Raw genomic sequence first — 42,705 nt, 5'->3', positions numbered from 1 at the left:
GTACACGGCCACGCTGCCGATACCCGCGTCCCGGCACGCCCGGGCCACACGGACAGCGATTTCGCCACGGTTGGCGATGAGCACCTTGCGCACGATGGCTCCCTCCTTGAAACAAGCTGAGTTTAGGGACTGCCGACACGGCCTTTCGACCCGTCCCCAGTGGTGAGCTTGCCCACACGGAGCGTGACCCCGGGCCTGCTCGGGTCGTGAATTCCCTTGTCGCACCACGGTACGCAGGGTTCCTTTACGGCACAGTAGCTCCGAGGTGTGGCGCAGGTCTCTGTTCGCACGGCCAGTCGCCATTCGGGTTTCTTTGTGGGGTCCCTACGAACGGGTCGGTGATTCTTTGCCGGGCCGTCCGCCGCCGCCCGGCGTGGCCACGCTCTTGTCCAGAGGTTTACCGGCCAGTAGCCTTCGCGCTGTCGATCGTACTGTCGGTAACAGCCGAATGCAGGGGGTGGCCGAGGTGGCCCGCAGACCGATAGCTCTGGTGACAGCGGCGGTGCTGCTCCTCGAAGCGCCCGGGATCGTCGCCGTCAACGCCGTGATGGCCCGCTTCGTGAAGGCCCAGTCGATGTCCCTCGACGGCATGGACCCCGACGCGATGTACACCGGCACCTGGGCGCTCGGCATCGGGTCCGGGATCGCCCTCGTCCTCTGCTCCCTCGCCGCCCTCCTCGCGGGCATCCGCGACCGCCGCCCCGGACGCGCCGCCCGCGGCCTGCTCATCGGCTGCGCGGTCGTCCACGGGATCCTCGCCGCGGTGGCGGTGGGGCTCCTCGGGTGGCCGGCGTTCACCTTCCTGGTGGTCGTCCTCGGCCTGATCGTGCTCACCCTCGTGGCGTACGGCGAGGGGTACGACAGGGCCGCCGAGGCCCCCGAAGAGGCCCCGGCGGCCGCGTAGGTCACGCGACCTCAGGCCCAGAGGTCGGTGATCTGCACGTCCAGCTTCGCGAGGAGCCTGCGCAGCAGCGGCAGCGACAGGCCGATCACATTGCCCGGGTCCCCGTCGATGCCGTCGATGAACGGCGCCGAGCGCCCGTCCAGGGTGAACGCGCCCGCCACGTGCAGCGGTTCACCGCTCGCCACGTACGCGGCGATCTCCTCGTCCGTCGGCTCGCCGAAGCGGACCACGGTGGAGGCGGTCGCCGACTCGAAGCGCTTGGCGGTCGTGTCGTACACGCAGTGACCCGTCTGGAGGATGCCGACGCGCCCGCGCATCGCCTTCCAGCGGGCGGTGGCCTCCTCGGCGTCGGCCGGCTTGCCGAGAGCCTGCTTGTCGAGTTCGAGGACCGAGTCGCAGCCGATGACCAGCGCGCCGAACGCCTCGGGGCGCGCCGCCACATGGGCCGCCTTGGCCTCCGCGAGGGTGAGCGCGAGCTCCGCCGGAGTCGGGGCGTGCACCTTGTCCTCGTCGACCCCGCTCACGATCACCTCGGGGGCGAGACCGGCCTGACGGAGCAGCCCGAGACGGGCGGGGGAGGCGGAGGCGAGCACGACACGGCGCGGTTCAGCAGTCATGGGGGCCAGCGTAGCCAGTGGCCGCGCCAGGGGCGGGCGCTAGCGCGCGCTGACCGCGAACATGGCCACCACCATCGCGAGCGCCAGCAGCACGCCCGCGCGGCGGAGCATCGCCTGCATGTCGCGCATGAACTTCGGCGGCTGATTCTTCGGGTCCGACCACAGCATGCCTCCGATCCTGCGGCCGGGACCGGTGGGGCGCCTGAGTACGGATACTCAGGCGCCCCCGTACCGAAGGACTATTCGCGGAGGAACACCCCGTCCCGCGCCGCCGCGAGCGCCGCCGCGACCGCCCGTTCCACCACGGCCGCGGTGAGTTCCTCGCGGGTGACGGTGAAGCGGTAGTAGAGCGGCGCGGAGACGGCGCGGAGCAGTTCGACCGGGTCGGTCCCCGCCGGGATCTCGCCGCGCGCCTCGCCCCTGGCGACGACGGGGGCCCATTCGGCGAGCCGGGTCCGGTAGAAGTCGGCGAGCGCGCGGGCGCACTCCTCGTCGCAGGCGCCCGCGGCGATGACCGCGCGGAAGACGGCGCCCATCCGGGGGTCGGTGAGGGTGTCCCGTACGAGTTCGGCGTTGGCCCGCAGGTCGCCCGCGAGGCCCCCGGTGTCGGAGGCGGGCAGGGACTGCTCGGCCATGTCGTGCAGGAGGTCGGTGACCAGGCCGACGGGGGTGCCCCAGCGGCGGTACACGGTGGTCTTGCCGACGCCGGCGCCCGCGGCGATCCGGTCCATGTTGAGGGCGTGGAAGCCGCTTTCGGCGAGGGCGTCCTGAGTGGCGTCGAGGACGGCCCTGCGGACCTTCGCGGTACGGCCGCCGGGGCGCAGGGTGCCGGGCGAGGCCGGCTGGCTCTCAGTCAAACGGGTCTCCTGTTCCATTAACGCCATCGACTCTGCTACGGTACGGGACATCTTAACGGAACTAGTGTCCCATTAAGGGGTCGTACGCATGGTTGCCCTGGATCACCCCAAGCCCGTAGATCAGCCCAAGTCCGAGGAGCACGCGGACGGCACCCGTATGACCGGCCGGATGCGGCTCGTCCTCGTCGTCCTCCTCCTCGCCCAGTTCATGCTGGCCGTCGACTTCTCGATCCTGAACGTCGCCCTGCCCGTCATCGGCGAGGGACTCGGCTTCACCCTCGGCGGCCTCCAGTGGATCGCCACCGCCTTCGCCCTCGCCGCCGCCGGATTCACCCTGCTCTTCGGGCGCGTCGCCGACCTCGTCGGACGCCGCCGCCTCTTCCTCGGCGGCATGGCCCTCCTCGGCGTCTCCTCCCTCGTCGGCGGCCTCGCCACCACCCCCGAGGTCCTGATGGCCGCCCGCGTCGCCCAGGGCCTCGCCACCGCCGCCGTCACCCCGGCCGGCCTCTCCCTCCTCACCTCCTCCTTCCCCGAGGGCCCCCTGCGCGCCCGCGCGCTCGGCCTCAACGGCGCCCTGATGTCCGCCGGGTTCACCACCGGCGCGATCCTCGGCGGCGTCCTCACCGACCTGCTCTCCTGGCGCTGGGCCTTCCTCGTCAACGTGCCCGTGGTCCTCGCCGTCCTCCTGGTCGCCCCCGTCGTCCTCAAGGAGAGCCGCCCCGCCGTCCGGCCCCGCCTCGACGTCCCCGGCGCGATCACCGTCACCGCCGGACTCCTCGCCCTCGTCTACGGACTGACCACCGAACCGTGGGCCCTCGTCGTCGGCGTCGCCCTGCTCGTCGCCTTCTGGTTCGTGGAGCGCAGGTCCGCCTCGCCCCTCGTGCCCGTACGGATCCTCACGCGCCGCACCGTCGTCTGGGGCAACCTCGCCGGCCTCGTCGCCTTCGTGACCGAGACCTCGCTGGTCTTCCTGATGACGCTCTACCTCCAGGACGTCCTGGGCTTCTCCCCGCTCGCCGCCGGACTCTCCTTCGGCGTCCTCGGCGCCGGCACGGTCATCGGCGGAGTGTTCGCCTCCCGCTTCATCGGCCGCTACGGCGCCCGCACCGCGCTCGTCGCCGGCGGGCTCCTCCAGGCCGTCGCGACCCTCGCCCTCTACGGCCTCGGCGACGACCGGGGCAGCCTCTGGCTGCTGCTCGCCGCGACCTTCGCCGGCGGCGTCGGCAACATGCTCGCCATCGTCGGCTTCATGGTGACCGCCACCTCCGGCATCCCCGACCACGAGCAGGGCACGGCGACCGGCCTCGCGACCATGACCCAGCAGATCGGCATCACCATGGGCACCCCGATCATGAGCGCGGTCGTCGTCACCACGCCCGTCCTGCTCGACGGCATCGGCCTCGCGGTCCTCGTCAACGCCGCGATCGTCGCCGCAGGAGCCGTCCTGGTCGGCCTCTTCCTGCGCCGTACGTGACCGGACGCGACCGGACGTGACCGCACGAGACCGGACTGGAAACGGCCGTACGAGAAGGGCCGGACCCCCCGCACACGGCGTCCGGCCCTTCCTCACGCGATGACCAGGCGGCTACCAGGCGGCGGCCAGGCGACTACACCGGCCAGTACGACCGCGCCCACGCCCGGGGCCCCGGCCGGTGCCGTACCGCCCTCGCGATACGGGACGGGTCCGACCACCCCTCCGGCACCACCGGGCCGCCGCCCCCGGCGGACGCCGCCGCCGTGGCCGCGGCCCGGGCCTGAACCACCGCCAGTGCGGCGGCCAACTCCTCCGGGGTCGGGTTTCCCCGTACGACCTTGATCACAACGACTCCTTCGAGGTCCGGGAGGGATTTACAGCGGGATGTTGCCGTGCTTCTTCGGAGGCAGGGATTCCCGCTTCGTCCGCAGCTGACGCAGCCCCTTCACGATCTGCGGGCGCGTGTCCGACGGCATGACCACACCGTCGATGTACCCGCGCTCGGCCGCCGTGTACGGATTGAGCAGGGTGTCCTCGTACTCCTGGATCAACCGCGCCCGCTCCGCCTCTGCCTTGTCTGCGTCCCCTGCCTCCGCGATCGTGCGCCGGTGCAGGATGTTCACCGCGCCCTGCGCGCCCATGACCGCGATCTGCGCCGTCGGCCACGCCAGGTTCAGGTCCGCGCCCAGGTGCTTGGAGCCCATGACGTCGTACGCGCCGCCGAAGGCCTTCCGCGTGATGACCGTGATCAGCGGGACCGTGGCCTCCGCGTACGCGTAGATCAGCTTCGCGCCGCGCCGGATGATGCCGCCGTACTCCTGGTCCACGCCCGGCAGGAAGCCCGGCACGTCCACGAAGGTCAGGACCGGGATGTTGAAGGCGTCGCAGGTACGGACGAACCGCGCGGCCTTCTCGCTCGCGTCGATGTCCAGGCAGCCCGCGAACTGCATCGGCTGGTTCGCGACCACGCCCACCGGGAAGCCCTCGACCCGGCCGAAGCCGGTCAGGATGTTCGGCGCGAACAGCGACTGCGTCTCCAGGAACTCGCCGTCGTCGAGGACGTGCTCGATGACCCGGTGCATGTCGTACGGCTGGTTCGCCGAGTCCGGGATCAGCGTGTCGAGCTCGCGGTCCTCGTCCGTGACCTCGGTGTCCGCGACCTCGGGGAAGGTCGGCGGCTCGGAGAGGTTGTTCGACGGAAGGTAGGACAGGAGCGACTTCACGTACTCGATGGCGTCCTTCTCGTCACCCGCCATGTGGTGCGCCACGCCCGAGGTCGCGTTGTGCGTCCGGGCGCCGCCCAGCTCCTCGAAGCCCACGTCCTCGCCCGTCACCGTCTTGATGACGTCGGGACCCGTGATGAACATGTGCGAGGTCTGGTCCACCATCACCGTGAAGTCGGTGATCGCGGGCGAGTACACCGCGCCGCCCGCGCACGGGCCGACGACCAGGGAGATCTGCGGGATCACCCCGGACGCGTGGGTGTTGCGGCGGAAGATCTCGCCGTACATGCCGAGCGCGCTCACACCCTCCTGGATGCGGGCGCCGCCCGAGTCGTTGATGCCGATGACCGGGCAGCCCGTCTTCAGGGCGAAGTCCATCACCTTGATGATCTTCTGGCCGTACGTCTCGCCCAGCGCGCCGCCGAAGACCGTGAAGTCCTGCGAGAAGACGGCCACCGGGCGCCCGTCGACCGTGCCGTACCCGGTGACGACACCGTCTCCGTACGGGCGGTTCTTCTCCAGGCCGAAGTTGCTCGACCGGTGCCGGGCCAGTTCGTCCAACTCGACGAACGACCCCTCGTCGAGCAGCAGCGCGATCCGTTCCCGCGCGGTCAGCTTGCCCTTCGCGTGCTGCTTCTCCACCGCACGCTCCGAGCCGGCATGGGTGGCCTCGCCGATACGGCGCTTGAGGTCCGCGATCTTGCCTGCGGTCGTGTGAATGTCGATCTCGTACTGCTCTGCCGGCTCGGACATCGGGATGCGGCTCCCTGCCTGGTCACGGGGGGTTCGTTGACTACGAATGGGCTACTGCTCAGCTACTGAGCCGTAGCGTATCGACGCCGATACGGTTCGGCACTGCGGTCTTTGCCACACCTACTCTGGCTTGCATGACGTCCTCTCAAGGCTCCGGCGGGCCCTGGTCCGACCTCGACCGGCCCCCGCTGAACCCCGCCGCCCTGCGCCGCGCCCTCGTTCTCCCCGACGGCCCGTGGACCTCGCTCGACGTGGTCCCGACCACCGGATCGACCAACAGCGACCTCGCCGCCCGCGCCGACACGCTGCCCGAGGGCGCGATCCTCGTCGCCGAGGAGCAGACCTCGGGCCGGGGCCGCCTCGACCGCAGCTGGATCGCGCCCGCCCGCTCCGGCCTCTTCGTCTCCGTCCTCCTCAAGCCGGACGTGCCCGTCCACCGCTGGGGCTGGCTCCCGCTGCTCACCGGAGTGGCCGCCGCGACCGGCCTCGCGAAGGCCGCCGGAGTCGACATGTCGCTCAAATGGCCCAACGACCTGCTTGTTTCCGTCGGCGGCGAGGAACGCAAGACCGGCGGCATCCTCGCCGAGCGGGCCGGCGAGGACGCCGTCGTCATCGGCCTCGGCCTCAACGTCACCCTCCGCGAGGACGAACTGCCCGTCCCCGGCGCCGGCTCCCTCCTCCTCGCCGACGCGGTCTCCACCGACCGCGACACCCTCCTGCGGGCCGTCCTGCGCTCCTTCGCCCAGTGGTACGGCGACTGGGTACGGGCAGACGGCGACCCCGAGGCCTCAGGCCTCCAGGCGGCGTACGCGGCCGGCTGCGCGACCCTCGGCCGCCGGGTCAGGGCCGACCTGCCCGGCGAGCGCATGCTGGAAGGCGAAGCGGTGGCCCTGGACGGCGACGGCCGCCTGGTCGTGGCCACGGAGGGCGGCGGCACGGAAGCGGTGGGAGCGGGCGACATCGTCCACCTGCGGTCCTAGGGCCTGTCCGGGATCCGCCCGCCACCCCCGGCGGTCGGCGCCAACGCGTGAGCTATTCCACACCTGCCGTATCGTGGACCGCGATCCAGGCGACAGATCGGCAGGGCAAGTGGGCAGGGAACGGGCAGGAGGCGGCCGGTGACCGTCGACGACGAGAACGAGGGCGGCGCGCCCGAGCCTCCCACGTACCCCACCCCCCACCACGAGGTCGACCACACGGCAGAGCCGACGGACGACCCGCTCGCCATCCGCCTCGAACAGCTCATCCTCGGCGCCGACCGCCGCTACACCCCGTTCCAGGCCGCCCGCACCGCGGGCGTCTCCATGGAACTCGCCTCCCGTTTCTGGCGTGCCATGGGCTTCGCCGACATCGGCCAGGCCAAGGCGCTCACCGAGGCCGACGTCCTCGCGCTGCGGCGGCTCGCCGGTCTCGTCGAGGCCGGGCTGCTCAGCGAGCCGATGGCGGTGCAGGTCGCCCGTTCCACCGGTCAGACCACCGCCCGGCTCGCCGAGTGGCAGATCGACTCGTTCCTGGAGGGCCTCACCGAGCCGCCGGAACCCGGGATGACCCGTACGGAGGTCACGTACCCCCTGGTCGAGCTGCTCCTGCCCGAGCTGGAGGAGTTCCTGATCTACGTCTGGCGGCGGCAGCTCGCCGCCGCCACCGGCCGCGTCGTGCAGGCCGCAGACGACGAGGAGATGGTCGACCGGCGGCTCGCCGTCGGCTTCGCGGACCTCGTCGGCTTCACCCGGCTCACCCGCCGCCTGGAGGAGGAGGAGCTCGGCGAGCTGGTCGAGGCCTTCGAGACGACCTGCGCCGACCTCGTCGCCGCGCACGGCGGCCGGCTCATCAAGACCCTCGGCGACGAGGTGCTGTACGCCGCCGACGACGCCGGCACGGCCGCCGAGATCGCGCTGCGGCTCATCGAGACCCTCAGCCATGACGAGACCATGCCCGCGCTGCGCGTCGGCATCGCCTTCGGCACGGTCACGACCCGGATGGGCGATGTCTTCGGCACCACCGTGAACCTCGCCAGCCGCCTCACCTCGATAGCCCCGAAGGACGCCGTCCTCGTCGACGGCGCCCTCGCGGAGGAGCTGTCCAGGACGGGCGAGGCGCCCGTGTCGGAGACGGAGGCGGCGGAGCAGGCGGCCCGCGCCGAGAAGGAGGGCCGCAAGCCCGCCACGTACCGCTTCGCGCTCCAGCCGATGTGGCAGCGCCCGGTCCGAGGCCTCGGCGTCGTCGAACCCTGGCTCCTGACCCGCCGCCCGACTTAGGATCACTCCCGTGAACGCCGGTTAACAGCCGTTAACGGGCGGGTCCCGGTCGGGAGGGTGTGCGGTCATGTCCGAGCAGCGCTTCGGTGAGTTCGTGGTGGTCCGGAGGGGCGGGGGTGACGGCCATGTCGCCGAGCTGGTCCTCGACCGGCCCAAGGCGATGAACGCCGTCTCCTCCGAGATGGCCCGCTCCCTCGCCGCCGCCTGCGACGCGCTCGCCGCCGACCCCTCCGTCCGCGTCACCGTCCTCACCTCCTCGAACGACCGCGCCTTCTGCGTCGGCGCCGACCTCAAGGAGCGCAACTCCTTCACCGACGCCGAGCTGGTACGCCAGCGGCCGACCGCCCGCGCCGCCTACACCGGCGTCCTGGAGCTCCCGATGCCGACCGTCGCCGCCGTGCACGGGTACGCCCTCGGCGGCGGCTTCGAGCTGGCGCTCGCCTGCGACGTGATCGTGGCCGACGCGACCGCCGTGGTCGGCCTCCCCGAGGTCTCCGTGGGCGTCATCCCCGGCGGCGGCGGTACGCAGCTGCTGCCGCGCCGGGTGGGCGCGGCGCGCGCCGCCGAGCTGGTCTTCACGGCCCGTCGGGTGGAGGCGGCGGAGGCCCGCGAGCTGGGCCTGGTCGACCTCCTGGAGGAGGACGCGCGGACGGCGGCACTGGACCTCGCGGGGCGGATCGCGGCGAACTCGCCGGTCGGCCTGCGCGCGGCGAAGAAGGCGATGCGGCTCGGTCAGGGCCTCGACCTGCGGGCGGGCCTGGAGGTGGAGGACGCGGCCTGGCGCTCGGTGGCGTTCTCGGGGGACAGGGCGGAGGGCGTGGCGGCCTTCAACGAGAAGCGGAAGCCGAACTGGCCGGGCGAGTAATCCCTCCCGTTCTGTACTAAATGTCACGGACGGTGACGTCTCGAAAGGGAAATCGGGTCAAACCTCCCTAAGCTGGAGGAATGGGTGAGGACGGGCGGCTTCGGGCCGTAGTGGCGCTGGCGCAGGGGATGGCGGCGGCGCACACTCCACGCGAGTTCTGGCGGGCGGCGGCGCTCGGGTCCTGCGAGGGGCTCGACGGGAGCTTCGCCGCCCTGTCGGTCTGGCAGCGGGACCACGGCCGCCTCAAGGTCCTGGTGAACGCGGGGGAGCGGGCCGAGGGCGAGGAGGAGTTCCCGGACTCGGAGACGTATCCGGTGCACCAGTTCCCCGAGATCACCGAGTTCCTGCACGCGCGGTGGGCGGGCGGCGGCGAGCCGGACGCCTGGGTGGAGACCGCAGGCGACCCGGTGCGGACGGGCCGGGTGGCGGGGCTGCGGCGGCGGGGGCGCGGCTGCTGCGTGGTGGCGCCGATCGTGCTGCACGGGCGGGCGTGGGGCGAGCTGTACGTGGCCCGCCCCCCGCAGGAGAAACCTTTCACCCGGGCGGACGCCGACTTCGCGACCGTGCTCTCGTCGGTCGTCGCGGCGGGCATCGCCCAGGCCGAGCGCCTGGAGGAGGTCCGCAAACTGGCCTTCACCGACCCCCTGACCGGTCTCGCCAACCGGCGGGCCGTCGACACCCGTCTGGACGAGGCCATCGAGCGCTACCGGGCGGACGGCTCCGTCGTCAGCCTCATGGTCTGCGACCTCAACGGCCTCAAGCGCGTCAACGACACCCACGGCCACGCGGTGGGGGACCGGCTCCTCGAACGCTTCGGCTCCGTCCTCTCCCGCTGCGGCGCCCAACTGCCCGGCGCGCTCGCGGCCCGCCTGGGCGGCGACGAGTTCTGCCTCCTGACGGTCGGCCCGACGGCGGACGAGGTGGTCGCGGTCGCCGAGGAACTGTGCGTACGGGCGGCGGAACTGGAGCTGGGGGAGGGCGTGGCCTGCGGGGTGGCGTCCACCGGCGACCCCATCGGCCCCCTCAAGTCGGCCCGCCGCCTCTTCCGGCTCGCCGACGCGGCCCAGTACAAGGCCAAGGCGGCCCGCTCGACGAAACCAGTGGTGGCGGGCCGCGACGGCACAGTGATCCGCCTCGCGGACGCCCCACCGGGCGGTAGAGACCGCCGCCGCTTCAGGGACGCCCCACCGGTGGAACCCCCACGCGAGCACCCGCCGCAACTTCCTTGAGGGCGGGGGCGGGGGGTCTTGGGAGCCGCGACGGGCGTACGTGGCGTGATCCCCAACTAGCCGCTTACTGGGCGCTTACTGGATGCTCCAGCGCGGCGGGTGCGCGGGATCTCCGGGGCAGGCGAAGACGTTCAGCTCGCCGTGGTTGCCGACGACGACCCCGGTGGGTACGGAGGCCGGGCGGGGGCGGGAGCCCTGTTCCTCCAGCGGGGTCCAGCTACCGCTGCCGCCGTCCCACTCGGACGTGTCGACGGTGAGCAGCAGACGCATCGGGGTCGCGCAGGTCAGGCAGTCCATCGGGTACGGGTCGGTCAGGTGCCAGGACGCGTATCCGCCGGCCCGCCAGCCGGGCGGGATCGACAGGTCGTACTGGTAGGCCACGGGGTCGGCCTCGTCCTCCCGCTCCTCCGCCTCCTCCTCCAGCGCTTCCTCCCAGGCGTAGATCCGCGCGCACAGGTCCTCGGGCAGCAGCCCGGCGAAGGGGTACGTGACCACCTGCTCCGGATGCAGCGCGCAGGGATCGGGGACGTAACCCTCGTAGCCGACGACCTCCGGCTGCGGCGGCGACGCCAGGACGTCGACGACCTCCGCCGCCCTGCGCCAGCGCAGGTGGAGCAGCATGCTGTAGCCGGTGGGGCGGTGGGCGTCGAAGGGACACCAGAAGACCTGGAGCAGGTCGGCACCGTCCGGGCCGGCCGGGAGATCCGGGACATCGCGCGCGTACAGCTGCGCGACGCCGATCATGGGCAGCGGATCGCTCTCGCTCGCCCCAGGCACGTGGTGCTCGCGCTCCAACTCCTCGACGAGCCGCCGCTCCTCTTCCGTCAGCCCTTGGTACGGGTCCCGTGCCTCCGCGACGGCCATGACCTCGCGCTTGCGGCGGATATCCGCCGGACGCCGCCCGCGCCCCCGGCCGTGGACCTCGGTACACACCGGCCACGGCTCGTCCGCCGGCCACAGCATCGGCCCACCGACGGAACTCTCGGACAGGCCGGGCCGCCCCGGCCTCGGGTGCAGCCGCGTGGTCGTACCCCGGTGGGCGGCCAGCTCCGGAAAGAGCTCTTCGACGTCGAGCGGACGGGTCGGCGTGGTCCTCTTCATGGAGGCGACCTTAGTGTCGGGGCCCTCATCCAGCCTGGTCGGGGCGCGTGTTGGCCGACTCGGGAACGGGGGTGGGACCGGCGACGGGGTGGTGATGCCCCGTACGGCCCCGCGCGGGGTAAGGCACCCCCGTTCCGCCGGGCTCGCCGTCCAGCACTGGTCGACCGCCGCCTCCCAGCGGGCAGGGGACGGGGGGCGGGGCGGGGGCGGCCTCGGGCTCCGAGTCGGGGTGGGCGGGGTGAACTTCCTTTGGCGGCGTGCTCATGCGGACTTACTTCCTTACGTGCCCCTGGCTGTTCTTGAGGGTGAAGTGAAGCGACGAACGTTCCTGACCGATGTCGCCGGGGCCGCGATAGCTCCGGTGGCGGCCTCCGACCTCCTGTCCGCCGGCTTTGCCGCCCGGCTGTCGGGCGGCCCCTCGGTGGACGATTGGGAGGGCAGGCTCGCCACGTACGGCCCCGACTACATGTCGATGGGCGCGGCCGATATCCAACGGCTCGCGTGTCGGGCGAACTCATTGTGGTTCAGCAGCAATTGGATCAGCCCCGCCTGTGGTCGGTGGCGTCGAGGCTGATGACGCTGTACGCGAAGACCTTCCCGGGGGCGGGCGGGTCCAAGGCGGTGCACTGGTACCGGATGGCCGCACGGGCGGCGGACGAGTCCGGCGATTCCCACGCGCGCGTGTGGGTGCCGGGGCGCGCCGCCATCGCCCTCGGGTACGAGGGGCTTCCTTGGGCGTGGCCGACGTGCTCGCCGACCAGGCGATGGAGATCGGCGACCGGCCTTCCCTCGGCCTGCTGAACGCCGTGTACGGCAAGGCTCATGCCGCCGCCCTCCGGGGCGACCACGCGTCGGCGCGCGCGCTGGGCACACTGGGGCGGAAGATCTTCGACGACGCGGGCTCGTACGAGCAGACCTCCGACTACGCAGTGCCATGGTGGCGGCTGAACGTCTTCCGGTCCCTGCTGCTTGCCCGGCTCGGCGACGAGAAGGGGGCGGTCGAGGCGCAGGATTCCGCCCGCACCGAGCTACCCGCGGAGCTGCCGCGCTTCGCCACGCACCTGGAGCTGCACCGGGCCCTGATGCTGACGCGATCGGGGGATCGTGCAGGGGGCGTGACGTACGCGGCGCGGGCCATGGCCGCCCTGCCGCCGGAGAAGCACAGCCTGACGCTCAGGATGCTGGTGGGGGAGATCAAGGCGTAGGCGCGCGCCCGCCGTTTGAGGCCGCATCTGACAGGGGTGGGGGTCTCTGAGGCTCTGGGGGAGGGGGGTTTCCGGCGGGCTTCTGGTGCGGCCGCCCTCTTTCCGAGTGTGGCGGCCTCCACCACCGCGTCAAGAGCGCTCCTGCGTCGCGTCGGCTGCGCCGATTCCGCTTCGCTCCACCCTTGACCCGGCGGCGGAGGCCGCCTTTTCACACTCGGAGGGCGGCCGGGGGCCCGGGCCTACGCGGACGGGAGGTGGATGGCTGTGCGCCGTGGGCGTCTGTCGGGTGGGTGGGTTGGGGAAGGCCGGGCATCGCTCCGGTCGGTTCTTGCCGTGGGGTGGGGTGGGTGGGGGCTTGGTTTGTGGCGGGGGCGGTGGGTGCAGTTCGGTCGGTTGGGGTGCGCGGTAGTTGAACGGGGCGGCCGGGCTGTGCTTAGCGAGTCTCGGTCGTCGGTTGGCGGGACTTCAGGCCCCGCTGGTCATTCCCGGTGGGGGGAGAGGGACCAAAGGGGCAGCGCACGTAGATAACTCCGTCCTACTCAAGGCAATCAGCCCAGGGGAGTTCCCAGCAGACGTGAATCCCCGAGTTTGTGCAGGAAATCCACCCTCAGACAGACCATCAGGCGCTGAGGACCAGCGCTTAAAGCCGCTGGCAGTGCCGTCCGGAGCGGATGTGTGGGTAGGTACAGTCGTACGGCAGGGGGCCGGAGCCACTGGCATTGGCTCCGGCCCCCTGCGTTCGGGGGACGGTGTCGGATCAGCTGGCGCCCTTCACCTGTCTGCTCGGGGCTCCAACGGCTGGGACATCGTCAGCACGATGGTCCTTCTCGCGGGTCACATCTCCATGTAGTCGGCCTTGTCGTTCCAGTTCCCGCCGCCCGGGTAGCTGGCCTTGGTGAAGTCGTAGCAGCCGAGGTTGCCCAGGGCCATGTACGGGTCGAGCTGGGCCGTGCGGGCGTCGTACACGAGCGCGCCCTGCATGTCGCGGTTGACGCAGCCGGAACTGGCCTGATCCCGGAAGCTCCAGTCTGAGAGCTGCTTGGTGCCCTTAGCGGACCACTGCAGTCGACGCCCGCTGAAGTTGGAGTGCTCCCACAGGCACACCCACCCGTAGGTGCAGTCACTGGCCGCGGTGGGGCCGAGCTGCCCGGTCTCCTTCGCCGCTACGCCAGCGCTCTTGCGGCCTTTCTCGGCGGCCGGGGCGAGAGCGGCGAGTGCCCGGTCCGCCTGCGCGACCGTGTCGTAACAGAAGACCTCGCCGCTCGGCACCTCGGAACAGGCCTGGGCGCCCTGCCAGCCCTGGGACAGGTCTATCTTCTTGCCCTTGTAGGTGGCGATGACCGGTTTGCTCTTGGCGAGCTCCTGCTGCAGCTGGGTCTCCTTGTCCTGCGTGGCGAATCCGAACTCGGGCGTCGCGGAGGGCTCCGGTGCCGCGGTTGCGGTCGCGGTGCCTGCCGTCAGGGCGCACAGGGCGGTGACGACCGGGACAAGAGTGCGTGCAAGGCGCATGCTGTTTCTCCTGTGATGATTGTGCGAGTGGTTCACAGGCATCCCACAGCAAAGCCCGGGCAAAGAAGGCGTCCATGATCGACGCTGGCGCATTCTCGACCGTAATCGTCCTAATGTTCGACCCTGTACGCCTAGTGATCGGCATGAAGCTCTGCGTGCGAGTTTTTTTATGGCGTTTGTCCGGCTTCGGTGGCGATTCCGCTGCTGACGAGGGCGACGGAGGTGACGACGGCGCCGGCCTTGCCCCAGGCGTTGTCCTTCAGGAGAACCGTGCGCTCGCCCAGGAGCCGGTTCGTACTCGCATCGAAGATCCACTCCTTGCGTTCGCCATCGTGTACTCGGGCGACGGCAACCCCGCGACGCCCGGCAGCATCCACGGCGTCGGGGGCGATGTCGACCCCGGGGATGAGGGCGGCGGCACGGTAGAGCGCAGCAGTGGTCGCGGGGGGAGTTACTCCGTTGCGCAGCAGATCGCCGATCGTGACGAAGGCCTCCTGGTCCGGGCCCGTCGTGGAGTCCGAACCGGCGCCGTGGTTCTTCTCCGCGTCCTCACGGATCTGCTTCAACAGGGCGTGGGGGTCGGTCGGCAAGGCGGCCAGGAAGTTGTACGTCGGCGAGTTCAGGTTGGCCGGGCCCTCCTTCGGCAGCAGCTTGTTCTTGCCGGCCTTGCGCTGCAGAGTCGGCTCGCTGCCGTCCACCGACGTCCACTGCTCCATGCCCTCGTCCTCGCGCAGGAGCTCCATCTGCCCGGCCTTGTTCTCGGACAGTACCGACGTGTAGCCGACCGTCTTGACGTACACGTACTGCCCGTCAAGCACCTTCGTCTGCGACGTCGCGTTGGCAGCCAGCGCGGCCCTCTCCAGCACCTGGACCGATGCCGCCGAGGCCGGCGGTACGTTCGGGGCGCCGGTGGTTCCCGATCCGAGGCTGAGAACCACGACGGCAGCGCCGGCGGCCACCGCTGCGCCCAGCACCAGCGCCATGCGGCGCTTCGGCCGCAGGACGGGGCGGGCCGAACGGGCGTGCGTTTGCCGGTCGATCTCGCTCAGGAGATGCCGGCGGCGGGCTTCCGTTCGTCCGGGTGCCGGATCCGGGTGGGGGGTCGGCGGCAGGACACGCCTCGCCTGCTCCCGCTCTGCCTGTTCCCGCTGCTCCGCGTTCATCGTGTACCCCTCCTGTGGGAAGCGCGGGCTGCTGCCACCCCGCTATCCGGTATGTGTCCGCTGCCGCTCTGCGGTTCCACAGCGGGCGGATCTGCTGCCAGCTCCTCGTCAACGAGCCGGCGCAGCTTCTCTCTCGCGCGTGAAAGCCGGGAGCGCACCGTGCCCACCGGGATTCCCAGGGCCTCGGCCGCCGCGGCGTATCCCAGATCGGACCAGACCACCAGCGCGAAGACCTCGCGCTCGGTCCGCTTCAGGCGTTGCAAGGCGCGGGCAGCGGCGGCCAGCCGCTGGGCATCGACCATCTGCCCGACCACCTCGTCCGAGAAGTCGGGCAACGGTTCGGGAAGGGACAGGCGGGACATTGCCTCACGGTGCCGGCGGGCCGACCGGGAGGTGTTGCGCATGACATTGGTCGCGATGCCCAAGAGCCATGCCCGGACGCTCCTGACCTCGCCGCGCAGCTTGTCGCGTAACCGCCAGGCCTCCAGAAAAGTGAGGGACATGACGTCCTCGGCGAGGGCCCGGTCGCCCGTCGTGCGAACGGCATGGGCGTAGACGACGCGCGCATGCTCGTCAAAGATCTCAGCGAACGCCGCCCGGTCACCGGACCGGACCCGTTCATTCAAGGGAAGCTCCACAGCAAGAAGTGTCCGCACAGCTCTTCCGGTTCCATTTCTCCTCCATCAGAGCAGAGCAGAGAGGGCGGAACAGTAGCCAGAGGGGCAATCGCGAGCCGTGCGAGCTGGTGTGCGCCCTCCTGCGGTGCTGGTTCTGTGCCCCGTCTTCACAGCGGCTACCTGGCTTCCGCAACGGTGCGCCGCCCTCGTAACCCTCGCCGTGCAGACGCACCCTTCGCAAAAGCGTCTTTAGACGTCATCTTGTCTGGTGAGTCTGTGTGACGATTTATCGGCCAACAGGGAGTCACGAGCAGGGGCGAAGAGCGATGGAGTACGTCAATCTCGATGCGCAGGTCGGCGACCTGTCAGGGGTCTTGAGCCCATCTTGCTACCTGGAGCATCTGCCCTCGATCTCTGGTGATCTGCCGCCGGGGGCCCGGACCTTCGCCACTGACACGGACCACTACGACTTCCGCAGCAAGCGATGCGTGAAGGATCTGACGCTTCGGGCCGTCAGGGGGGCCGGCGATGAGGAGATGGAGGTCGAGTTCCAGCACAACTGCTGGAAGCATGACCGAGACCTGGTCATCCGCTACACAGGCGTGTCCAGCTTCATCACCGATCCCGCCGACAGGGAGCAAGACACGGACCTCGGGGCTGTGCTTCTCGACGAGATCCTGCCGCACAGAGACGGTTGCAGCCATGAGATCGCCTGCTGGGACGGCGCCCTCACGATTGTCTGCCGTGACCTCCAGGCGACCTGGACCGAGGCCGACTGCTCAGGCGAGTCGTAGGCGCGGCAGGTCGTGGGATCGTGGAGCGGCTGGTGCCGCCTGGCCCTCGACGAGCGCGGCTCCCGGGGCGAGCTGGGCCCGAACACCGTTCATGAATCCGGCCAGGACCTCGGGCCTTACATACGAGGCGTGCACCTTTTGTTCGACCCGTCGAGTTTCACACCGAGACCCTCCACGGCAGGGGTCGCAGGGTGGCCTACCCGCTGACCACCGCGATCCCTACCGTCAGCCTCATGCGAATCCGAACCATGGCCAGTGCGGTGGTCCTCGCGGCAGCATGCTCGCTGACCACTGCCTCACCGGCTCCCGCTTCCCCCGCGACGGAGCAGGCCGCTCCTTTGCAGACGTTCCAGAACGTGTACACCGGCCTCTGCCTTGACGACAGTCAGGAGGCGGGGCTGCGTACGCTCCGATGTCATGGCGATGCCTGGCAGAAGTGGGAGGTCCACCGCGTCGACAACGCATACGCGGTGCTGCAGAACGTCGTTACAGCCGACTGCCTGGTGGACGAAGGAGGGTGGGCCGGCAGCCTGAAGACGGCACCGTGCGACCGCCAGTCGCGTCACCAGCAGTGGCTTGCCGTGGGGGTGGGGCCGAACCTCGTCCTGGGGAACCGGGCCACAGGGCAGTGCCTGGACGACAGCGAGCAGGGTGTACGCACCTTCACCTGCAACAACTCGAGCTACCAGTTGTGGCACTGACCACACCAACGTCGTGAGTAGCACCCGACATCGTCGTCTGAGTGGGTGGTGGGGGTGATCGGGGGATTTCGGCGACCCCGCCCCCGGGACCCCAGGCCCACCCCGCGCGGCCGAGCCATCACCGCACCCGGCCGCAACCGACACGGTAAGGGTCCGTCCCCCGTCCGGACAGTGACCAAATCACCTAGTGACATGACGGTCTTCAATCCGTAGGGTGCTGAATATGGATATGCAGACAGTCGTCCTCGGCACGTCCGGCACGACCCCGCAGGACGTCATCGACGTCGCCCGCCACGGCGCCCGCGTCGAGCTGTCGACCGAGGCCGTGCAGGCGCTGGCCGCCGCGCGGAGCGTCATCGACGCGCTCGCCGCCAAGCCCGAGCCCGTCTACGGGGTCTCCACCGGCTTCGGCGCGCTCGCCACCCGGCACATCAGCCAGGAGCTCCGCGCCCAGCTCCAGCGCAACATCGTCCGCTCGCACGCCGCCGGCATGGGCCCCCGCGTCGAGCGCGAGGTCGTGCGCGCCCTGATGTTCCTGCGTCTGAAGACCCTCGCGTCCGGCCACACCGGCGTCCGCCCCGAGGTCGCGCAGACCATGGCCGACGTCCTCAACGCCGGCATCACCCCGGTCGTGCACGAGTACGGCTCCCTCGGCTGCTCCGGCGACCTCGCCCCGCTCTCCCACTGCGCCCTCGCCCTGATGGGGGAAGGGGACGCCGAGGGGCCCGACGGTGAGCTGCGGCCCGCCGGTGAGCTGCTCGCCGCGCACGGCATCGCGCCCGTCGAGCTCAAGGAGAAGGAGGGCCTCGCCCTCCTCAACGGCACCGACGGCATGCTCGGCATGTTGATCATGGCCCTCGCCGACCTCGACACCCTCTACAAGTCGGCCGACATCACCGCCGCGCTCTCCCTCGAAGCCCTCCTCGGCACCGAGAAGATCCTCGAACCCGAGCTGCACGCCATCCGCCCCCACCCCGGTCAGGCCGCCTCGGCCGCCAACATGCTGGCCGTCCTCAAGGGCTCGGAACTCACCGGCCACGCCCAGGCCGGCGAGGCCCCCCGCGTCCAGGACGCCTACTCGGTGCGCTGCGCCCCGCAGGTCGCCGGCGCCGGCCGCGACACCATGGCCCACGCCCGGCTCGTCGCCGAGCGCGAGCTCGCCGCCGCCGTCGACAACCCCGTCGTCCTGGCCGACGGCCGCGTCGCCTCCAACGGCAACTTCCACGGCGCCCCCGTCGCGTACGTCCTCGACTTCCTCGCGATCGCCGCCGCCGACCTCGGCTCCATCGCCGAGCGCCGCACCGACCGGCTCCTCGACAAGAACCGCTCGCACGGCCTGCCGCCGTTCCTCGCCGAGGACGCCGGTGTCGACTCGGGCCTGATGATCGCCCAGTACACCCAGGCCGCCCTCGTCAGCGAGATGAAGCGGCTCGCCGTCCCGGCCTCCGCCGACTCCATCCCGTCCTCCGCCATGCAGGAGGACCACGTCTCCATGGGCTGGTCCGCCGCGCGCAAGCTGCGTACCGCGATCGGCAACCTCAACCGGATCATCGCCGTCGAGCTGTACGCCGCCACCCGCGGCGTCGAGCTCCGCGAGGGCCTGACCCCCGCCCCCGCCTCCCGGGCCGCCATCGCCGCCCTGCGCGCGGCCGGCGTCGAGGGCCCCGGCCCCGACCGGTTCCTCGCCCCCGACCTGGCCGCCGCCGACACCTTCGTACGGGAAGGGAAGCTGGTCGCGGCGGTGGAGCCGTTCACCGGCCCTCTGGCCTGACGTCCGTCCCCGCACGGGTCCCGGAACAGACCGGAACAGCAGTCCCGGAACAGACCGGAACAGCAGTCCCGGAACAGCGGGGCCCGTGCGTTCAGGACGCCCGGCCCCGCTGTCTCATCGCGAGCGCCACGAAACCCGCGCCGACCCCCAGGAAACCCGTCCCGCCAAGCAGGTACGGCACGGTGTCCAGGCCGCCGGTCTCCGCGAGACGGCCGCCGCCCTGCGCGGGCTCGTCCAGGGTCACTCCGACCCGTACCCCGCCCGGCTCGTCGGTGGCGTTCGCGGACGGTACGAACCACAGGGCGCACAGCAGCGTCCCCGCGGCTGTCGCGGTCAGCAGTGGGCGTCGGGCGGCGGACACGGAAATTTCGATCCCCCTTGCGGAAACCGTGAATTGGTCGGTGCGCCGATGCTAATGAACACAGCGGGTCGCGGGAAAGCCGAGGGCCCGCGGCCCCTACGCTCCGAAGCATGAGCACTTCTGAGACAGCACGCTATGTACGCCTTCGGGTCGATGTGGTTCTGGAGATCGACGGTCCGGCGGAGCTGGCCGAGGCCGCCGAAGGCCGGATCGACGACGACGAGTTCATGCCGGAGGAGGAGCGGGTGCACGCCCGCGCCGCCGCGCGCGAGGACAGCGCCGAGGCCCTCGCCTACCTCGTCGAGCCCTTCGACCTGATCCGGGACGTCCCCGGCATCGAGATGGTCCAGGCCTCCTGGAGCAGCGAGGAGGTCGAGTACGACCCCGATGCGCTGGAGTGGGACCTCGGCGAGGAGGATGGGGCCGAGGAAGACGACGAGGAAGAGCGCCCGTAGGGACGGCGAACCGCCCTGTTCGGAGGCCTCGGGACATCGTCCCGGGGCCTTTCGCGTGGGCCGGGAACCGGACGCACCACCCGTGCGTGTCGATCAGTGGCGTTCCCCACATACCGTCCGGTTCCGGAACCGGACGGGGTGTCATGGGTATTCAGGTAAGTGTTGGCAGGGAATCGGCGACGATGGAGAAGCGTGTGATGAAGGACGGCAAGCGCCGCCGCAGGGGCCTGGCCGCCGCGGCCGCCGTGCTCGGTGGTGTGCTGGTGCTCTCGGCGTGCAACGACGGAGACAAGGGTGCCGGCGCCGCCGGTTCCCCCACGCCACAGTCACAGGCCCAGGTCGACGAGGCGGCGGAGGCGGCCAAGACGTCCAAGGCGCAGATCACCATCGCGCCCAAGAGCGGCACGCAGAACGCGTCCATCAACAACGACGCCAAGGTCACCGTCACCGACGGCAAGCTCACCGAGGTCTCCATGACCTCCGCCGAGGGCACGAAGGTCAAGGGCGAGATAGCGGCCGACGGCCTCAGCTGGAAGCCGAGCGAGCAGCTGGACCGCGCCACGGTCTACAAGATCGCGGCCACGGCCACGGACGCGGAGGGCCTGGAGGCGCACGAGAACTCCTCGTTCACCACCGTCTCCAAGGCCAACAGCTTCATCGGCAGCTTCACGCCCGAGGACGGCTCCACCGTCGGCGTCGGCATGCCGGTCTCGATCAACTTCAACAAGGCGATCACCGACAAGAAGGCCGTCCAGAGCGGCATCACCGTCACCTCCAGCACCGGCCAGGAGGTCGTCGGGCACTGGTTCAACGCCCAGCGCCTCGACTTCCGCCCCGACGACTACTGGACCGAGGGCTCGACCGTCACCCTCAAGCTCGACCTGGACGGCGTCGAGGGCGCCGACGGTGTCTTCGGCGTCCAGCAGAAGACCGTCACCTTCAAGATCGGCCGCAATCAGGTCTCGACCGTCGACGTCGCCACCAAGACCATGACGGTCACCCAGGACGGCAAGACGATCAAGACGATCCCGATCTCCGCCGGCTCCCCGGAGAACCCCACCTACAACGGTGAGATGGTGATCTCCGAGAAGTTCAAGGAGACCCGGATGAACGGCGCCACCGTCGGCTTCACGGACGACGACGGCAAGGGCGAGTACGACATCAAGGACGTGCCGCACGCCATGCGCCTGTCCACCTCGGGCACGTTCATCCACGGCAACTACTGGGGCCCGGACTCGATCTTCGGCTCCGCCAACACCAGCCACGGCTGCGTCGGCCTCAACGACGTCAAGGGAGCGGGCGACCCGAAGCAGCAGGCCGCCTGGCTCTACGACCACTCGATGGTCGGTGACGTCGTGATCGTCAAGAACTCCAAGGACAAGACGATCGCCCCCAGCAACGGCCTCAACGGCTGGAACATGAGCTGGGCGGACTGGAAGGCCGGCTCGGCCGTCTGATCCCGGACGCGGACGCCGTACGTACCGCTGAGGCCCCCTCCCGCACCGGGAGGGGGCCTCAGCGGTTGACGCCTCGCTACGTCCGTACGTCCAGCGTCTCGTCCACACCCCACTGCGCGAGCAGCCGCAGAGCGTCCGCCGACGCCGTCCCCGGCTCCGCGTGGTACGTCACGAGCACCAGGTCCGGATCGTCGCCCGCCACCTTCAGGGACTCGTACGACAGCGTCATCTCGCCCACCAGCGGGTGCCGGAGCCGCTTCGTGCCGTGCCCCTTATCGGTCACGGTGTGCGCCGCCCACAGCGAGCGGAACTCCTCGCTCCGCACGGACAGCTCGCCCACGAGCGCGAGCAGCTGCGGATCGTCCGGGTAGCAGCCGGCGTACAGCCGCAGCACGCTCACGACCTCGACCGCCTTGTGCTCCCAGTCGATGTAGAGATCCCGCGCGTTCGGATCCAGGAAGATCATCCGGGGCATGTTGCGCTCGGCCGGCTCCCAGGCGGCGAAGTCACCGAGCAGGGCCCGCGCCATCCGGTTCCACGCCAGGATGTCGAGGCGGCGCCCCAGGACGAAGGCCGGCACCCCGTCCATCGAGTCGAGGAGCTGCGAAAGCGACGCCCGGACCCGCTGGGGGCGCGCTATCGCCGCCCGCTGCCGCTTCTTCACCGTCGGCTTCGCCAGATGCGTCAGATGGGCCCGCTCGGTGTCGCTCAGGCGCAGCGCCCGCGCGATCGCGTCGAGCACCTCCGTGGACACGTTCCGGCCGTTGCCCTGCTCAAGCCGGGTGTAGTACGCCACCGACACCCCGGCAAGCTGCGCCAGCTCCTCACGGCGCAGCCCCGGGACCCGCCGGTGCCGCCCGTACTCGGGCAGCCCGACGTCCTGCGGCTTCAGCCGGGCCCGGCGGGAGCGCAGGAATTCGCTGAGTTCGGCACTGGGGTCCATACGACCCCATTATCGACGCCCGGCCCCGCCGCCGGACGTACGTTCCTGACCCTGCCAGTGGTAGGCACGCCGGTCGTAGGCAGAACAGGTGGCTGGGTAGCGGTGGTGATCCCGGGCAACGTGGACGGCATGACCACGAACCTGACCGCCGTCCCCGCCTACGCCGCACCCGCCGCCAACGCCCCCCTGGAGCGCACCACCGTGGCGCGCCGGCCCGTCGGCGAGCACGACGTCCTCATCGACATCAAGTACGCCGGCATCTGCCACTCCGACATCCACCAGGCGCGCGACGGCTGGGGCGAGGGCATCTTCCCGATGGTCCCGGGACACGAGATCGCCGGAATCGTCGCGGAGGTCGGCCCCGGGGTCACGAAGTTCCAGGTCGGCGACCGGGTCGGCGTCGGCTGCTTCGTCGACTCCTGCCGCACCTGCGACTACTGCCTCCAGGGCCTGGAGCAGTACTGCACGGGAGGCATGACCGGTACGTACAACGCCCTCGACAAGAACGGCGAGCCCACCTACGGCGGCTACTCCACCCACATCGTCGTCGACGAGAACTACACCCTGCGCATCCCCGAGGGCATCGCGCTCGACGAGGCCGCGCCGCTGCTCTGCGCCGGCATCACCCTCTACTCGCCGCTCGCCCACTGGGGTGCCGGCCCCGGCAAGAAGGTCGCCATCGTCGGCCTCGGCGGCCTCGGCCACATGGGCGTCAAGATCGCCCACGCGCTCGGCGCGGAGGTGACCGTACTCAGCCAGTCGCTGCGCAAGCAGGAGGACGGCCTGAAGCTCGGCGCCGACCACTTCCACGCGACGAGCGACCCGAAGACCTTCACCGAACTCGCCGGAACCTTCGACCTGGTGATCTCCACGGTCTCGGCGCCGCTGGACTTCGACGCCTACCTGAGCCTGGTCAAGACGGACGGCGCCCTCGTCAACGTCGGCGCCCCCGAGGAGCCCGTCTCGGTCGGCCTCTTCTCCCTCATCGGCGGCCGCAAGACCCTCGCGGGCTCGATGATCGGCGGCATCGCCGAGACGCAGGAGATGCTCGACTTCTGCGCGGCGCACGGCCTGGGCGCCGAGATCGAGGTCATCGCCGCGGACCGCGTCAACGAGGCGTACGAGCGCGTCATCGCGAGCGACGTCCGCTACCGGTTCGTGATCGACACGTCGACGATCTGAACGCCCGCCGCGTGACGCGCGGTTCCGTCGGGCGGTTTCGTCAGGCGGTACGGGCCGGGTCGTGACGGCCGGGAGCGATGGCCCGGCGTGACGCCGAAGCGTGACGGCCAGGGGGATCGCCGGGGCGTGACCTCCGGGGTAATCGACCCCGGACGGCACGGCCCGGCACGCTGTCCCCATGACCGCATACGCGATAGCGAACCTGCGCCCGACAGCCGCCCTCCACGACGAGGTCCTCCAGTACATGGAGCGGGTCAAGTCCACGCTCGACCCCTTCGGCGGCCACTTCCTCGTGCACGGAGCGCCCGAGCGGGACGTCAAGGAGGGCGAGTGGCCCGGCGCGGTCGTCCTCGTCGGCTTCCCCTCGATGGAGGACGCCCGCGCGTGGTACGACTCCGCCGCCTACCAGGAGCTGATCCCGCTGCGCGCCCGGCACATGGCGGGCGACCTCCAGCTGATCGACGGCGTCGGCCCCGGCTACGACCCGGCGGCGACCGCAGCGGTGCTGCGCGCCACCGCGGCAGACGTGGCGCACGCGGCCGCCGCCTCAGACCGTACGGCCTGAGCGGAGTTCGAGCCGGGTGCCACCGAAGCCCGCCCGGAAGCGGTGGTCGTGGGAGCGACCGCGACCACCGCTCCCTCGAAGGCGGCGAGCGCCGCCTCCAGATCCTCCACCAGGGACAGCGCCACGTGAGGAGGTCCGCGAAGCGCAGCCACTGGAGGAGGTGAGTGTTCAGCGGTGCGTAGCCCGGACGGACCTCGTCGCGGATGCCGGCACGGACGTCGACGAGCTCGTCGCGTGCCGTCTCGTCCGGTACTCCGAGGGCAGCGACGTAGGCTGCCCCGCAGGCGTCGAGCCGGTCGTGCAACTCCGTCGGCCACAGCGCCACGTTGTCGGATACGAGGGTGGGGTCGGGCCGGGGCAGCCCGCGGAACGCCCTATGGCGCTCGGCCACGGCGGCGACGAGCCCCAGCCGGGACGGGCGCCGTTGCGGTGGGCCAGTGCGGCCGCCACGAGCCCGCCCACGGGAATCCGCCGACCGGCCGCCTTCTCCACCCGGCGGCGGGCCGCGAAGGAGGCCACTTCCGCGAGCCGGACCGCGCGGCTCGCCTCCAGGGTGTCCAGCGCGCGCAACAGAGCGGAGGCGTCCCGCCGGAGGTCCGGCGAAGGGACTGCCGTCGCGGCGAGGTAGGTCCAGGTCGCGTGGAAGCCGAGCGGACAGTACTGCCCGACGGCACACCGCAGTGCGGTGTACCGCCTGGCGGGCGGCAACCGTTCGTCACGCACCCCGCCGTGCGTAGGTCCCGAAGCTCACGCGACGAAGCCGGCCGTCAGCCGTCGGCCTTGGCCACGCCGATCGGGCACGAGACGCCCGTCCCGCCGATGCCGCAGTAGCCTCCGGGGTTCTTGTCGAGGTACTGCTGGTGGTACGGCTCCGCCGGGTAGAAGGGGCGCGTTGCGTCGGCCGGGAGGAGTTCGGTGGTGATCGTGCCGTAGCCCGAGCCCGTCAGGACCTTCTGGTAGGCCTCGCGGGAGGCTTCGGCGGCCTCGGCCTGGGCGGGGGAGTGGGTGTGGATCGCCGAGCGGTACTGGGTGCCCACGTCGTTGCCCTGGCGGAAGCCCTGCGTCGGGTCGTGCGACTCCCAGAACAGCTTCAGGAGGCTCTCGTACGAGACCTTCGACGGGTCGAAGACGACCCGGACGGCCTCGGTGTGGCCGGTCAGACCCGAGCAGACCTCCTCGTACGCCGGATTGACCGTGTAGCCGCCCTGGTAGCCGACGAGGGTCGTCCAGACGCCGTCGGTCTGCCAGAACTTGCGCTCGGCGCCCCAGAAACATCCGAGGGCGAAGTCGGCGACCTCCAGGCCCTCCGGGTACGGGCCGAGCAGCGGGTTGCCGAGCACGGTGTGGCGGTCGGGCACGGCGAACTCGGGCTCGGGACGGCCGCGCAGGGCCTGCTCGGGGGTGGGGAGGACGGGGGTGCGGGACAGGAACATGCTGCATCTCTCCTCGACGGTCGGCAGACAGCTCAACAAGGAGCCGGGGGGAATCCTTCCCCCGGCACCCGGCCCCGGGGCGTGCCCCCGTCAGCGCGGCAGCGTCGCCGGGCTGCCGCCGTTCGCCTCGTACCCCGCCACCGCCAGGTTCCGGAAGACCGTGAACTCCGCCGCCGGGTCCCCGCTGAGCGTCCACGGCACCGCGCCCACGTGCCCGTCCACCTTCACCAGCTGGTGCATGGCCTCCGCCCACCGCTCCCCGCGCACCAGGAACCAGACCAGCAGATGGCGTACGTGCGCCAGCATCGGGTCGTCGGACCGGGCCGAGTGCACCGCGTACAGCGCGCCGTCCATCGCCTTCGACACCACCGCCGTACGGAAGAAGTCCTGTACGAGCACCATGTCCGGCACGTGCTCGTACACCGCGAACAGCGGCAGCGCCGCGAGCAGCGAGCCACGCGGGGCGCGCGCCGCGGCCGTCGTCGCGAAGTGGTCGGCCTCCTCGCGCGAACCGTGCCACTTCTCGCACCAGTAGTGCAGGGCCGCCAGATGCGCCCCCATGTGCTGCGGCGCGCGGTCGATGACCTGCGCCCACACCTGGTCGAACTGCTCGTGGCTGTAGCCGAGGCCGCGGGCCACGGCCAGCTGCGTGATGTACGGGACGGGGTCGCCCGGAGCGAGCAGCGCCGCCTCCTCGGTGACCTTCCGCGCCTCCTCCAAGATGATCCGGAAGTCGTCGGTCCCGGCCGCCGAGGACCGCCACGCCTGCTGCACCAGGAACTCCGCGTGCACGGCCGCGCCGCCCGCGTCCTTCGGGGCCTCCGCCCGCCAGGTCCGCAGCCACGCCCCGCCGACGCCCGGCCGCTCCTGGAGCTCCAGGGACGCGGCGCCCGCGAAGGCCTGGACGCGCTGCCAGCGCACCTCGCCGTCCTTGTCGGTGGCGGCGAGCAGCCGGGACGCCGCCCCCCAGTCCTGGGTGGCCTGGACGACGTCGAGCACGTGCAGCAGCTCGTCGTCCGCGCCCGGCAGCCGTACGTCCTGGTCCTCCTGCCGCACGAACCCGTACGTCTCCGGGTCCGCCGCGTCCGGCGACCCCGGCGCCGCCAACCGGATCCCGCCCCCGCCACCGCGGCGGCGCGCCAGATAGGGACCGAGTACGGCGAACAGCATGCCCAGCGCGATCAGGAACCAGAGAATCTCCATGCGTCCATTGTCCAGGACACCGGATGAGACGATCGCGGCGCCGGGGGTCGTCCGGGACTACGCTCCTGACCATGAGCGACCAGCACTCCCACCAGAGCTTCGAGACCCGCGCGATCCACGCGGGCAACACCGCCGACCCGCTGACCGGCGCGGTCGTCCCGCCCATCTACCAGGTGTCCACCTACAAGCAGGACGGCGTGGGCGGGCTGCGCGGCGGTTACGAGTACAGCCGCAGCGCCAACCCCACCCGTACCGCCCTGGAGGAGAACCTGGCGGCCCTGGAGGGCGGCCGGCGCGGTCTCGCCTTCGCCTCCGGCCTGGCCGCCGAGGACTGCCTGCTGCGCACGCTCCTCGCGCCCGGCGACCACGTGGTCATCCCGAACGACGCCTACGGCGGCACGTTCCGGCTCTTCGCCAAGGTCGTGGAGCGCTGGGGCGTGGACTTCTCGGTGGCGAACACCTCCGACATCGACGCGGTGCGGGACGCCGTCAACGAGCGTACGAAGCTGATCTGGGTCGAGACCCCGTCGAACCCGCTCCTCGGCATCACCGACATCGAGGCCGTCGCGGGCGTCGCCCGCCAGGCCGGCGTGAAGCTCGTCGTCGACAACACCTTCGCCTCGCCGTACCTCCAGCAGCCGCTGGCGCTCGGCGCGGACGTCGTCGTGCACTCGCTCACCAAGTACATGGGCGGGCACTCGGACGTCGTCGGCGGCGCGCTGGTGACGGCCGACGAGGCGCTCGGTGAGGAGCTCGCGTACCACCAGAACGCGATGGGCGCGGTCGCCGGACCCTTCGACTCGTGGATCGTGCTGCGCGGCATCAAGACCCTCGCGGTCCGCATGGACCGGCACAGCGAGAACGCGGAGAAGATCGTCGAGATGCTGACCCAGCACCCGAAGGTCACCCAGGTGCTCTACCCGGGTCTCCCGGAGCACCCGGGGCACGAGGTCGCGGCCAAGCAGATGCGGTCCTTCGGCGGCATGGTCTCGTTCCGCGTGGAGGGCGGCGAGGAGGCGGCCGTCGAGGTCTGCAACCGTGCGCAGCTCTTCACGCTCGGTGAGTCCCTCGGCGGCGTCGAGTCCCTCATCGAGCACCCCGGCCGGATGACCCACGCGAGCGTGGCGGGCTCCGCCCTCGAAGTGCCGGCCGACCTGGTCCGCCTCTCGGTGGGCATCGAGAACGTCGACGACCTGCTGGCCGACCTGCGCCTGGCGCTGGGCTAGCAGCCGGTTCCGTACGGAGGGTCCGGCCACCCCGCGGGAGGGGGCCGGGCCCTTCGCCGTTCACGGCGGAGTGCCGGGTCCTCCGGCTCGTTCACGTCCCGGGCAGCGGGTCCTTCAGGTAGCCGCGGACCTCCTCGCGGAACTCGGGGGTGTCCGTGTGCTCGTGTACGGACACGGCGTGCTCGACGGCCGCGCGAAGGACTTCCTCCTCCTCGCCCGAGATGTACAGCGAGCAGCCGGAGACGCTCGGGGCGTCCCGGCAGTCGGATGCTTTCCTGGCCATGGCGACCTCCAGACAGACCCCCTCGTTCCAGGCTAGGCCCGTCCTCACCACCCTTCGAGCGGTGGTGTCGTCTCCGCCGGCGGGACCTCCCACGGCCGGGCCGCGGACGCCCACACCACGAACGCGAGTACGGCGACCGCGCCGAGGAACCAGAGCACCCGGCGTACCGTCCGGGCGCGGTGAGCCCGCCGGGCCCCGCGTTCCGCCGCCCGCCGCGCGAGGTCGCCCGGGACCGGCGGATGCGCGGTGTCGAGGAGCCGGCGGACCGCGGCCTCCTTGTCCTCGTGCCGGGTCACGCGGCCGTCTCCCCAGGGGCGCCGCTCCGTCCGGCCGCCGCCCTCAGCGCGGCCACGGATCGGGCGCAGACCGCGCGGACGCGTGCCTCCGGCAGGCCGAGCAGTGCCGCGACCTGCTCCTCGGCGACCCCCTCGTACAGCCGGAGGACGACGACGAGCCGTTCCTGCGGGTGGAGGGCGGAGAGCACCCCGCCCCGGCCGCCGCGGTGCCGCCAGGCGGTGCGGGCGAAGCGGGCGGCGAGGTCGCGCCGGGTGAGGTCGTACGGGTCCTCGTCACGCAACCGGTCCCAGCGCGCGTACGTGTGCGCGAGGGAGACGGTCAGCAGGGCCTGGGCGTGCGGGTTGCGGCTGCGGGTCTCGGCGGTGAGGAGGGTCGCGGCGTGCAGCAGCCGGCCCGCCGCCCCGGCGACGAACGCCTCGAACTCCTGGGCGCGGTAGGCACGTTCGGCGCGGCGGGCGCGTTCGGTACGTCCGGCGCCCGCGCCGCTCCGATGCTCTCGTACGTCCTCTCGCACGTCCTCATCTGAGGGCAGCGGGGGTGCGGGGTCAAGAGGTCGGCGCGGACTCGCTCGGTCCCTCGGTCGCGGCGGTGGCCCCGGACTCGCCCCCGGCGTGGCCGGTGTGGGCCGACTGCCGTACGGACAGGGCGGTGTTGAAGCGGGTGAGCAGGGTGCAGAAGGACTCCCGCTCGTCCGGCGTCCAGCCGTCCGTGACCTCCACCATCAGCTGGCGGCGCGAGGAACGGACCTCCTCGAGACGGGCCAGTCCGCGCGGCGAGAGCTGGAGGACGACGGCCCGTCCGTCCTCCGGGTGCGAAGTGCGCTTCACCAGGCCGGTGTCGACGAGCGGGGCGACCTGGCGGGTGACGGTCGACGAGTCGATGCCCATGCCCGCCGCGAGCGCCTTGACGCCCATCGGGCCTTCCTGGTCGAGCCTGTTGAGGAGGAGGTACGCGGCCCGGTCCATCGAGTTCCGCAGCTGGCCCGTGCCGCCGAGGCGGGTCTGCTCGGCCCGGCGGGCGAAGACGGCCACCTGGTGCTGGAGGGCATCGAGGAGACCGGGGTCGAGCTCAGTCGTCATGTCCTGAGATGTGGGCATGGCTGTGGGTCTCTCTCGTGCGGGGGTGGTCGGTCGGTGGGGGACAGAGTACGCGGCCCCGGGGAGGTCCGTACCGGCGCTGCGCAAACCAGTTGGGCCCCCGTCCGCCGGGCGGCCACGAGGGCCGTGAGCTGCGAGACTTGGTGTCATGAGCTTCCGTACGCCAGACCCCTTGCACCGGCTGATGCTCGACGATGTGCGGGGGGCCCAGAAGATGTTGTCGGGGGTGGCCCGGATGACGGCGATGGAGGGCAGCCGCCATCTGTCGTCGCTGGTGGGGGCGCCGGTGCAGCTCAAGTGCGAGAACCTCCAGCGGACCGGTTCCTTCAAACTGCGCGGGGCGTACGTACGGATCGCCGGGCTTCGGCCCGAGGAGCGGGCCGCCGGGGTCGTCGCGGCCTCGGCCGGCAACCACGCGCAGGGCGTCGCGCTCGCCTCGCAGCTCCTCGGGGTGCACGCGACCGTCTTCATGCCGGTGGGCGCCCCGCTGCCGAAGGTCGCGGCGACCCGGGAGTACGGCGCCGACGTCCGGATGCACGGCCATGTCGTGGACGAGACGCTGGCGGCGGCGGAGCGGTACGCGCGGGAGACCGGCGCCGTGTTCATCCACCCCTTCGACCACCCCGACATCATCGTGGGGCAGGGCACGGTGGGCCTGGAGATCCTGGAGCAGTGCCCTGAGGTCAGGACGATCCTCGTGGGCGTCGGCGGCGGTGGTCTCGCGGCCGGCGTCGGACTCGCGGTGAAGTCGGTGCGCCCGGACGTGAAGGTGATCGGCGTACAGGCGGAGGGCGCGGCCGCGTACCCGCCGTCGCTGGCCGCCGGGCATCCGGTGGTGGTCGACTCGCCGGTGACGATGGCGGACGGGATCAAGGTGGGGCGGCCGGGCGACGTGCCGTTCGCGCTGGTCCAGGAGTACGTCGACGACGTCGTCACGGTCTCCGAGGACGCGCTGTCCTCGGCGCTGCTGCTCTGCCTGGAGCGGGCGAAACTGGTCGTCGAGCCGGCGGGTGCCAGCCCGGTGGCGGCCCTGCTCAGCGACCCGAAGGCCTTCAAGGGGCCGGTCGTGGCGGTGCTGTCCGGCGGGAACGTCGATCCGCTGCTGCTCCAGCGCATCCTGCGGCACGGCATGGCCGCGGGAGGCCGCTATCTGAGCCTGCGGCTGCGGGTCACGGACCGGCCGGGGGTCCTGGCGACCCTGCTCGCGGTGCTCACGGTGGCCGACGCGAACGTCCTGGACGTCAGCCACGTACGGACCGACCCGCGGCTCGGCCTGACGGAGGCGGAGGTCGAGCTGCACCTGGAGACGAAGGGCCCGGAGCACTGCCGGGAGGTCGAGGACGCGCTGCGGGACGCGGGGTACACAGTCCTGACCTGACCATGATCATGTGGCGCGGGTCACAAATTCGGTGGGCGAGCGGGGCCCACCGCTCCTAGGATCGGTGGGAAACGCCTCCTCTCCCCAGGAGAACCCACATGCCAGGCGCGATCCATGCCGAGGGTCTGGTGAAGACCTTCGGCGACGTACGAGCTCTGGACGGCGTGGACCTCGACGTGCCCGAGGGCACGGTCCTGGGTCTGCTCGGACCGAACGGCGCGGGGAAGACGACCGCCGTCCGCGTGCTGACCACGCTCCTCCAGCCGGACAGCGGGAGGGCCTTCGTCGCGGGCGTCGACGTCCTCAAGCACCCGGAACAGGTGCGCCGCTCGATCGGTCTCTCCGGCCAGTTCGCGGCCGTCGACGAGTACCTGACCGGCCGCGAGAACCTGCAGATGGTCGGGCAGCTCTACCAGATGAAGGCGAAGGCCGCGAAGCAGCGGGCCGGCGAACTCCTCGACCGCTTCAACCTCTCCGACGCCGCCGACCGCCCCGCGAAGACGTACTCCGGCGGCATGCGCCGCCGTCTCGACCTCGCGGCGGCCCTGGTCGTCTCCCCGCCGGTCATGTTCATGGACGAGCCGACCACCGGCCTCGACCCCCGCAACCGGCAGGGGCTGTGGGAGGTCATCAAGGAACTCGTCGCGGGCGGTACGACCCTGCTCCTCACCACCCAGTACCTGGAGGAGGCCGACCACCTCGCGCACGACATCTGCGTCGTCGACCAGGGCAAGGTCATCGCGCGCGGCACCTCCGACCAGCTCAAGGCCCAGACCGGCGGCGAGCGCGTCGAGGTCGTCGTCCACGAACGGGAGATGATCACCGGCGCCCGTGACGTCCTCGCCCGCTACGGCCTCGCGGGCATCGGCCACGGCGAGGTCTCCGTCGAGGACCACACCCGCAAGCTCACCGTCCCCGTCACCGGCGGCGCCAAGCTGCTCGCCGAGGTCATCCGCGACCTGGACGCCCTCGGCGTCGAGATCGACGACATCGGTCTGCGCCGCCCCACCCTCGACGACGTCTTCATCTCCCTGACCGGCCACGCGGCCGAGCGGGCGGACGAGGAGAACGGCGAGTCGGCGCGGCCCGGCAGCGGCGGCAGTGGCAGCACGCACACGAAGGACGTGACCACGTGAGCACCATGAACGACTCCCTGGTCATCGCCCGACGGAACCTGATCCGCATGACCAGGATCCCGGAGATGATCCTGTTCGGGCTGATCCAGCCCGTGATGTTCGTGATCCTCTTCACGTACGTCTTCGGCGGCTCCATGCAGATCGGCGACACCACCGACCCGGCCGTCTACAAGAACTTCCTGATGGCCGGCATCTTCGCGCAGACGGTCACCTTCGCCACGGCCGGCGCGGGCGCGGGCATCGCGGACGACATGCACAAGGGCCTCATCGACCGGTTCCGCTCGCTGCCGATGGCACGCGGTGCGGTGCTGACCGGCCGTACCATCGCGGACCTGGTGCAGACCGCGCTGACGCTGCTGGTCCTCGCGGTCGTCGCCCTGATCATCGGCTGGCGCCCCGGCTACGCGGAGCCGACCAACATCGGCAAGATCCTCGCCGGGTTCGGGCTGCTGCTCCTCCTCGGCTACGCCTTCACGTGGATCGGCGCCCTCATCGGCCTCTCCGTCCGTACCCCGGAGGCGGCGACGTCCGGCGGCCTGATCTGGCTCTTCCCGGTCACCTTCATCTCGAACGCGTTCGTGGACTCCAGCAAGCTGCCCGGCTGGCTCCAGCCCATCGCGGAGTGGAACCCGTTCAGCGCGACCGTGCAGGCGTGCCGCACCCTGTTCGGAGACCCGGGCGTCTCCCCGTCCGACGCGTGGCCGATGCAGCACCCGGTGTGGGCGTCGCTGATCTACTCGATCCTGATCATCGCCGTCTTCCGCACGCTCGCCGTCCGCAAGTACCGCCGGGCCGACGGCTAGCTCCCGGCCGTCGGACCAGGGCCGGGATCGCGTGTATCGGGGGCGTATCGAAAATCGCATACGCCCCCGCAACGGCCCTTCCGCTCCCATGGGGGGATGAGTCACCACGCACCCCTCCCCGCACCGCCCCGCCGCACACGCGGGATCGTGCTCGTCGGCCTGGCGGTCCTCGCCCTGGCGAGTGCCCTGTACGTCATCCGGCGGCCGCTCATGATGTCCGCTCCGAGGTGCATGGCCGGGCGGTGGCACGGCTGCCTCGACACGTTCAACGGCGTGGTGCTCATGACGCTGGTCACGGTGCCGTTGGCCGTGCTCGTGGCATGGGTCCTGGCGCGCCGAAGGCGGGCGGCCGGCGTCGCGGGGGCATGGCGGATGTCGCTGGCCGAGGTGGGCATGGTCCACGGGACGGTGCCGTTCGTGTGGCTGACCATGATGCCGGGCGGCGGGGCGGGCGTCGTCCCCGCGCGGGTGAGCCTGGTACCGCTGCGGGACCTGGTCACCATGGGGCCGCTGGGGATCGTCGGCAACCTGCTGGTCTTCGCGGCGCTGGGGTTCTTCGCCCCGATGCGGTTCGCGGCGCTGGCGTCCGTGCGGCGGGTCCTGGCCCTCGGGGCGGGCTGCTCGATCCTCGTCGAGACCGCGCAGTACGCCCTGAGCCTCGACCGGGTGACCTCCGTGGACGACGTACTGGTCAACGCCACCGGCGCCCTACTGGCCGGCCTCGCCTCCCGCCGCTGGTGGCGCACCCCGGCGGAAGCGCCGGCGACAGCACCGGCGGCGGGCCGGGCTGCTTAGGCTTCGGGCATGCGCGTACTGATCGTGGAGGACGAGCCCTACCTGGCCGAGGCCGTCCGTGACGGTCTCCGCCTCGAAGCGATCGCCGCCGACATCGCGGGCGACGGCGACTCCGCCCTGGAACTGCTCAGCGTCAACTCCTACGACCTCGCGGTCCTCGACCGCGACATCCCCGGCCCCTCCGGCGACGAGGTCGCCCGGCGCATCGTCGCCTCCGGCAGCGGCATGCCGATCCTCATGCTCACCGCCGCCGACCGCATCGACGACAAGGCGTCCGGGTTCGAGCTCGGCGCCGACGACTACCTCACCAAGCCCTTCGAGCTGCGGGAGCTCGTGCTGCGGCTGCGGGCGCTCGACCGCAGACGCGGGTACGCCAGGCCCCCGGTCCGCGAGATCGCGGGCCTGCGGCTCGACCCCTTCCGCCGGGAGGTCTTCCGCGACGGACGTTACGTCGCGCTCACCCGCAAACAGTTCGCCGTCCTCGAAGTCCTCGTGGCCGCCGAGGGCGGGGTCGTCAGCGCCGAGGAACTGCTCGAACGGGCCTGGGACGAGAACGCCGACCCCCTCACCAACGCCGTCCGCATCACCGTCTCCGCCCTGCGCAAACGGCTCGGCGAACCCTGGGCCATCGCCACGGTGCCGGGAGTCGGCTACCGCATCGACACGGGTACGGCCACCCCAAGCCCCGGCGGTACGCATGGATAGGCGCCGCCCCGGGCTCAGCGTCCGTCTGAAGCTCACCCTCACCTACGCCGGTTTCCTCGCCGTCGCCGGCGCGATCCTGCTCGCCGTGGTGTGGGGGTACCTCCTGCGCTACGTACCCGACAACCCGCAGGGCCTGCTCGGGGTCTCCCCGAACCGCTGGCTCCTCGTGCGCACCTTCTTCCCCGCCGCGGCCGTGGCGATGGGCTTCCTGCTCCTGTTCGGCCTCGTCGGGGGATGGCTCCTCGCCGGCCGGATGCTCGCGCCGCTCACCCGGATCACGGACGCGGCGCGGCTGGCCGGGAGCGGGTCGCTGTCCCACCGGATCCGCATGGAGGGCCGCCAGGACGAGTTCCGGGACCTCTCCGACGTGTTCGACTCGATGCTCGAACAGCTCGAGTCGCATGTGGCCGAGCAGCAGCGGTTCGCCGCGAACGCCTCCCACGAACTGCGCACCCCGCTGGCCATCTCGCGGGCGCTCCTCGACGTCGCCCGCAAGGACCCCACCCGGGACCGGGGCGAACTCGTCGAACGCCTCCATACGGTCAACACGCGCGCGATCGACCTCACCGAGGCCCTCCTGCTGCTCAGCCGCAGCGACCGCGGCACCTTCACCCGCGAGGGCGTCGACCTCTCCCTCGTCGCCGAGGAGGCCGCGGAGACCCTGCTCCCCCTCGCCGAACAGCGCGGGATCACCCTCGCCGTCACCGGCGGAACGACCCGGACCAGCGGCTCCGCGGAACTCCTGCTGCGGATGGTGACGAACCTCGTCCAGAACGCCCTCGTCCACAACCTCCCCGCCGGCGGCACCGTGACGGTCCACACCGAGGCGCGGGGGGAGGCGAGCGTGCTGCGGGTCGAGAACACGGGTCATCCGCTCCCACCGGAACTGGTGCCGACCCTCACCGAACCCTTCCAGCGCGGCACGGAACGGGTACGCACCGACGAGCACGCCGGCGTCGGCCTCGGTCTGGCCATCGTGCACAGCGTCGTCCGCGCCCACGACGGGACCCTCGACCTCGCCCCCCGCCCCACCGGCGGCCTCCTCGTCACGGTCCGGCTCCCCGCTACCCCGTAGGCAAGACGGAGGGCCGGACCCCAGGGGATCCGGCCCGACGTAGAGATCAGGTGCCTCAGCCGGTGTACGGCTTCGCGCTGAGGATCTTCACCGCGGCCTTCTTGCCGTTCGGCAGCTCGTACTCGGCGTCCTCACCGGCCTTCTTGCCGTTGACGCCGACGCCCAGCGGCGACTGCGGCGAGTACGTCTCGATGTCACCGCTCGCGTACTCGCGGGAGGCGAGCAGGAAGGTCATCGTGTCGTTCTCGTCGCCGTCGAAGGCGATCGTGACGACCATGCCGGGCTCGACGACACCGTCGTCCGCGGGGGCCTCGCCGACCTTGGCGTGCTCCAGGAGCTGGGTGAGCTGGCGGATGCGGAGCTCCTGCTTGCCCTGCTCCTCCTTGGCCGCGTGGTACCCGCCGTTCTCGCGCAGGTCGCCCTCTTCGCGTGCCGCGGCGATCTTGACGGTGATCTCGGTACGCGCGGGACCAGACAGGTACTCAAGCTCGTCCTTGAGCTTGTTGTACGCCTCCTGGGTGAGCCAGGTGACGTTGTCGCTGGTCTGGGTCACGGGTGCTCCTCGTAGGTACTGGGAATACAAAGCATCGCCCTACACGGGAAAGCTGTGCTGTCCCGGGTGGGCGAAACCACGAGCCTAACAATGAGTGGCGAAAAGCGGGAGGACATAACCATCAGCGATGGTGTCCTCGCAGGTCACCGCGGTGACTCGCCGGGACTCGACACCGGCTCCCTACCCACCGCTACCGGGCCGTACACCCGATGAGCTCGGCACTCGTCGCGTGGGCGGTCGTACGCAGCGAGAAGACGCTGTCGACCCGGCCGGCGGGGTCGTCGATCCTCACGTCCTTGCGGGCCACCTCGGCGCCGTCCTCGGAGCGTGAGCGCAGCGTGCAGACGCCCTTGACGCCCTCGTCCTTGCGGATCTCCAGATGCACCTGGACCTCCGTGGCGCTCACCACATCGAACTTGATCATCTCGGCGCTGATCCTGCTGTCGACGACGTGGTGCCAGCCGAACCAGCCCAGCATGCCGAGGAAGAGGACGCCGAGGACCGCGCCCGTGACCTTGAGCTTGCGGTCGGCCCGCTCGTCCGCCGAGCGCCCGTAGCGCCCCTCGGGCAGCTGCTCGCGCACCGCGCTCATGATCGATCCTCTCGAAGCCGGGGGGTGGCGGAATTTTCCCTCCCCCGATTCCGTCACTATAGAGACCACGCTCCGCGTCGAATCACTGAGGATCGAGTCTTGACTGAGCAGCTGCGACTGATGGCCGTTCACGCCCACCCCGACGACGAGTCGAGCAAGGGTGCGGCGACGATGGCCAAGTACGTGTCCGAGGGGGTGGACGTCATGGTGGTGACGTGCACGGGCGGCGAGCGCGGCTCGGTCCTCAACCCCCGGCTTCAGGGTGACCCCTACATCGAGGCGAACATCCACGAGGTGCGCCGCAAGGAGATGGACGAGGCCCGCGAGATCCTCGGCGTCTCCCAGGAATGGCTGGGCTTCGTCGACTCGGGTCTTCCCGAGGGCGACCCGCTGCCCCCGCTCCCCGAGGGCTGCTTCGCCCTGGAGGACGTCGACACGGCGGCCGGGGCGCTTGTCCGCAAGATCCGCGCGTTCCGTCCGCAGGTCGTCACGACCTACGACGAGAACGGCGGGTACCCGCACCCCGACCACATCATGACCCACAAGATCACGATGGTGGCCTTCGACGGCGCGACCGACACCGAGAAGTACCCGGAGGCCGAGTTCGGCCCGGTCTGGCAGCCCCTGAAGCTCTACTACAACCAGGGCTTCAACCGTCCCCGCACCACCGCCCTGCACGAGGCGCTGCTCGCCCGGGGCCTGGAGTCGCCGTACGGGGAGTGGCTGGAGCGCTGGAAGGAGTTCGAGCGCACCGAGCGGACGCTGACCACCTTCGTGCCCTGCGCCGAGTTCTTCGAGACCCGCGACAAGGCCCTGATCGCCCACCGCACCCAGATCGACCCCGACGGCGGCTGGTTCCGGGTCCCGATGGAGATCCAGCAGGAGGTCTGGCCGACGGAGGAGTACGAGCTCAGCAAGGCGCTCGTCCCGACCTCCCTCCCCGAGGAAGATCTCTTCGCGGGCATCCGCGACAATGCCTGACATGAGCGCACACCTGGCACTGACCCAGCTTGTCCCCTTCGCCGCCGAAGAGCTGGACAAGAACAAGGTGACCCCCGGCGTCCTCGGCTTCGTCGTCTTCGCGGTCCTGGCCCTCGCGGTCTGGCAGCTGATGAAGTCGATGAATCGCCACATGGGCAAGGTCTCCTTCGAGGAGGCCCCGGACCCGGCGGCCCCGACCGCCCCCGCGGACGCGAAGGCCGGCAAGGCGGCGGCAGGCGAGTAGCCGTACCCCGCGAAATCTCAGGGCCCCGGGATCTCCCGGGGCCCTGAGTCATGCCCGGCCCCGGTTCCTGCCCGGTCCCGGCCCCGTTTCTGCCCGGCCCCGGTTCCGCGAACACGTGTCCCGCGCGACGCGTGGGGCCGCGGGGGCGCGGAGCGGGTCGACCGTTGTCCCGCCCGGCCCCGCGGGGTTTCGCGCCGTACCGAACGCCCGACCTTCGATCTCACGTCCGGTGGCGTTCATCTGCCGAATAGCGCATCAGAGTGATCAGCCGGAACCAATCCATTTTCCGGCAGTTGATCAGCGTGCTTCGGTCAACGGAGCATTCCAGGGCCCTCCAGCTCAAGAAGGAAATCTCGTGATCAAGAAGGTTCTCGCCACCGCGGCAGTTGCGGCCTCCGTCGTCGGTATGTCCGCTGCCACGGCGACTGCGGCGGCTGATGACGGCAACAGCACCAACGTCATCGGCAACACGTCGAAGCAGGCCATCGGCAGCAACTCCACCGGCGGCTACATGAGCCCGAACTTCGGCCTCATCAACGGTGGCGTCCTGCACTGCTTCGATGTCCAGGACATCACCGCCCAGGTGCCGATCATCAACATCATTGCCGTCAACGTGGACGACGTTCTGAGCCCGAAGCAGAACATGACGTGCACCCAGAACTCGGTCGAGCAGCAGCAGAACAACCCGCTGTCGGACCTCGTCGACCTCCTGGCGGACAACGGCAACACCGACGTCAGCTGACGTCAGCCTCATCGCTGAGCGGCCCTGTCCTTCGCAGCTCCACTGCGAAGGCCGGGGCCGCTCCGCCGTGCCGGAGCCCCGACCGTACGACGCCCCCTGTGGCGTACGGGCGGGGCTCAGCCGTTGTGCGCGAGGATGGGGGCATGGCGAACAGACTGGCCCATGAGACGTCCCCGTACCTCCTCCAGCACGCCGACAACCCGGTCGACTGGTGGCCCTGGTCGGCCGAGGCGTTCGAGGAGGCGCGCCGCCGCGATGTTCCCGTGCTGCTCAGCGTCGGCTACAGCAGCTGCCACTGGTGTCATGTGATGGCGCACGAGTCCTTCGAGGACGACGCCACCGCCGCCCACGTCAACGAGCACTTCGTCGCCGTCAAGGTCGACCGCGAGGAGCGCCCCGACGTCGACGCCGTCTACATGGAGGCCGTGCAGGCGGCGACCGGGCAGGGCGGCTGGCCCATGACGGTCTTCCTCACCCCGGACGCCGAGCCGTTCTACTTCGGTACGTACTTCCCGCCCGAGCCCCGGCACGGCATGCCCTCCTTCGGTGACGTCCTCGACGGCGTCTCCCGCGCCTGGACCGAGCGCCGCGACGAGGTCGGCGAGGTCGCCGGCAACATCGTCAAGGACCTCTCGTCCCGCTCCCTGGCCTACGGCGGCGACGGCGTCCCCGGCGAGGCCGAACTGGCCCAGGCCCTGCTCGGCCTCACCCGGGACTACGACTCCCGCAGCGCCGGCTTCGGCGGCGCGCCCAAGTTCCCGCCGTCGATGGTGCTGGAGTTCCTGCTGCGCCACCATGCCCGCACGGGTGCCGAAGGCGCCCTGCAGATGGCCGCCGACACCTGCGCGGCGATGGCCCGCGGCGGTATCTACGACCAGCTCGGCGGCGGCTTCGCCCGCTACGCCGTGGACCGCGACTGGGTCGTGCCCCATTTCGAGAAGATGCTCTACGACAACGCCCTGCTCTGCCGGGTGTACGCGCACCTGTGGCGGGTCACCGGCGACGACCTGGCCCGGCGGGTCGCGCTGGAGACCGCCGACTTCATGGTCGGCGAACTGCGCACCGCGGAGGGCGGGTTCGCCTCGGCGCTCGACGCCGACTCCGACGACGGGACGGGACGGCACGTCGAGGGCGCGTACTACGTCTGGACGCCGGCGCAGCTGACCGAGGTGCTGGGCGAGGAGGACGCCCGCGTCGCCGCCCGGTACTTCCAAGTGACCGAGGAGGGGACCTTCGAGGAGGGCGCCTCCGTCCTCCAGCTCCCCGAGGGCACGGGCCCGGTCGACGCCGACCGGATCGCCTCGATCAAGGAGCGGCTCCTCGCCGCCCGCGCGCGGCGGCCCCGCCCCGGCCGCGACGACAAGGTGGTCGCCGCCTGGAACGGCCTCGCGATCGCCGCCCTCGCCGAGACCGGTGCCTTCTTCGACCGCCCCGACCTGGTCGAACGCGCCACCGAGGCCGCCGACCTGCTCGTGCGCGTCCACATGGGAGAGGGCGCGCGGCTCTCCCGTACCTCCAAGGACGGCAGGGTCGGGGCCAACGCCGGAGTGCTCGAGGACTACGCGGACACCGCGGAGGGCTTCCTCGCGCTCGCCGGGGTCACCGGCGAGGGCGTGTGGCTGGAGTTCGCCGGCTTCCTCCTGGACATCGTGCTCGACCAGTTCGTCGCCGAGGGCGGGGCGCTGTACGACACGGCCCACGACGCGGAGACCCTGATCCGGCGGCCGCAGGACCCCACCGACAGCGCGGCCCCGTCCGGTTGGACGGCCGCCGCCGGCGCGCTCCTCTCGTACGCCGCCCACACCGGCTCGGAGGCCCACCGGGCAGCCGCCGAGGGCGCCCTCGGCGTCGTCAAGGCCCTGGGGCCGCGCGCTCCCCGCTTCATCGGCTGGGGCCTGGCCACCGCGGAGGCGCTGCTCGACGGGCCGCGCGAGGTCGCGGTGGCCGGCCCCGCCGGGGACGACCTCGCCCGCGCCCTGCACCGCACCGCCCTCCTTGCGCCCGCGCCCGGCGCGGTCGTCGCCTTCGGCACCCCGGACAGCGACGAGTTCCCGCTGCTCAGGGACCGCCCGCTGGTGAACGGGGGAGCGGCCGCGTACGTGTGCCGGCACTTCACCTGTGACGCGCCGACGACGGACCCGGCCGAGCTGGCACACAAGCTCGGCCGCTGACCGGCGCCCGACCGGGCCGGCGGGCTACGCGCAGACGAGCGAAGCGCCGCCGGCGGGCCGGTACTCGGCCTGGGGGATCTCACTGGACGGGTTGGGGCGGGCCGGCGGCAGCGGCTCGTCCGCGCGCAGCCGCGCGAACACCTCCTCGGCGTGCGCCGTGTTCCAGGCGACCGCGGACCCGGCGCCCTTGACGGTCTCGAAGCGGAGTACGGGCACGGTCGCGAACTCCATCCGGTCCGGGGTGAGGTTCCGCAGGCGCAGGGCGAGGAACAACAGGTCCAGGTTCGACAGCCCCCGATGGTCCGCGACCCTCGGCCCGCGCAGCACCGAGGCGAACGCCATCAGCTTCACCGGGTCCGCCAGCAGGTCCGAGCGCACCTTCCGCAGGGTGTTGACGACGAACTGCTGCTGTTTGCGGATCCGTCCGAAGTCCATCTGCCCGTCGGCTCGCCGCGAGCGCACGTACTGGAGGGCCTCTCCGCCACCGACGTACGTGGTGCCCCGCGCGAGGTCGATGCCGGTGACCGTGTCCTTCAGCGGCTCCTTGGCGCAGATCGGCACGCCGTCGTCGAACTGGTCCACCACGTCCATGAACCGGCGGAAGTCGATCTCGAGATAGCGGTGCACGGGGAGCCGCGTCGTCCTCTCGACCATCTCCATCGCGTACGACGGCCCGCCTTCGGCCCAGGCGCCGTTGAGCTTCGCCGCGTGGGTGTCGTGCGGCGCGCCCGTCCTCCGGTCCCGGTGGCCGGCGGGGAACTCGGTGAGCGAGTCGCGCGGCAGCCCGAGGACGCTGACCCGCCTGTGGTCGGCGGAGACGTGCACGAGCATCATCACGTCGGTGCAGCCGCACTCCTTGCCGCCGAGCCGGTACTCCTCCTTCTCCCACGCGGTCACGCCCTTCCGGGTGTCGAGACCGACCACCAGGATGTTGAGCCCGCGGCTCGGGGACGGCAGGGCGGGAGACGGCAGGGCGGCGGGGGCGGCGGCGAACGCGCCGGAACCGAGAGCGACGAGCGCCGCGGCGGCGAGCACGAGTCGCCGCGGGCGCATGAATTTCCTGACGGACACGGGCGTACACCACCGCAGCTCGGGAATGTGGACCCGCACATTAAGTCGATTATCGTCGTACGCGGGTTCGCCACGCGATATCGGCCGAACGAATCACTCTTCTGCGGGGTCTGTGGAATGATGCGGGAAGCACATCGGATGGGAGGGGAAGATGGCGCCCGATCCCGGCAAATGGGAGCGGATGGCCTTCATTCCGAAGAGCCGTTATGTGGTGGACCCGCCACCCGCTGACCGAGAACCGTTCCCTCTCTACTCCTCGCTGGTGCAGCGGTGGGCCCTGGCGGGCCGCACGGTGCCAGGAGTCCCCGATCACGAGTGGGAGCGGCTGCTGAGGACGCCGATCTGGCCGCGCTGAGTCGGCATGCGCACGGCGTACGGCGTAATTCGGTGAATACGATGGAGTGAATGCCGCCGGTCGGCGATCTGGTCGGTCCGCTTGCGTGTCATGGTGCTCAGCGATGTGTGCAGCGGAAGCCGGGGGGCATGAATGCGCCCCGTGTGGTCACGAAAGCCGTGAATAGTCTTCCGCCGCAGAAAGGATCCAGACGAAATGAAGTGCAAGAAGGCTGCGGCCGTCGTCGCCGGAATCATCATGGCCATGGGTGTGGCGTCGCCCGCCTTCGCGGACTCGGGGGCGCAGGGCCTGGCCGCCGGTTCGCCGGGCCTCCTTTCCGGGAACGTCGTCCAGGTCCCGATCCACGCGCCGATCAACGTCTGCGGCAACTCGGTCAACGTCATCGGTCTGCTGAACCCGACCTACGGCAACGTCTGCATCAACGCCTGACGCCCGTGCCCCCTCGCGGGGGCGCGAACCGAGGGGCCGGACCCGGAAGGCGCCCATCACGCCTGCCGGGCCCGGCCTTTCGTCATGCCTCCTTCGCACGCCTCCTGGGAGGGAACACGGGCCGCCGGCGGC

General features: G+C 71.1%; 47 protein-coding genes and 1 pseudogene (1 of these 48 only partly in view). 26 read left to right on the top strand and 22 right to left on the bottom strand.

Annotated elements, in window-relative coordinates; all coding sequences use genetic code 11:
- On the bottom strand, positions 1-93 hold a 93-nt coding region (locus ABT034_RS27565; protein ID WP_351219746.1), incomplete at its 3' end, for a biotin carboxylase N-terminal domain-containing protein.
- Between the two features lie 355 nt (positions 94-448).
- Here ABT034_RS27565 and ABT034_RS27560 point away from each other — a divergent pair.
- Positions 449-904, top strand: a complete 456-nt coding sequence (locus ABT034_RS27560) for a hypothetical protein (protein WP_351219736.1) — start codon at positions 449-451, stop codon at positions 902-904.
- Between the two features lie 11 nt (positions 905-915).
- Here ABT034_RS27560 and ABT034_RS27555 read toward each other — a convergent pair whose 3' ends face one another.
- The 3 genes from ABT034_RS27555 to ABT034_RS27545 all read right to left on the bottom strand — a co-directional run bounded on the left by ABT034_RS27555 (position 916) and on the right by ABT034_RS27545 (position 2,429).
- Complete coding sequence (locus ABT034_RS27555) at positions 916-1,521, bottom strand: nucleoside triphosphate pyrophosphatase (RefSeq protein ID WP_351219735.1); 606 nt, start codon at positions 1,519-1,521, stop codon at positions 916-918.
- 39 nt (positions 1,522-1,560) lie between these two features.
- A complete protein-coding gene (mmpB, locus tag ABT034_RS27550; protein ID WP_261993113.1) occupies positions 1,561-1,689 on the bottom strand; it encodes a morphogenic membrane protein MmpB in 129 nt (42 codons plus the stop codon).
- A gap of 71 nt (positions 1,690-1,760) precedes the next feature.
- Positions 1,761-2,429, bottom strand: a complete 669-nt coding sequence (locus tag ABT034_RS27545) for a TetR/AcrR family transcriptional regulator (RefSeq protein ID WP_502973070.1) — start codon at positions 2,427-2,429, stop codon at positions 1,761-1,763.
- A 37-nt stretch (positions 2,430-2,466) separates the two neighbouring features.
- Between ABT034_RS27545 and ABT034_RS27540 the strand changes: the two genes are divergently transcribed.
- Positions 2,467-3,852: an MFS transporter gene (locus ABT034_RS27540; RefSeq protein ID WP_502973069.1), complete on the top strand. Its 1,386-nt coding sequence runs from the start codon at positions 2,467-2,469 to the stop codon at positions 3,850-3,852.
- A gap of 133 nt (positions 3,853-3,985) precedes the next feature.
- Here ABT034_RS27540 and ABT034_RS27535 read toward each other — a convergent pair whose 3' ends face one another.
- Both ABT034_RS27535 and ABT034_RS27530 read right to left on the bottom strand, forming a co-directional pair.
- On the bottom strand, positions 3,986-4,198 hold the full coding sequence (locus tag ABT034_RS27535; RefSeq protein ID WP_351219733.1) for an acyl-CoA carboxylase epsilon subunit: 213 nt from the start codon (positions 4,196-4,198) through the stop codon (positions 3,986-3,988).
- A 28-nt stretch (positions 4,199-4,226) separates the two neighbouring features.
- Positions 4,227-5,828, bottom strand: coding sequence for an acyl-CoA carboxylase subunit beta (locus ABT034_RS27530; RefSeq protein WP_351219732.1), 1,602 nt, complete (start codon positions 5,826-5,828; stop codon positions 4,227-4,229).
- Positions 5,829-5,962: 134 nt separating this feature from the next.
- Here ABT034_RS27530 and ABT034_RS27525 point away from each other — a divergent pair, with 134 nt between their 5' ends.
- The 4 genes from ABT034_RS27525 to ABT034_RS27510 all read left to right on the top strand — a co-directional run bounded on the left by ABT034_RS27525 (position 5,963) and on the right by ABT034_RS27510 (position 10,180).
- Positions 5,963-6,808 carry a biotin--[acetyl-CoA-carboxylase] ligase gene (locus tag ABT034_RS27525; RefSeq protein WP_351219731.1) on the top strand — a complete coding sequence of 282 codons (846 nt, stop codon included), beginning with the start codon at positions 5,963-5,965 and terminating at the stop codon, positions 6,806-6,808.
- 138 nt (positions 6,809-6,946) lie between these two features.
- Entirely contained in the window at positions 6,947-8,086 is a 1,140-nt protein-coding gene (locus ABT034_RS27520) for an adenylate/guanylate cyclase domain-containing protein (protein WP_351219730.1), read from the top strand.
- A gap of 67 nt (positions 8,087-8,153) precedes the next feature.
- Complete coding sequence (locus tag ABT034_RS27515; RefSeq protein WP_351219729.1) at positions 8,154-8,951, top strand: enoyl-CoA hydratase/isomerase family protein; 798 nt, start codon at positions 8,154-8,156, stop codon at positions 8,949-8,951.
- Between the two features lie 80 nt (positions 8,952-9,031).
- Positions 9,032-10,180: a GGDEF domain-containing protein gene (locus ABT034_RS27510; protein ID WP_351219728.1), complete on the top strand. Its 1,149-nt coding sequence runs from the start codon at positions 9,032-9,034 to the stop codon at positions 10,178-10,180.
- 75 nt (positions 10,181-10,255) lie between these two features.
- On the opposite strand, the gene ABT034_RS27505 is transcribed toward ABT034_RS27510, so the two are convergent.
- On the bottom strand, positions 10,256-11,281 hold the full coding sequence (locus ABT034_RS27505) for a hypothetical protein (protein WP_351219727.1): 1,026 nt from the start codon (positions 11,279-11,281) through the stop codon (positions 10,256-10,258).
- 229 nt (positions 11,282-11,510) lie between these two features.
- Here ABT034_RS27505 and ABT034_RS27500 point away from each other — a divergent pair.
- A pseudogene (locus ABT034_RS27500) lies at positions 11,511-12,486 on the top strand (XRE family transcriptional regulator).
- Positions 12,487-13,320: 834 nt separating this feature from the next.
- Here the strand turns inward: ABT034_RS27500 and ABT034_RS27495 are convergent.
- The 3 genes from ABT034_RS27495 to ABT034_RS27485 all read right to left on the bottom strand — a co-directional run bounded on the left by ABT034_RS27495 (position 13,321) and on the right by ABT034_RS27485 (position 15,796).
- Positions 13,321-13,995 (bottom strand): peptidase inhibitor family I36 protein, encoded by a 675-nt coding sequence (locus ABT034_RS27495; protein ID WP_351219726.1) that lies wholly within the window; start codon positions 13,993-13,995, stop codon positions 13,321-13,323.
- A gap of 167 nt (positions 13,996-14,162) precedes the next feature.
- Positions 14,163-15,158 (bottom strand): CU044_5270 family protein, encoded by a 996-nt coding sequence (locus ABT034_RS27490; protein ID WP_351219725.1) that lies wholly within the window; start codon positions 15,156-15,158, stop codon positions 14,163-14,165.
- Positions 15,155-15,796, bottom strand: coding sequence for an RNA polymerase sigma factor (locus ABT034_RS27485; protein ID WP_351219724.1), 642 nt, complete (start codon positions 15,794-15,796; stop codon positions 15,155-15,157). The genes ABT034_RS27490 and ABT034_RS27485 overlap by 4 nt, the downstream gene beginning before the upstream one ends.
- A 305-nt stretch (positions 15,797-16,101) precedes the next feature.
- Between ABT034_RS27485 and ABT034_RS27480 the strand changes: the two genes are divergently transcribed.
- The 3 genes from ABT034_RS27480 (at position 16,102) to hutH (ending at position 19,041) form a co-directional block, all read left to right on the top strand.
- The gene (locus tag ABT034_RS27480) at positions 16,102-16,569 is read left to right on the top strand and encodes a hypothetical protein (protein WP_351219723.1); all 468 of its coding nucleotides are present in this window, start codon (positions 16,102-16,104) and stop codon (positions 16,567-16,569) included.
- A 233-nt stretch (positions 16,570-16,802) separates the two neighbouring features.
- Entirely contained in the window at positions 16,803-17,270 is a 468-nt protein-coding gene (locus ABT034_RS27475) for an RICIN domain-containing protein (protein WP_351219722.1), read from the top strand.
- A 229-nt stretch (positions 17,271-17,499) separates the two neighbouring features.
- A complete protein-coding gene (gene hutH, locus ABT034_RS27470) occupies positions 17,500-19,041 on the top strand; it encodes a histidine ammonia-lyase (RefSeq protein ID WP_351219744.1) in 1,542 nt (513 codons plus the stop codon).
- 91 nt (positions 19,042-19,132) lie between these two features.
- Here hutH and ABT034_RS27465 read toward each other — a convergent pair whose 3' ends face one another.
- Positions 19,133-19,402, bottom strand: a complete 270-nt coding sequence (locus tag ABT034_RS27465) for a hypothetical protein (protein ID WP_351219721.1) — start codon at positions 19,400-19,402, stop codon at positions 19,133-19,135.
- Between the two features lie 110 nt (positions 19,403-19,512).
- Between ABT034_RS27465 and ABT034_RS27460 the strand changes: the two genes are divergently transcribed.
- A complete protein-coding gene (locus ABT034_RS27460) occupies positions 19,513-19,857 on the top strand; it encodes a hypothetical protein (protein ID WP_351219720.1) in 345 nt (114 codons plus the stop codon).
- Positions 19,858-20,039: 182 nt separating this feature from the next.
- Positions 20,040-21,314, top strand: a complete 1,275-nt coding sequence (locus tag ABT034_RS27455) for a L,D-transpeptidase (protein ID WP_351219719.1) — start codon at positions 20,040-20,042, stop codon at positions 21,312-21,314.
- Positions 21,315-21,390: 76 nt separating this feature from the next.
- Here ABT034_RS27455 and ABT034_RS27450 read toward each other — a convergent pair whose 3' ends face one another.
- Positions 21,391-22,257 carry a helix-turn-helix domain-containing protein gene (locus ABT034_RS27450; RefSeq protein ID WP_351219718.1) on the bottom strand — a complete coding sequence of 289 codons (867 nt, stop codon included), beginning with the start codon at positions 22,255-22,257 and terminating at the stop codon, positions 21,391-21,393.
- Positions 22,258-22,398: 141 nt separating this feature from the next.
- Between ABT034_RS27450 and ABT034_RS27445 the strand changes: the two genes are divergently transcribed.
- Positions 22,399-23,439 carry an NAD(P)-dependent alcohol dehydrogenase gene (locus ABT034_RS27445; RefSeq protein ID WP_351219743.1) on the top strand — a complete coding sequence of 347 codons (1,041 nt, stop codon included), beginning with the start codon at positions 22,399-22,401 and terminating at the stop codon, positions 23,437-23,439.
- A gap of 178 nt (positions 23,440-23,617) precedes the next feature.
- The gene (locus tag ABT034_RS27440) at positions 23,618-24,004 is read left to right on the top strand and encodes a DUF1330 domain-containing protein (protein WP_351219717.1); all 387 of its coding nucleotides are present in this window, start codon (positions 23,618-23,620) and stop codon (positions 24,002-24,004) included.
- 767 nt (positions 24,005-24,771) lie between these two features.
- Here ABT034_RS27440 and msrA read toward each other — a convergent pair.
- A complete protein-coding gene (gene msrA / locus ABT034_RS27435; RefSeq protein ID WP_351219716.1) occupies positions 24,772-25,437 on the bottom strand; it encodes a peptide-methionine (S)-S-oxide reductase MsrA in 666 nt (221 codons plus the stop codon).
- Between the two features lie 90 nt (positions 25,438-25,527).
- Positions 25,528-26,640 carry a hypothetical protein gene (locus tag ABT034_RS27430; RefSeq protein WP_351219715.1) on the bottom strand — a complete coding sequence of 371 codons (1,113 nt, stop codon included), beginning with the start codon at positions 26,638-26,640 and terminating at the stop codon, positions 25,528-25,530.
- A 71-nt stretch (positions 26,641-26,711) separates the two neighbouring features.
- Here ABT034_RS27430 and ABT034_RS27425 point away from each other — a divergent pair, with 71 nt between their 5' ends.
- The gene (locus tag ABT034_RS27425) at positions 26,712-27,866 is read left to right on the top strand and encodes a cystathionine gamma-synthase (protein WP_351219714.1); all 1,155 of its coding nucleotides are present in this window, start codon (positions 26,712-26,714) and stop codon (positions 27,864-27,866) included.
- Between the two features lie 91 nt (positions 27,867-27,957).
- Here ABT034_RS27425 and ABT034_RS27420 read toward each other — a convergent pair whose 3' ends face one another.
- Genes ABT034_RS27420 through ABT034_RS27405 form a run of 4 tightly spaced genes read right to left on the bottom strand, consistent with a single transcriptional unit; the run spans position 27,958 to position 29,543 of the window.
- Positions 27,958-28,149 (bottom strand): DUF1059 domain-containing protein, encoded by a 192-nt coding sequence (locus ABT034_RS27420; RefSeq protein ID WP_351219713.1) that lies wholly within the window; start codon positions 28,147-28,149, stop codon positions 27,958-27,960.
- Positions 28,150-28,193: 44 nt separating this feature from the next.
- Positions 28,194-28,445 (bottom strand): hypothetical protein, encoded by a 252-nt coding sequence (locus tag ABT034_RS27415; protein ID WP_351219712.1) that lies wholly within the window; start codon positions 28,443-28,445, stop codon positions 28,194-28,196.
- Positions 28,442-28,960 carry a sigma factor-like helix-turn-helix DNA-binding protein gene (locus ABT034_RS27410; RefSeq protein WP_351219711.1) on the bottom strand — a complete coding sequence of 173 codons (519 nt, stop codon included), beginning with the start codon at positions 28,958-28,960 and terminating at the stop codon, positions 28,442-28,444. The genes ABT034_RS27415 and ABT034_RS27410 overlap by 4 nt, the downstream gene beginning before the upstream one ends.
- Positions 28,961-28,991: 31 nt before the next feature.
- Positions 28,992-29,543: a MarR family winged helix-turn-helix transcriptional regulator gene (locus ABT034_RS27405; RefSeq protein ID WP_351219710.1), complete on the bottom strand. Its 552-nt coding sequence runs from the start codon at positions 29,541-29,543 to the stop codon at positions 28,992-28,994.
- A gap of 148 nt (positions 29,544-29,691) precedes the next feature.
- Here ABT034_RS27405 and ilvA point away from each other — a divergent pair, with 148 nt between their 5' ends.
- The 6 genes from ilvA to ABT034_RS27375 all read left to right on the top strand — a co-directional run bounded on the left by ilvA (position 29,692) and on the right by ABT034_RS27375 (position 35,435).
- The gene (ilvA, locus tag ABT034_RS27400; RefSeq protein ID WP_351219709.1) at positions 29,692-30,921 is read left to right on the top strand and encodes a threonine ammonia-lyase; all 1,230 of its coding nucleotides are present in this window, start codon (positions 29,692-29,694) and stop codon (positions 30,919-30,921) included.
- Between the two features lie 98 nt (positions 30,922-31,019).
- Positions 31,020-32,057, top strand: a complete 1,038-nt coding sequence (locus ABT034_RS27395; RefSeq protein ID WP_351219708.1) for an ATP-binding cassette domain-containing protein — start codon at positions 31,020-31,022, stop codon at positions 32,055-32,057.
- Positions 32,058-32,062: 5 nt separating this feature from the next.
- Entirely contained in the window at positions 32,063-32,860 is a 798-nt protein-coding gene (locus tag ABT034_RS27390) for an ABC transporter permease (RefSeq protein ID WP_351219742.1), read from the top strand.
- Positions 32,861-32,956: 96 nt separating this feature from the next.
- Positions 32,957-33,655 carry a VanZ family protein gene (locus ABT034_RS27385; RefSeq protein WP_351219707.1) on the top strand — a complete coding sequence of 233 codons (699 nt, stop codon included), beginning with the start codon at positions 32,957-32,959 and terminating at the stop codon, positions 33,653-33,655.
- A gap of 9 nt (positions 33,656-33,664) precedes the next feature.
- Complete coding sequence (locus ABT034_RS27380; protein WP_351219706.1) at positions 33,665-34,360, top strand: response regulator transcription factor; 696 nt, start codon at positions 33,665-33,667, stop codon at positions 34,358-34,360.
- Entirely contained in the window at positions 34,353-35,435 is a 1,083-nt protein-coding gene (locus tag ABT034_RS27375) for a sensor histidine kinase (protein WP_351219705.1), read from the top strand. The genes ABT034_RS27380 and ABT034_RS27375 overlap by 8 nt, the downstream gene beginning before the upstream one ends.
- A gap of 55 nt (positions 35,436-35,490) precedes the next feature.
- On the opposite strand, the gene greA is transcribed toward ABT034_RS27375, so the two are convergent.
- Together greA and ABT034_RS27365 are read right to left on the bottom strand one after the other, a co-directional pair.
- On the bottom strand, positions 35,491-35,988 hold the full coding sequence (gene greA / locus ABT034_RS27370) for a transcription elongation factor GreA (protein ID WP_351219704.1): 498 nt from the start codon (positions 35,986-35,988) through the stop codon (positions 35,491-35,493).
- 190 nt (positions 35,989-36,178) lie between these two features.
- Positions 36,179-36,580: a DUF4307 domain-containing protein gene (locus ABT034_RS27365; RefSeq protein WP_351219703.1), complete on the bottom strand. Its 402-nt coding sequence runs from the start codon at positions 36,578-36,580 to the stop codon at positions 36,179-36,181.
- Between the two features lie 99 nt (positions 36,581-36,679).
- Here ABT034_RS27365 and mca point away from each other — a divergent pair, with 99 nt between their 5' ends.
- The 4 genes from mca to ABT034_RS27345 all read left to right on the top strand — a co-directional run bounded on the left by mca (position 36,680) and on the right by ABT034_RS27345 (position 40,718).
- The gene (gene mca, locus ABT034_RS27360) at positions 36,680-37,561 is read left to right on the top strand and encodes a mycothiol conjugate amidase Mca (protein ID WP_351219702.1); all 882 of its coding nucleotides are present in this window, start codon (positions 36,680-36,682) and stop codon (positions 37,559-37,561) included.
- Entirely contained in the window at positions 37,554-37,805 is a 252-nt protein-coding gene (locus ABT034_RS27355; RefSeq protein ID WP_351219701.1) for a hypothetical protein, read from the top strand. Before mca ends, ABT034_RS27355 begins: the two co-directional genes overlap by 8 nt.
- A gap of 355 nt (positions 37,806-38,160) precedes the next feature.
- Complete coding sequence (locus ABT034_RS27350; protein ID WP_351219700.1) at positions 38,161-38,547, top strand: rodlin; 387 nt, start codon at positions 38,161-38,163, stop codon at positions 38,545-38,547.
- 143 nt (positions 38,548-38,690) lie between these two features.
- Entirely contained in the window at positions 38,691-40,718 is a 2,028-nt protein-coding gene (locus ABT034_RS27345; RefSeq protein WP_351219699.1) for a thioredoxin domain-containing protein, read from the top strand.
- A 24-nt stretch (positions 40,719-40,742) separates the two neighbouring features.
- On the opposite strand, the gene ABT034_RS27340 is transcribed toward ABT034_RS27345, so the two are convergent.
- The gene (locus ABT034_RS27340; RefSeq protein WP_351219698.1) at positions 40,743-41,771 is read right to left on the bottom strand and encodes an LCP family protein; all 1,029 of its coding nucleotides are present in this window, start codon (positions 41,769-41,771) and stop codon (positions 40,743-40,745) included.
- Between the two features lie 568 nt (positions 41,772-42,339).
- Between ABT034_RS27340 and ABT034_RS27335 the strand changes: the two genes are divergently transcribed.
- A complete protein-coding gene (locus ABT034_RS27335) occupies positions 42,340-42,573 on the top strand; it encodes a chaplin (RefSeq protein WP_351219697.1) in 234 nt (77 codons plus the stop codon).
- Between the two features lie 56 nt (positions 42,574-42,629).
- Here ABT034_RS27335 and ABT034_RS27330 read toward each other — a convergent pair whose 3' ends face one another.
- Positions 42,630-42,705 carry the final stretch of a carboxylate--amine ligase gene (locus tag ABT034_RS27330; protein WP_502973068.1) on the bottom strand. The gene runs 1,265 nt beyond the window's last position, so the window shows 76 of its 1,341 coding nt (coding positions 1,266-1,341); its start codon lies beyond the right edge, outside the window — the gene reads right to left on this strand; it ends in the stop codon at positions 42,630-42,632.

The organism is Streptomyces sp. NPDC002773 (genome assembly GCF_040295605.1).
Taxonomy (GTDB): domain Bacteria; phylum Actinomycetota; class Actinomycetes; order Streptomycetales; family Streptomycetaceae; genus Streptomyces.
The sequence above is the reverse complement of the archived record's forward strand: the minus strand, read 5'-3'. Positions and strand labels throughout refer to the sequence as shown.

Excerpts from the sequence above, each read along its gene's own strand:
- ABT034_RS27345 (WP_351219699.1), top strand. The coding sequence starts at position 38,691 with ATGGCGAACAGACTGGCCCATGAGACGTCCCCGTACCTCCTCCAGCAC.
- ABT034_RS27390 (WP_351219742.1), top strand. The coding sequence starts at position 32,063 with ATGAACGACTCCCTGGTCATCGCCCGACGGAACCTGATCCGCATGACC.
- ABT034_RS27530 (WP_351219732.1), bottom strand. The coding sequence starts at position 5,828 with ATGTCCGAGCCGGCAGAGCAGTACGAGATCGACATTCACACGACCGCA.
- ABT034_RS27395 (WP_351219708.1), top strand. The coding sequence starts at position 31,020 with ATGCCAGGCGCGATCCATGCCGAGGGTCTGGTGAAGACCTTCGGCGAC.
- ABT034_RS27355 (WP_351219701.1), top strand. The coding sequence starts at position 37,554 with ATGCCTGACATGAGCGCACACCTGGCACTGACCCAGCTTGTCCCCTTC.
- ABT034_RS27340 (WP_351219698.1), bottom strand. The coding sequence starts at position 41,771 with ATGCGCCCGCGGCGACTCGTGCTCGCCGCCGCGGCGCTCGTCGCTCTC.
- ABT034_RS27555 (WP_351219735.1), bottom strand. The coding sequence starts at position 1,521 with ATGACTGCTGAACCGCGCCGTGTCGTGCTCGCCTCCGCCTCCCCCGCC.
- ABT034_RS27365 (WP_351219703.1), bottom strand. The coding sequence starts at position 36,580 with ATGAGCGCGGTGCGCGAGCAGCTGCCCGAGGGGCGCTACGGGCGCTCG.
- ABT034_RS27440 (WP_351219717.1), top strand. The coding sequence starts at position 23,618 with ATGACCGCATACGCGATAGCGAACCTGCGCCCGACAGCCGCCCTCCAC.
- ABT034_RS27540 (WP_502973069.1), top strand. The coding sequence starts at position 2,467 with ATGGTTGCCCTGGATCACCCCAAGCCCGTAGATCAGCCCAAGTCCGAG.
- ABT034_RS27420 (WP_351219713.1), bottom strand. The coding sequence starts at position 28,149 with ATGGCCAGGAAAGCATCCGACTGCCGGGACGCCCCGAGCGTCTCCGGC.
- msrA (WP_351219716.1), bottom strand. The coding sequence starts at position 25,437 with ATGTTCCTGTCCCGCACCCCCGTCCTCCCCACCCCCGAGCAGGCCCTG.
- ABT034_RS27375 (WP_351219705.1), top strand. The coding sequence starts at position 34,353 with ATGGATAGGCGCCGCCCCGGGCTCAGCGTCCGTCTGAAGCTCACCCTC.
- ABT034_RS27510 (WP_351219728.1), top strand. The coding sequence starts at position 9,032 with ATGGGTGAGGACGGGCGGCTTCGGGCCGTAGTGGCGCTGGCGCAGGGG.
- ilvA (WP_351219709.1), top strand. The coding sequence starts at position 29,692 with ATGAGCTTCCGTACGCCAGACCCCTTGCACCGGCTGATGCTCGACGAT.
- ABT034_RS27475 (WP_351219722.1), top strand. The coding sequence starts at position 16,803 with ATGCGAATCCGAACCATGGCCAGTGCGGTGGTCCTCGCGGCAGCATGC.
- ABT034_RS27560 (WP_351219736.1), top strand. The coding sequence starts at position 449 with ATGCAGGGGGTGGCCGAGGTGGCCCGCAGACCGATAGCTCTGGTGACA.
- ABT034_RS27425 (WP_351219714.1), top strand. The coding sequence starts at position 26,712 with ATGAGCGACCAGCACTCCCACCAGAGCTTCGAGACCCGCGCGATCCAC.
- ABT034_RS27525 (WP_351219731.1), top strand. The coding sequence starts at position 5,963 with ATGACGTCCTCTCAAGGCTCCGGCGGGCCCTGGTCCGACCTCGACCGG.
- ABT034_RS27545 (WP_502973070.1), bottom strand. The coding sequence starts at position 2,429 with ATGTCCCGTACCGTAGCAGAGTCGATGGCGTTAATGGAACAGGAGACC.
- ABT034_RS27430 (WP_351219715.1), bottom strand. The coding sequence starts at position 26,640 with ATGGAGATTCTCTGGTTCCTGATCGCGCTGGGCATGCTGTTCGCCGTA.
- ABT034_RS27335 (WP_351219697.1), top strand. The coding sequence starts at position 42,340 with ATGAAGTGCAAGAAGGCTGCGGCCGTCGTCGCCGGAATCATCATGGCC.
- ABT034_RS27515 (WP_351219729.1), top strand. The coding sequence starts at position 8,154 with ATGTCCGAGCAGCGCTTCGGTGAGTTCGTGGTGGTCCGGAGGGGCGGG.
- ABT034_RS27480 (WP_351219723.1), top strand. The coding sequence starts at position 16,102 with ATGGAGTACGTCAATCTCGATGCGCAGGTCGGCGACCTGTCAGGGGTC.
- ABT034_RS27380 (WP_351219706.1), top strand. The coding sequence starts at position 33,665 with ATGCGCGTACTGATCGTGGAGGACGAGCCCTACCTGGCCGAGGCCGTC.
- ABT034_RS27495 (WP_351219726.1), bottom strand. The coding sequence starts at position 13,995 with ATGCGCCTTGCACGCACTCTTGTCCCGGTCGTCACCGCCCTGTGCGCC.
- ABT034_RS27490 (WP_351219725.1), bottom strand. The coding sequence starts at position 15,158 with ATGAACGCGGAGCAGCGGGAACAGGCAGAGCGGGAGCAGGCGAGGCGT.
- mmpB (WP_261993113.1), bottom strand. The coding sequence starts at position 1,689 with ATGCTGTGGTCGGACCCGAAGAATCAGCCGCCGAAGTTCATGCGCGAC.
- ABT034_RS27460 (WP_351219720.1), top strand. The coding sequence starts at position 19,513 with ATGAGCACTTCTGAGACAGCACGCTATGTACGCCTTCGGGTCGATGTG.
- ABT034_RS27405 (WP_351219710.1), bottom strand. The coding sequence starts at position 29,543 with ATGCCCACATCTCAGGACATGACGACTGAGCTCGACCCCGGTCTCCTC.
- ABT034_RS27385 (WP_351219707.1), top strand. The coding sequence starts at position 32,957 with ATGAGTCACCACGCACCCCTCCCCGCACCGCCCCGCCGCACACGCGGG.
- hutH (WP_351219744.1), top strand. The coding sequence starts at position 17,500 with ATGCAGACAGTCGTCCTCGGCACGTCCGGCACGACCCCGCAGGACGTC.
- ABT034_RS27450 (WP_351219718.1), bottom strand. The coding sequence starts at position 22,257 with ATGGACCCCAGTGCCGAACTCAGCGAATTCCTGCGCTCCCGCCGGGCC.
- ABT034_RS27505 (WP_351219727.1), bottom strand. The coding sequence starts at position 11,281 with ATGAAGAGGACCACGCCGACCCGTCCGCTCGACGTCGAAGAGCTCTTT.
- ABT034_RS27455 (WP_351219719.1), top strand. The coding sequence starts at position 20,040 with ATGGAGAAGCGTGTGATGAAGGACGGCAAGCGCCGCCGCAGGGGCCTG.